51 protein-coding genes, 2 tRNA genes and 1 pseudogene (2 of these 54 cut by a window edge) are annotated in these 55,540 nt (G+C 68.5%); 26 read left to right on the top strand and 28 right to left on the bottom strand.

The annotated features are described in order from the left end of the window. From parC to ACFOM9_RS14295, 5 genes are all read right to left on the bottom strand, one after another. On the bottom strand, window positions 1-2,048 hold the 5' portion of the coding sequence (gene parC, locus ACFOM9_RS14315; protein WP_386712272.1) for a DNA topoisomerase IV subunit A. Its footprint begins 199 nt before the window's first position; 2,048 of the gene's 2,247 nt are visible here — the first part of the coding sequence; the start codon lies at window positions 2,046-2,048; its stop codon lies beyond the left edge, outside the window. Between the two features lie 88 nt (window positions 2,049-2,136). After that, the gene (locus ACFOM9_RS14310; RefSeq protein WP_386712269.1) at window positions 2,137-3,579 is read right to left on the bottom strand and encodes an XVIPCD domain-containing protein; all 1,443 of its coding nucleotides are present in this window, start codon (window positions 3,577-3,579) and stop codon (window positions 2,137-2,139) included. Between the two features lie 4 nt (window positions 3,580-3,583). Next, window positions 3,584-4,195, bottom strand: coding sequence for a hypothetical protein (locus ACFOM9_RS14305; RefSeq protein ID WP_386712267.1), 612 nt, complete (start codon window positions 4,193-4,195; stop codon window positions 3,584-3,586). A gap of 88 nt (window positions 4,196-4,283) precedes the next feature. Further along, window positions 4,284-4,706 carry a nucleoside diphosphate kinase regulator gene (gene rnk / locus ACFOM9_RS14300; protein WP_386712264.1) on the bottom strand — a complete coding sequence of 141 codons (423 nt, stop codon included), beginning with the start codon at window positions 4,704-4,706 and terminating at the stop codon, window positions 4,284-4,286. 183 nt (window positions 4,707-4,889) lie between these two features. Next, window positions 4,890-4,976 (bottom strand) — tRNA-Leu (locus tag ACFOM9_RS14295). 92 nt (window positions 4,977-5,068) lie between these two features. Here ACFOM9_RS14295 and rnr point away from each other — a divergent pair. The 3 genes from rnr to rlmB are packed head-to-tail and all read left to right on the top strand — an operon-like array spanning window position 5,069 to window position 8,654. Beyond that, a complete protein-coding gene (gene rnr, locus ACFOM9_RS14290; RefSeq protein ID WP_386712261.1) occupies window positions 5,069-7,564 on the top strand; it encodes a ribonuclease R in 2,496 nt (831 codons plus the stop codon). Between the two features lie 2 nt (window positions 7,565-7,566). Further along, a complete protein-coding gene (locus ACFOM9_RS14285; RefSeq protein ID WP_386712258.1) occupies window positions 7,567-7,899 on the top strand; it encodes a hypothetical protein in 333 nt (110 codons plus the stop codon). Further along, window positions 7,896-8,654 (top strand): 23S rRNA (guanosine(2251)-2'-O)-methyltransferase RlmB, encoded by a 759-nt coding sequence (gene rlmB, locus ACFOM9_RS14280; protein ID WP_386712255.1) that lies wholly within the window; start codon window positions 7,896-7,898, stop codon window positions 8,652-8,654. Before ACFOM9_RS14285 ends, rlmB begins: the two co-directional genes overlap by 4 nt. A gap of 159 nt (window positions 8,655-8,813) precedes the next feature. Here rlmB and rnt read toward each other — a convergent pair whose 3' ends face one another. The 14 genes from rnt to ACFOM9_RS14210 all read right to left on the bottom strand — a co-directional run bounded on the left by rnt (window position 8,814) and on the right by ACFOM9_RS14210 (window position 21,724). Beyond that, window positions 8,814-9,494, bottom strand: a complete 681-nt coding sequence (gene rnt / locus ACFOM9_RS14275; RefSeq protein WP_386712252.1) for a ribonuclease T — start codon at window positions 9,492-9,494, stop codon at window positions 8,814-8,816. A gap of 216 nt (window positions 9,495-9,710) precedes the next feature. Further along, window positions 9,711-10,505, bottom strand: coding sequence for an HvfC family RiPP maturation protein (locus tag ACFOM9_RS14270; protein ID WP_386712249.1), 795 nt, complete (start codon window positions 10,503-10,505; stop codon window positions 9,711-9,713). Continuing rightward, the gene (locus tag ACFOM9_RS14265; protein WP_386712246.1) at window positions 10,495-11,337 is read right to left on the bottom strand and encodes an HvfB family MNIO-type RiPP peptide maturase; all 843 of its coding nucleotides are present in this window, start codon (window positions 11,335-11,337) and stop codon (window positions 10,495-10,497) included. The genes ACFOM9_RS14270 and ACFOM9_RS14265 overlap by 11 nt, the downstream gene beginning before the upstream one ends. Window positions 11,338-11,397: 60 nt before the next feature. Next, window positions 11,398-11,829 carry an HvfA family oxazolone/thioamide-modified RiPP metallophore gene (locus ACFOM9_RS14260; protein ID WP_386712243.1) on the bottom strand — a complete coding sequence of 144 codons (432 nt, stop codon included), beginning with the start codon at window positions 11,827-11,829 and terminating at the stop codon, window positions 11,398-11,400. Window positions 11,830-11,958: 129 nt separating this feature from the next. Further along, window positions 11,959-12,663, bottom strand: coding sequence for a phosphate signaling complex protein PhoU (gene phoU, locus ACFOM9_RS14255; RefSeq protein WP_386712240.1), 705 nt, complete (start codon window positions 12,661-12,663; stop codon window positions 11,959-11,961). A 148-nt stretch (window positions 12,664-12,811) separates the two neighbouring features. Continuing rightward, on the bottom strand, window positions 12,812-13,645 hold the full coding sequence (gene pstB / locus ACFOM9_RS14250) for a phosphate ABC transporter ATP-binding protein PstB (RefSeq protein ID WP_386712237.1): 834 nt from the start codon (window positions 13,643-13,645) through the stop codon (window positions 12,812-12,814). Between the two features lie 37 nt (window positions 13,646-13,682). Next, the gene (gene pstA, locus ACFOM9_RS14245) at window positions 13,683-14,564 is read right to left on the bottom strand and encodes a phosphate ABC transporter permease PstA (protein WP_386712234.1); all 882 of its coding nucleotides are present in this window, start codon (window positions 14,562-14,564) and stop codon (window positions 13,683-13,685) included. Next, window positions 14,564-15,535, bottom strand: coding sequence for a phosphate ABC transporter permease subunit PstC (gene pstC / locus ACFOM9_RS14240; RefSeq protein ID WP_386712231.1), 972 nt, complete (start codon window positions 15,533-15,535; stop codon window positions 14,564-14,566). Before pstC ends, pstA begins: the two co-directional genes overlap by 1 nt. A gap of 21 nt (window positions 15,536-15,556) precedes the next feature. Further along, on the bottom strand, window positions 15,557-16,660 hold the full coding sequence (pstS, locus tag ACFOM9_RS14235; RefSeq protein WP_386712229.1) for a phosphate ABC transporter substrate-binding protein PstS: 1,104 nt from the start codon (window positions 16,658-16,660) through the stop codon (window positions 15,557-15,559). A gap of 634 nt (window positions 16,661-17,294) precedes the next feature. Next, window positions 17,295-18,371: a phosphate ABC transporter substrate-binding protein PstS gene (gene pstS / locus ACFOM9_RS14230; RefSeq protein WP_386712226.1), complete on the bottom strand. Its 1,077-nt coding sequence runs from the start codon at window positions 18,369-18,371 to the stop codon at window positions 17,295-17,297. 163 nt (window positions 18,372-18,534) lie between these two features. After that, window positions 18,535-19,680 carry an OprO/OprP family phosphate-selective porin gene (locus ACFOM9_RS14225; protein WP_386712223.1) on the bottom strand — a complete coding sequence of 382 codons (1,146 nt, stop codon included), beginning with the start codon at window positions 19,678-19,680 and terminating at the stop codon, window positions 18,535-18,537. A 152-nt stretch (window positions 19,681-19,832) separates the two neighbouring features. Further along, window positions 19,833-20,525, bottom strand: coding sequence for an endonuclease III (nth, locus tag ACFOM9_RS14220; RefSeq protein ID WP_386712220.1), 693 nt, complete (start codon window positions 20,523-20,525; stop codon window positions 19,833-19,835). Then, window positions 20,522-20,860, bottom strand: coding sequence for a hypothetical protein (locus ACFOM9_RS14215; protein ID WP_386712289.1), 339 nt, complete (start codon window positions 20,858-20,860; stop codon window positions 20,522-20,524). The genes nth and ACFOM9_RS14215 overlap by 4 nt, the downstream gene beginning before the upstream one ends. Before the next feature lie 81 nt (window positions 20,861-20,941). Continuing rightward, window positions 20,942-21,724, bottom strand: a complete 783-nt coding sequence (locus ACFOM9_RS14210; RefSeq protein WP_386712218.1) for an enoyl-CoA hydratase/isomerase family protein — start codon at window positions 21,722-21,724, stop codon at window positions 20,942-20,944. A 214-nt stretch (window positions 21,725-21,938) separates the two neighbouring features. Between ACFOM9_RS14210 and ACFOM9_RS14205 the strand changes: the two genes are divergently transcribed. The 3 genes and pseudogenes from ACFOM9_RS14205 to ACFOM9_RS14195 all read left to right on the top strand — a co-directional run bounded on the left by ACFOM9_RS14205 (window position 21,939) and on the right by ACFOM9_RS14195 (window position 24,615). Then, complete coding sequence (locus tag ACFOM9_RS14205; protein WP_386712215.1) at window positions 21,939-22,640, top strand: FKBP-type peptidyl-prolyl cis-trans isomerase N-terminal domain-containing protein; 702 nt, start codon at window positions 21,939-21,941, stop codon at window positions 22,638-22,640. A gap of 297 nt (window positions 22,641-22,937) precedes the next feature. Beyond that, window positions 22,938-23,767 (top strand): annotated as a pseudogene (locus ACFOM9_RS14200) (NUDIX hydrolase). After that, window positions 23,764-24,615, top strand: coding sequence for a sulfurtransferase (locus ACFOM9_RS14195; RefSeq protein ID WP_386712212.1), 852 nt, complete (start codon window positions 23,764-23,766; stop codon window positions 24,613-24,615). The pseudogene ACFOM9_RS14200 and the gene ACFOM9_RS14195 overlap by 4 nt, the downstream one beginning before the upstream one ends. A gap of 51 nt (window positions 24,616-24,666) precedes the next feature. Here the strand turns inward: ACFOM9_RS14195 and ACFOM9_RS14190 are convergent, their stop codons facing one another. After that, window positions 24,667-25,425, bottom strand: coding sequence for an enoyl-CoA hydratase/isomerase family protein (locus ACFOM9_RS14190; RefSeq protein WP_386712210.1), 759 nt, complete (start codon window positions 25,423-25,425; stop codon window positions 24,667-24,669). Between the two features lie 62 nt (window positions 25,426-25,487). Here ACFOM9_RS14190 and ACFOM9_RS14185 point away from each other — a divergent pair, with 62 nt between their 5' ends. The 7 genes from ACFOM9_RS14185 to ACFOM9_RS14155 all read left to right on the top strand — a co-directional run bounded on the left by ACFOM9_RS14185 (window position 25,488) and on the right by ACFOM9_RS14155 (window position 32,044). Next, entirely contained in the window at window positions 25,488-25,940 is a 453-nt protein-coding gene (locus ACFOM9_RS14185) for a copper chaperone PCu(A)C (RefSeq protein ID WP_386712207.1), read from the top strand. 356 nt (window positions 25,941-26,296) lie between these two features. Next, window positions 26,297-27,217, top strand: coding sequence for a hypothetical protein (locus tag ACFOM9_RS14180; protein WP_386712205.1), 921 nt, complete (start codon window positions 26,297-26,299; stop codon window positions 27,215-27,217). 128 nt (window positions 27,218-27,345) lie between these two features. After that, window positions 27,346-27,750 (top strand): hypothetical protein, encoded by a 405-nt coding sequence (locus ACFOM9_RS14175; protein ID WP_386712202.1) that lies wholly within the window; start codon window positions 27,346-27,348, stop codon window positions 27,748-27,750. After that, complete coding sequence (locus ACFOM9_RS14170) at window positions 27,747-28,457, top strand: C39 family peptidase (RefSeq protein WP_386712200.1); 711 nt, start codon at window positions 27,747-27,749, stop codon at window positions 28,455-28,457. Before ACFOM9_RS14175 ends, ACFOM9_RS14170 begins: the two co-directional genes overlap by 4 nt. A gap of 1 nt (window position 28,458) precedes the next feature. After that, the gene (locus tag ACFOM9_RS14165) at window positions 28,459-28,971 is read left to right on the top strand and encodes a hypothetical protein (RefSeq protein WP_386712197.1); all 513 of its coding nucleotides are present in this window, start codon (window positions 28,459-28,461) and stop codon (window positions 28,969-28,971) included. 58 nt (window positions 28,972-29,029) lie between these two features. Then, complete coding sequence (locus tag ACFOM9_RS14160; RefSeq protein ID WP_386712194.1) at window positions 29,030-30,472, top strand: acetate kinase; 1,443 nt, start codon at window positions 29,030-29,032, stop codon at window positions 30,470-30,472. Between the two features lie 171 nt (window positions 30,473-30,643). Continuing rightward, the gene (locus tag ACFOM9_RS14155) at window positions 30,644-32,044 is read left to right on the top strand and encodes a sigma-54 dependent transcriptional regulator (protein ID WP_386712191.1); all 1,401 of its coding nucleotides are present in this window, start codon (window positions 30,644-30,646) and stop codon (window positions 32,042-32,044) included. Here the strand turns inward: ACFOM9_RS14155 and ACFOM9_RS14150 are convergent. Both ACFOM9_RS14150 and uvrA read right to left on the bottom strand, forming a co-directional pair. Further along, a complete protein-coding gene (locus ACFOM9_RS14150) occupies window positions 32,041-32,496 on the bottom strand; it encodes an acyl-CoA thioesterase (protein ID WP_386712188.1) in 456 nt (151 codons plus the stop codon). The genes ACFOM9_RS14155 and ACFOM9_RS14150 overlap by 4 nt on opposite strands. After that, window positions 32,493-35,486 (bottom strand): excinuclease ABC subunit UvrA, encoded by a 2,994-nt coding sequence (uvrA, locus tag ACFOM9_RS14145; RefSeq protein ID WP_386712185.1) that lies wholly within the window; start codon window positions 35,484-35,486, stop codon window positions 32,493-32,495. The genes ACFOM9_RS14150 and uvrA overlap by 4 nt, the downstream gene beginning before the upstream one ends. A gap of 796 nt (window positions 35,487-36,282) precedes the next feature. Between uvrA and rplU the strand changes: the two genes are divergently transcribed. The 3 genes from rplU to obgE all read left to right on the top strand — a co-directional run bounded on the left by rplU (window position 36,283) and on the right by obgE (window position 38,055). Further along, complete coding sequence (gene rplU / locus ACFOM9_RS14140) at window positions 36,283-36,606, top strand: 50S ribosomal protein L21 (RefSeq protein ID WP_386712182.1); 324 nt, start codon at window positions 36,283-36,285, stop codon at window positions 36,604-36,606. Between the two features lie 12 nt (window positions 36,607-36,618). Further along, complete coding sequence (rpmA, locus tag ACFOM9_RS14135; RefSeq protein ID WP_027081298.1) at window positions 36,619-36,876, top strand: 50S ribosomal protein L27; 258 nt, start codon at window positions 36,619-36,621, stop codon at window positions 36,874-36,876. A gap of 111 nt (window positions 36,877-36,987) precedes the next feature. After that, on the top strand, window positions 36,988-38,055 hold the full coding sequence (gene obgE / locus ACFOM9_RS14130; RefSeq protein WP_386712178.1) for a GTPase ObgE: 1,068 nt from the start codon (window positions 36,988-36,990) through the stop codon (window positions 38,053-38,055). A gap of 166 nt (window positions 38,056-38,221) precedes the next feature. Here obgE and rpsT read toward each other — a convergent pair whose 3' ends face one another. Next, entirely contained in the window at window positions 38,222-38,494 is a 273-nt protein-coding gene (gene rpsT / locus ACFOM9_RS14125; protein WP_386712176.1) for a 30S ribosomal protein S20, read from the bottom strand. Window positions 38,495-38,610: 116 nt separating this feature from the next. Between rpsT and murJ the strand changes: the two genes are divergently transcribed. From murJ to ACFOM9_RS14090, 7 genes are all read left to right on the top strand, one after another. Further along, window positions 38,611-40,275, top strand: coding sequence for a murein biosynthesis integral membrane protein MurJ (gene murJ, locus ACFOM9_RS14120; RefSeq protein ID WP_386712173.1), 1,665 nt, complete (start codon window positions 38,611-38,613; stop codon window positions 40,273-40,275). A gap of 106 nt (window positions 40,276-40,381) precedes the next feature. Continuing rightward, window positions 40,382-41,365 (top strand): bifunctional riboflavin kinase/FAD synthetase, encoded by a 984-nt coding sequence (locus ACFOM9_RS14115; protein WP_386712170.1) that lies wholly within the window; start codon window positions 40,382-40,384, stop codon window positions 41,363-41,365. 82 nt (window positions 41,366-41,447) lie between these two features. Next, a complete protein-coding gene (ileS, locus tag ACFOM9_RS14110) occupies window positions 41,448-44,246 on the top strand; it encodes an isoleucine--tRNA ligase (protein ID WP_386712286.1) in 2,799 nt (932 codons plus the stop codon). A gap of 107 nt (window positions 44,247-44,353) precedes the next feature. Next, window positions 44,354-44,851 carry a signal peptidase II gene (lspA, locus tag ACFOM9_RS14105; RefSeq protein ID WP_386712167.1) on the top strand — a complete coding sequence of 166 codons (498 nt, stop codon included), beginning with the start codon at window positions 44,354-44,356 and terminating at the stop codon, window positions 44,849-44,851. An 80-nt stretch (window positions 44,852-44,931) separates the two neighbouring features. After that, window positions 44,932-45,885, top strand: a complete 954-nt coding sequence (ispH, locus tag ACFOM9_RS14100) for a 4-hydroxy-3-methylbut-2-enyl diphosphate reductase (RefSeq protein ID WP_386712164.1) — start codon at window positions 44,932-44,934, stop codon at window positions 45,883-45,885. 63 nt (window positions 45,886-45,948) lie between these two features. Continuing rightward, window positions 45,949-46,024: transfer RNA gene (locus ACFOM9_RS14095), tRNA-Thr, on the top strand. 26 nt (window positions 46,025-46,050) lie between these two features. Then, window positions 46,051-46,308: a hypothetical protein gene (locus tag ACFOM9_RS14090; protein ID WP_386712161.1), complete on the top strand. Its 258-nt coding sequence runs from the start codon at window positions 46,051-46,053 to the stop codon at window positions 46,306-46,308. An 87-nt stretch (window positions 46,309-46,395) separates the two neighbouring features. Here ACFOM9_RS14090 and ACFOM9_RS14085 read toward each other — a convergent pair whose 3' ends face one another. Next, window positions 46,396-48,060 (bottom strand): GMC oxidoreductase, encoded by a 1,665-nt coding sequence (locus tag ACFOM9_RS14085; protein ID WP_386712159.1) that lies wholly within the window; start codon window positions 48,058-48,060, stop codon window positions 46,396-46,398. A 190-nt stretch (window positions 48,061-48,250) separates the two neighbouring features. Here ACFOM9_RS14085 and ACFOM9_RS14080 point away from each other — a divergent pair, with 190 nt between their 5' ends. The 3 genes from ACFOM9_RS14080 (at window position 48,251) to radA (ending at window position 50,659) form a co-directional block, all read left to right on the top strand. Then, window positions 48,251-48,586, top strand: a complete 336-nt coding sequence (locus tag ACFOM9_RS14080; protein WP_386712156.1) for a PadR family transcriptional regulator — start codon at window positions 48,251-48,253, stop codon at window positions 48,584-48,586. 88 nt (window positions 48,587-48,674) lie between these two features. Next, window positions 48,675-49,268 carry a hypothetical protein gene (locus ACFOM9_RS14075; RefSeq protein ID WP_386712153.1) on the top strand — a complete coding sequence of 198 codons (594 nt, stop codon included), beginning with the start codon at window positions 48,675-48,677 and terminating at the stop codon, window positions 49,266-49,268. Then, window positions 49,265-50,659, top strand: coding sequence for a DNA repair protein RadA (gene radA / locus ACFOM9_RS14070; RefSeq protein WP_386712150.1), 1,395 nt, complete (start codon window positions 49,265-49,267; stop codon window positions 50,657-50,659). Before ACFOM9_RS14075 ends, radA begins: the two co-directional genes overlap by 4 nt. A 175-nt stretch (window positions 50,660-50,834) precedes the next feature. Here radA and ACFOM9_RS14065 read toward each other — a convergent pair whose 3' ends face one another. The 4 genes in view from ACFOM9_RS14065 to ACFOM9_RS14050 are tightly spaced (at most 9 nt apart) and all read right to left on the bottom strand, a layout consistent with a single transcriptional unit that may run on beyond the window. After that, window positions 50,835-52,418, bottom strand: coding sequence for a DHA2 family efflux MFS transporter permease subunit (locus ACFOM9_RS14065; protein ID WP_386712148.1), 1,584 nt, complete (start codon window positions 52,416-52,418; stop codon window positions 50,835-50,837). 9 nt (window positions 52,419-52,427) lie between these two features. Beyond that, on the bottom strand, window positions 52,428-53,627 hold the full coding sequence (locus ACFOM9_RS14060) for an HlyD family secretion protein (protein WP_386712145.1): 1,200 nt from the start codon (window positions 53,625-53,627) through the stop codon (window positions 52,428-52,430). Next, window positions 53,624-55,138: an efflux transporter outer membrane subunit gene (locus ACFOM9_RS14055; RefSeq protein ID WP_386712142.1), complete on the bottom strand. Its 1,515-nt coding sequence runs from the start codon at window positions 55,136-55,138 to the stop codon at window positions 53,624-53,626. The genes ACFOM9_RS14060 and ACFOM9_RS14055 overlap by 4 nt, the downstream gene beginning before the upstream one ends. Before the next feature lie 3 nt (window positions 55,139-55,141). Further along, window positions 55,142-55,540, bottom strand: partial view of a MarR family winged helix-turn-helix transcriptional regulator gene (locus ACFOM9_RS14050; RefSeq protein WP_386712140.1) — the 3' portion only. The gene runs 54 nt beyond the window's last position; 399 of the gene's 453 nt are visible here — the last part of the coding sequence; the start codon falls outside the window, past its right edge; its stop codon occupies window positions 55,142-55,144.

Here is a 55,540-nt window from a genome sequence, read left to right as displayed (position 1 = left end):
GGGATCTCGATGATCTTGTTGCCCTTGCCCTTGTCGAGTTCCGGCAGCTCGGCGACCGGGAACGCCAGCAGGTGGCCGGCACTGGTCACCGCGACGATGCGGTCGTGCTTGGCGTCCGCCACCTGGGCGGGCTGCACGACGTGCGAGCCGGCGCCGAGCGACAGCATCGCCTTGCCCGCCTTCTGCCGCCCGGTGAGGTTCTCGAAACGGGTGACGAAGCCGTAACCGTGCGACGAGGCAAGCACGAAGCGGGTGTCGTTGTCGCCCGTCGCCAGCGCCTGGAACGAAGCGCCCGCGGCGGGCGAGAAGCGCCCGGTCAGCGGCTCGCCGTTGCCGCGCGCCGATGGCAGTGTGTGCACGAGCGTCGAGTAGCTGCGCCCGTTGGAATCCAGGAACGCCACCTGCTGCGTGCTGCGCCCGCGCACCGCGCCGAGCAGGCCGTCGCCATCGCGATACGACAGCGCGGCGGCGTCGACGTCATGGCCCTTGGCCGCTCGCACCCAGCCTTTCTCGCTCAGGACGATCGTCATCGGCTCGCTGGCGACCAGCTCGGTTTCGGCCAGCGCCTGCGCCGCGCCGCGCGCGACCAGTGGCGAGCGGCGGGCGTCGCCGAACTTCTTCGCGTCGGCCAGCAGTTCGTCCTTGATCAGCTTGCGCAGTTTGGCCTTCGAACCCAGGGTGGAGATCAGCCGGTCGCGCTCGGCGTCCAGCTCGTCCTGCTCGCCGCGGATCTTCATTTCCTCGAGCCGCGCCAGCTGCCTGAGCCTGGTTTCGAGGATGTATTCGGCCTGGTCGTCGGTCAATCCGAAACGCGCGATCAGCGCCGGCTTCGGCTCGTCCTCGCTGCGGATGATGCGGATGACCTCGTCCAAGTTGAGGAACGCGACCAGCAGGCCCTCGAGCAGGTGCAGGCGGCGCTCGACCTTCTCCAGCCGGTGGTTGAGGCGCCGGGTCACGGTGTCGGCGCGGAAGGTGAGCCATTCGGCGAGGATCGCCTTGAGGTTCTTGACCTGCGGGCGGCCGTCCAGGCCGATGATGTTGAGGTTGACCCGGTAGCTCTTCTCGAGATCCGTGGTGGCGAACAGGTGGCCCATCAGCTGCTCGGCGTCGACCCGGTTGCTGCGCGGGATCAGCACCACGCGCACGGCGTTGGCGTGGTCCGACTCGTCGCGGATATCCTCCAGCCACGGCAGCTTCTTGGCGCGCATCTGCGCGGCGATCTGCTCGATCACCTTCGACGGCGAGACCTGGTAGGGCAGCGCGGTGATGACGATGTTGGCCCCTTCCTTCGAGAACGTGGCGCGCGCGCGGATGCTGCCGGTGCCGGTCTCGTACATCGCCAGCAGGTCGGCGGCCGGGGTGATGACCTCGGCGGTGGTCGGGTAATCGGGGCCGCGCACGTGCTCGCACAGGTCGCGCACGGTGGCGTCCGGGTCGTCGAGCAGGCGCACGCAGGCGCTGACGATTTCGCCCAGGTTGTGCGGCGGCACGTCGGTGGCCATGCCCACGGCGATGCCTGTGGTGCCGTTGAGCAGCAGGTGCGGCAGGCGCGCCGGCATCCAGGTGGGCTCTTCCAGCGTGCCGTCGAAGTTGGGCGCCCAGTCGACCGTGCCCTGTGCGAGTTCGCCCAGCAGCACTTCGGCGATCGGGGTGAGCTTGGATTCGGTGTAGCGCATCGCCGCAAACGACTTGGGATCGTCCTGCGAACCGAAGTTGCCCTGGCCGTCGATCAGCGGATAGCGATAGGAGAACGGCTGCGCCATCAGCACCATCGCCTCGTAGCAGGCCGAATCGCCGTGCGGGTGGTACTTGCCGATGACATCGCCCACCGTGCGCGCCGACTTCTTCGGCTTGGCCCCGGCCGCCAGCCCGAGCTCGCTCATTGCGTAGATGATCCGCCGCTGCACCGGCTTGAGCCCGTCGCCGATGAAGGGCAGGGCGCGGTCGAGCACCACGTACATCGAATAGTCGAGATACGCGCGCTCGGCATATTCGCGCAGCGGGATCTGCTCGAAACCGTGGAAGGTGGGGCGGACGAGTTCGGTCATTGCGGGGCGGAAACCTGGATCGGAAGCGACCCCGCCAATTCTACCGGCCGCGCCGGGATTCGGACGGCCTGGCTGCTGCAGGGCAGGTTCACAGCCCCATCGTCGGTGCCTGCGTTTCCCGTCGCGGCGCCTGGTCGCGCTGCTGCTGCATCTGTTGATCTTCGAGATGCTGGTTCAAGATCTCGAGTTGCCGGTTCGATCCCGCAATCGGGGTTTGCGCCGCAGCTTCGGTTTTCATCAGCGCGCGCGTGTGCGCGGGGTTGTCCAGCCTGCCCTGCACGATGAAGATGTTCTCGCCCGGCCTGACCCGGCCGCCGGTACTGGATCCACTCAGGACGACGTGGTCGACCCGCTCCAGCCCCTTCTCATTTGCCAGGACCAGGAGGCTGTGGCTCATGCGCTCGCTCTTCTCGTCGAACTCCCGTCGGTACTTGTGGTCGAGTTCACGCACTTGACCCCGGATTTGCTGCAGCAGCGCGTGGTCGGGGTGGGTGGCGAACGACGGGTCATGCTTTGGACCGTCCAGTTCGTCTCGAAACCGCTCATAGGGGTTGCGCGAGTCCAGGGGCGGCATTGGCGAACCCAAGCCCGGAAACGCATCCCTGTGCATCGCCCGCCGCTCCTGGATCACTTCGTTGCGCAACCGGATGGTTTCGACATTACTGTCGAATGTGCCGACGAGCTTCGTGGCAGCGAAGCCAGCGGTCAGTGCCCCGCTTATCAGGGAAGCCGGCGGCATGTGCCCGACCTGGCGCACCGTCAGCGCCGCCGCGCAGATATCCGTGCGGTAGGCGTCGTAGCCGGCCTTGTTGGCTTCGTAGAGCGCGATGTTCTCGGGACGAACGATTGAATCCTGGCCGTAGAATTGCGCCATGCCGTGTGTCTTGTCTGGGCTCAGTTCTGCCACGTCTCGCAGGAACTGCCCGACGCCTTGCGTCTGCGGCGGCGTTCCATCACGTAGCAGCAAGGCGACGTCTTGTTCGGTGGCGTAGACGCGCACACTGCCGAAATGCTGGCCGGCGGCGGATACCATGTCGGTCGCACGGACATGATTCACGACCTGATTGCCGCCCGAAGGCGTGTCATGCAGCCCCGCTGCGCCGTAGGCGTTGAACGTCTCGCCATGCAGCCCGTATTCGGTGGCCGTCATCTGTGCCAGCGTACCGCCCAGCGAATGACCTGTGACGGTGACCGGGACCCGGTTACCTGCAAGCCCGCCATGCCGCGCCAACTCCAGTGCAAGCTCGACCGTTTCTCGCGCGCCGTTCAGTTGCTGGTTGAGCTTGACCAGCACCATCTGGCCATCGGTGATGGCCAGATCACGAACCTTGTCGGTCTCGAACTCGGTGCCACGATGGGCGACTACGAGTTCGTTCGTGACCTTGTTGCGATAGATCACGCCGTGGTAGCCGGAGGGCTTGTCAATGATTCGATAAACTTCAAATGGCGTTCCAGAGACGTCGTCCTTTACCCGCTTGGGTTGGTAGGAGTCGTGTGCCAGGTGTGCGTAGCTTTCAGTAAAAATCGCCATGATTTCAATCCTTTGAGGCTTCGATGCTGACCATGTAAAGCTGTTCCATGACTTGCGCAGCAGGCTTCATGTCCATGCGAAAGCATGGGTCCACAGTGCCACCTGAGTCGGGGCGTCGGCATAGATTGATCTGGGTGCCTTGCGCGACGACAAGATCGTGCGGGATGTCAGCGGATTGCTCTATACCTTGTGTTTCGATGAACGCCTTGGCCGAGGTGAAATTCCAATGGCATTCGCCGAGTCCGTAGTAGTTTTCCGGTAAAAGTGCATCTGCGAAGAAGTGGCCGACGAACGTTGTTGCTGTTTCTTGTTCGAACATCAAAGGAACTCGAAACGTCGAGTCTGGCTTGATGCCGGCAATGCGGTCCACGAATGGCATGCAGTCGGTATTGGTGATGAAGAACTGAACCTGCCCACGGACTTCAACCGATGCCGGGGGGTCCTCGATCGTCAAGGTGATCTCATACCGCTGCTGCGGCGAAGGATTCAACCGGACTTCCGGTGGATCCACGCCGGGACTGCAGGAGACGGCGGATAGGGCGGTCAGCGCGGCCAGCATGCAGGCGGACAGGGGCTGCGGACGGCGCTGCGCCAGGATGGATCTGCTCCGGATCATCGTGGTCTTCCCTGTGACGACTGGACGATACTAGCGCAATGAAAAAACCCCGCGGCTGCGGGGTTTTTTCATGCGATGTTGCCGCAACTCAGCGGTGAAGTTCGCCCGCCGCCTCCGGCTGGTACTTGATCGACAGCACGCGCAGGTTGATGTGGCGGTTGCCGGACATCGGCCAGTCGATGCTCTGTCCGACGCGCAGGCCGAGCAGGGCGCTGCCGACCGGGGCGAGGATCGAGACGCGGCCGGGCTCGCCATTGGCGTCGCGGGGATAGACCAAGGTCAGCTCGCGCTCCTCGCCGCTGTTCTCGTCGAGGAAGCGGGCGGTCGAGTTCATGCTGATCACGTCGCCCGGCATCTGCGCCGGCTCGACCACCTCGGCCCGCGTGATTTCGGCTTCTAGCGCCGCCGTATCGACACCGCGCTCGTTGGCGCCTTCGATCATCGCTTCGATGCGGTCGTAGTCCAGCCGCGACATGACGATGGACGGGCGCGGGGATGCGGGTGTTGCCATGGCGGAACTCCAAAGCGTGATGGGACGAGACGCCGTAACGCGTCGCCCGCGGTCAGGTGGGATGGTTTCGACGTTAGCCCCGAAGCACGCGGGCAGCAAGCAGGCGCGCCGGGCGCCCCGCACGACCGGCCGCTGCGGGGCGCTGACGCGAAAAACCCCCGCAAGCGGGGGTTTTCTACAACCTGGTGCCCGGGAGAGGACTCGAACCTCCACGGAGTTGCCCCCGCTAGCACCTGAAGCTAGTGCGTCTACCAATTCCGCCACCCGGGCGGGTGCAGGCCGCGTATGTTGCGGTGCAAGGCGGGGCTTGTCAACGCCCCCGCAGACGAAGCCGACGCGGGGGGCCGTGTAACATCCGCCCGATGACGAAAACTCCCAGCAAGCGCGGCGGTGGCCGCGGCAAGACCGGCGCCGGAAGCGGCAAGTCCGAAACCAATCGAGACGGCCAGAAGGTGACCAGGCCGGCAGGGGGAAAGAAGCTGCCGGGCTGGATGCCCGAGGTGGCTTCGACGCGCCCCGGCGGCGGCGACAAGCCTGCGCGACGCGGCAGGTCCGGGCCTTCCGCGAACCAGGGTGGCGGAACGCAAGCCGGTGGCGGCCGCGGCGGGATCCACGATCCGCACGCCGCGCGCGAAGCGGGGCGTTACGAGAACCCGATCGCCAGCCGCGAGGCGATCCTGCAGTTGCTGGTCGACGCCGACGGACCGCAGTCGGCCGAATCGATGGCCGAACAACTGCAGTTGACCGAACCCGACCGCTTCGACGCGCTGGGCAAGCGCCTGGCGGCGATGGTGCGAGATGGCCAGCTGTTGCAGAACCGCCGCGGCGGCTACGTGCCGGCCGAGCGGCTGGACCTGATTCCCGGCACCGTGATCGCGAACCCCGACGGCTTCGGCTTCCTGCGCCCGGACTCCGGCGTCGGCGACGATCTGTTCCTGCCGCCGTTCGAGATGCGCAAGGTGATGCACGGCGACCGCGTGCTGGCGTCGGTCACCGGGATGGACCGGCGCGGCCGCCGCGAAGGCGCGATCGTCGAAGTGCTGGAGCGGCGCCTGAACCGCCTGATCGGCCGCTTCGAGATGGAGTCCGGGATCAGCTTCGTGGTGCCGGACGACGCCCGGGTGCAGCGCAACATCCAGATTCCCTCCGACGCGCGGCTCGATGCCAAGCCCGGCCAGCTGGTGGTCTGCGAGATCGTGCAGCCGCCCACTTCGCATCGCCCGCCGATCGGCCGCGTGCTGGCCGTGCTGGGCGACAAGCTGACCGCGTCGCTGGCGGTGGAGGCCGCGATCCACGGCCACGAGATCCCGCACGAGTTCCCGCCCGAAGTGCTGTCGCAGGCCGCGGCGGTGCCGGTGGACGTCGAGGCGGTGGACGCTGCCAAGCGCGTCGACCTGCGCGCGTTGCCGCTGGTGACCATCGATGGCGAGGACGCCAAGGATTTCGACGACGCCGTCTACTGCGAACCCAACCGGGGCGGCTTCCGCCTGGTGGTGGCGATCGCCGACGTCTCGCATTACGTGCGGCCCGGTACCCCGCTCGACGACGAGGCACAGAAGCGCGCCACGTCGGTCTACTTCCCGGGCTTCGTGGTCCCGATGCTGCCCGAGACGCTGTCCAGCGGCATCTGCTCGCTGAAGCCGAAGGTCGACCGCCTGTGCTTCGTCTGCGACATGCAGGTCGACCGCAACGGGCAGGTGAGCGAATCGACGTTCTACGAAGCGGTGATGAACTCGCACCAGCGCCTGACTTACACCCAGGTGTGGAACGCGGTCGGCGAAGGCGTGCCGGAAGAGGATCGCGCGCAAGCCCGCGCCTTCGTCGGCGCGCAGATGCCGCAGGTCGAGCGCCTGCACCAGCTCTACCGCGTGCTCGACAAGGCGCGCCGCCAGCGCGGGGCGATCGACTTCGAGACCTCCGAGGTGCGCTTCGTGCTTGGACCGCAGGGCGAGGTGACCCAGGCCGGCATGATCCAGCGCAACGACGCGCACAAGCTGATCGAGGAATGCATGATCGCGGCCAACGTGCAGGCCGCGAGATACCTGCTCTCCGCCGGAATCCCGGCGCCGTATCGCGACCACGACAAGCCGCCGGAGGCCAAGTACGCCGACCTGCTGGAATTCCTCAAGGAATTCCAGCTGCGCATGCCGTCCTGGGGGAAGGTGCGGCCGACGGATTTCCGCAAGCTGCTGGAAACCATCCGCGACCGTCCCGACGCCGCGCTGCTCGAATCGGTGGTGCTGCGAAGCCAGAGCCTGGCGGTGTACGCGCCGGACAACATCGGCCACTTCGGCCTCGCGCTGGAGGCCTACGCACACTTCACCTCGCCGATCCGTCGCTACCCCGACCTGCTGGTCCACCGCGCCATCAAGCACGCGCTGGCAGGCGGCAACGCCGACCGCTATCTGTACTCGCACAGCGCCATGGCGGCGCTGTCGCTGCAGTGCTCGGAGCGCTCGCGCCGGGCCGACGAAGCCCAGCGGGAAGTCGACGACCGCTACCGCGCGGCGTGGATGGAGCAGCACGTGGGCAGCGAGTTCGACGGCGTGATCAGCGGCGTCACCAGCTTCGGCCTGTTCGTCGAGCTGGACGAGTCGAAGGTCAACGGCCTGGTCCACGTCACCCAGCTGCCGAACGACTATTACCACTTCGACCCGATCCGCAAGACGCTCAGCGGTGAGCGGGCCGGGCGTCAGTTCCGTCTCGGCGATCGGGTTCGCATCGTCGTCCTCAAGGCCAGCCTGGAGGAGCGCAAGATCGATTTCCGGCTGGTGTGGGAGGACAGCCATGACGACGGCGGCGCAAAGCCCGTGCAACCGCGTGGGCAGCCCGCGAAACGGTCCAAGAAGAAGTACTGACGATGGGCGCTTCGACGAGCGCTGGAACAGCGTCGCTGATCCGGCGCTTGCGGCCGGTTGCGTTGGGGATCAGCGAGGTGGTCCTGTTCGCTTTTTCGCTCGCGATTGCGATTCCGCCTGTTCCGTCAGATGCCGGCGATGTCTATCCCGTGACATCGGCGATGTGGATGGGAGGACTGGCTTTCGCCGGCTTCCTGGTGCTGTCGCGCAGGAAACCGTGGGTCGCTGTGTGCCTGCTGCCGGTGTACCTGGTTTTCGTTTGGGAGTTCACGCGCGTGTTTTTATCTAGTGTGGTTGCGGGTTTCGCGTCTGCGCCTGATGGATGGATGAGATGAGCAAGGAAAACCAGTGGATCGTCGGCATCAACGCCGTGGCCGCGGCCGTCGAGCATGACGCGGGCAACGTGCGCGAGGTGCTGCTCGAGGCCGGGGCGAAGAATCCGCGCATCGGCGAGATCGAGACCGATGCGCGTCGCAAGGACATCGAGGTGCGCCGGGTCGTCGCGAGTGCGCTCGACGGGGTTGCCGGCGGCCTGCGCCACCAGGGTGCGGTCGCGCGCTACGCCGCGGCGAAGACCTGGGACGAGGACGCATTGCCCGGACTGATCGAGGCCGGGCAGGGCAAGGCGCTGCTGCTGGTGCTCGACGGCGTGCAGGATCCGCATAACCTCGGCGCCTGCCTGCGCAGCGCGGCGGCGGCCGGGGCGACGGCAGTGGTGATCCCGAGGGACAAGGCGGTGCAGGTCAACGCCACCGTGCGCAAGACCTCGGCCGGTGCAGCGGACAGCGTGCCGGTGGTGCGCGTGACCAACCTGTCGCGCACCCTGCGCGAGTTGCAGAAGCTCGGCGTGTGGATCTACGGCCTGGCCGGAGACGCCACCGGTTCGTTGTATGCCATCGACCTGCGCGGCAACGTCGCGCTGGTGCTGGGTGGAGAAGCCGACGGCCTGCGTCGGCTGACACGCGAGCAGTGCGACCAGCTGGTCACGATCCCGATGCCCGGCGACACCGCGCAGGGCGTGGAAAGCCTCAACGTGTCCGTGGCGGCAGGCGTGACGTTGTTCGAGGCGGTGCGCCAGCGGCTGGGCTGATCGCCCAGAACCTCCCTTGCCCTTGCAGGAGCGGCTTCAGCCACGATCTTTCGCGAGAATGCCGGCCTGACTGATGGAGCGGAATCTTGTGGGAGCGGTTTAACCGCGAGCTTCCGACCGCACCGCATGCCCGGCGAGTGCTCGCGGCTGAAGCCGCTCCTACGGATTCGTGGGCTGCCTGGCGGGTACGTTGCCGGGTCCCATCGCGCGCGGCCAGGCATTGGCGATCCTGCAGAACACCTGCGCGGTGCGCTCGGCGTCGTACACGGCCGAGTGCGCGTCCTCGCTGCTCCACTGCAGGCCCGCCGCCTGTACCGCGCGCGCGAGCACTGTCTGGCCATAGGCCACCCCGGCGAGGCTGACCGTGTCGAACACGCTGAAGGGATGGAAGGGATTGCGCTTGTGGGCAACGCGCGCGACGGCCGCGTTGAGGAAATTGAGGTCGAAGTGGGCGTTGTGGCCGACCAGGATCGCGCGCTGGCATTCGTGCCGGCGCACGGCCTCGCGTACCGCGGCGAAAACGTGGTCGAGCGCTTCGCGTTCGGGCTTGGCCAGGCGGAACGGATGGTCGAGGTCGATGCCGGTGATCGCCAGCGACTTCGGATCGATCTCGGTTCCCGGCGCGGGCACCAGGTGGGCGCTGGCCACTTCGCCCAGCGTGAGGTCGCCGGCGTCGTCGATTTCGATCGGAATTGCCGCGATCTCGAGCAGCGCATGCCGGTTCCAGTCGAAGCCGCCGGTTTCCACGTCGACCACCACTGGCAGGTAGCCCCGGAAACGTTGCGACATCTTGAGGAAGGCGGGTGCGGGCGGGGGCGTGTCGGTGTCGGCTTGCGTCATCGGGCCAGCCTAGCAGACGGCTGGTTCGGCACGCCGTGCGATGCGCGCCTTTGCACGTAGGGATCGCTCGTCGGCGTGCGGCCCGCGCGTGGAAGATTGCGGCAAAAGCCGCTCCGCCCAGGACTCCGGCGGCCGCATTAGAGGCCATAAGCAGCCCGGATGGCGCAGCCTGGAGCACTGGCCGCGTGATCGGCGAATCCGCCAGGCACGCAGAGGCTACGCGCGCGTGCCGAGAATCGTGCCTTCGCGGTGCAATCGAGCCAGCATCTCGGCGCCATCGCGGACGAATGCGTCCGTGTCGTCCGCGCCGGCCTCCGCCGCGAGCGCAAGCAGCTGCTCGCGACCCGACATTCCGGGGGACTCGTCCAGCCGCTGCAGCAGCCGGAACGCCAGCGCGCCGAGGGTGTGGAAAGTCACCTCGCCATCGGGCTCGCGCCGCAGCAGGAGCAGGGTCGGCGCGTCCGGCTTGTCCACCGGCAGGTAGCCCGGGCCGATGCGGTGCACCGGCCACGCATAGGCCAGCGGCCAGGCCAGCGGCGACGGCAGCGGACGCCCCGCAAGCAGGGCTTCGGATGTACTCGGCCCGTTAGCGGCGTGCGCGACATACGGGATGTCGTCGCGCGTAGCCTCGGCGATCTGCAGCGCGAGCTCGACCCATTCGTAATGCGCCAGCTCGCACAGCCATGGCATCGCCGGATCGGCTTCGCGCGTGTCGAGGTAGCGCAGGAATTCGCGCGCCAGTTCGGTGAACAGCGGCGTACGGCTGCCGTGGTCGCGGTAGAACGCGTGCACCAGCGCGCGCCAGGCCACGTCGCCATGGATGCGCCGCAGCACCGGGAAGTTGCCGCCCAGCAGGCTGGAAACGTTGTTGAAGAACAGCTCGCGATAGATGTCCAGTCGCCGCTGTTCGATGCCGGGCGGCGGCGGGGCGGCGCCCGGTTCGCGGATCCAGTTCGCCAGCGCGTCGAGCTGCATGCGCAGGTCGCTGCCGGTGGACGGCTCAGGCGACATGGCGCCCCGCCCGGTCGGCCTCGGCGAGGTGGCGGCGCACGGTGGAAAGTTCGTCGATCAGCTCCGCGAACGGCGGGAAGTTGAAATCGCGCTCCAGCAGCGTCGGCCGCCGGCCGTGGCAGCGATAGGCTTCGGCCAGCAGCGCCCACACCGGGTCGGACACCGCGGCGCCGTGGGTGTCGATCTTCAGGTCCGGCGCCTCGTCGCGGTGGCCGGCGACGTGGATGTAGCGGATGCGCGCGGAGGGCAGGGCGCGCAGGAAGCCCGCGGCGTCGTAGCCGTGGTTGGTGGCGTTGACGACGATGTTGTTGACGTCGAGCAGCAGATCGCAATCGGCTTCGGCGAGGACGGCATTGACGAAGTCGATCTCGGCCATCGCCTGGAACGGGGCGGCGTAATAGGAAATGTTCTCCACCGCGATGCGCCGGCCCAGGACATCCTGCGCCCGGCGGATGCGCGCGGCGACGTGGGCGACCGCCTCGCCGGTGAAGGGCAGCGGCAGCAGGTCGTAGAGCTGGCCGTGGCTGTCGCCGCAGGCGCTCAGGTGCTCGCTGTAGATCGCGATGTCGTGCGCGTCGAGGAAGCGGCGCAGCTTGTGCAGGAAGGTGTCGTCGAGTTCGGCCGGGCCGCCGAGCGACAGCGACAGGCCGTGGCAGACCAGCGGCTGGCGCCCGGCGAGCGCGGCGAACGCGTCGCCGAGCGCGCCGCCTACGCCCATCCAGTTCTCCGGCGCGGCCTCGAGGAAATCGAACGTGCCGACCGGCGCGGCCTGCAGCGACCCCAGCAGGGATCGCCGCAGACCCAGGCCGACGCCGTCGTCCTTCAGCGCCACGGGCGTGTGCGCGTCAGTGGTGCGAAGCGCAGGCGCACGGATTGCGGCAGGGCGCCGGGATTACATCCCGCCGCACTTGCCCTCGCCGCACTTGCCTTCCATGCCGGCCTTGTGGTCGGCACCCGCGTCGCCGGCTTTCTTGTCGGAGCCGCAGCGGCCTTCGTGGTGCGCCTTGCTTTCGTCGGTATCCACGAAGCCGTCCTTGTTGGTGTCGATCTTTTCGAACATGCCGGCGTGGGCGGCGTCGAACTCGGCGCGCGAGACCTTGCCATCCTTGTCCGAATCCATCGCGGCCGCGCCGCACTTGCCTTCCTTCATCTTGTCCGCGCCGCACGAGCCTTCCTTCGCCTTCTCGGCGGGGGCGGCTTCCTGGGCGCCGAGCAGGTAGCCCTGGGCGAGCGGGGTGGAGGCGAACGCGGAGCCGGACAGCATCAGTCCGCCGGCGAGGGTAGCGCCAATGGCGAGGGCGACGGGTTTCCTGTTCTGGGACATGGCTTCTCTCCTGGATGCGGGCGGGGCCCGGCGGGAGATCCGATGTTACCCCCTGGCGCCGGTCCTGGATTCGCCGGATCTGGCGCTCGTCTGGCCGCCCGTGGTCCATCCGGCGCGGGGTCCGGCGCCCTAGGTGGCGGTGTTGGTTTCGTCGCGCTTCTCGCGGGGGGCCATCGGCGCGTCGGCGTTGACCTGGAACCAGATGTTCTCGGCGACGTTGGTGGCGTGGTCGCCGATGCGTTCGAGGTTCTTGGCCATGAACAGCAGGTGGGTGCAGGGCGTGATCGCGCGCGCATCTTCCATCATGTAGGTCAGCAGTTCGCGGAACAGCCCGGTGTACTCGGCATCGAGCTCCGCGTCGCGGGCGCGCACGCGCTGCGCGGCATCGGCGTCGTTGTCGCGATAGGCCTCCAGCACCGCGCGCACCTGACGCACCGCCAGCGTGCCCAGCGCATGCAGGCCCCGGGTGTGGGGCAGGGGAGGCGACATGTTCAGCGCCTTGGACCGCTTGGCCACGTTGGCCGCGTAGTCGCCGATGCGCTCGATGTCCGAGGCGATGCGCAGGGTGGCGAGGATCTCGCGCAGGTCGCGCGCCATCGGCCCGCGCAGCGCCAGGGTCATGGCATCGTGGCTGATCGCGGTTTCCAGCGCGTCGATCGCCTCGTCGTTGGCGATGATGCGGTCGGCGGCCCGGTCGTCGCGGCGCTCCACCACGTCCAGCGCGGCCTCCAGCTGCGCAGCGGCCATCTCGCCCATGCGCAGGATCTCGCCGATGACGCGGTGGCGTTCTTCGTCGTGGCTTCTGACGATGTGGTCGTGGGGCTGGGTGGTCATGGTGTGTCCTGAATCGCGTTTCGTTCGATGGGATGTCGCTGCCATCCCTGGCGGGGGAGCGCGGGCGCCGGATCGCCCGGCCCCGCCATCCATGGCCGGGCGTTCGGGATGCATCGGACGCCTTGACGGCGTCCGATGAGCGCATCCCTCACCCAAACCGCCCGGTGATGTAATCCTCGGTCTGCCGCTTCGAGGGATTGGAGAAGATCGTCTCCGTCGGCCCGTGTTCGACTAGGTCGCCCAGGTACATGAAGGCGGTGAAATCGGACACGCGCGCGGCCTGCTGCATGTTGTGGGTGACGATGGCGATGGTGTAGTCGACCTTGAGTTCCTCGACCAGCTGTTCGATGCGGCTCGTGGAGATGGGGTCCAGCGCCGAGGTCGGTTCGTCGAGCAGCAGCACGTCGGGCCTGAGCGCCACCGCGCGGGCGATGCACAAGCGCTGCTGCTGGCCGCCCGACAGGCCCAGCGCGCTTTGTCCCAGCTTGTCCTTGACCTCGTCCCACAGCGCGGCCTGGCGCAGCGCCTGCTCGACGCGCACCTGCATCTCCGCCTTCGACACTTTCTCGTGATGGCGGATGGCGTAGGCCACGTTTTCGAAGATCGTCATCGGGAACGGCACCGGCTTCTGGAACACCATGCCGACCTTGCTGCGCAGCCTGTTCATGGGATATTTCGGCGACAGGATGTCCTCGCCGTCGAGCAGCACCTGGCCGCTGGCGACCAGCTTCGGATACAGCGCGTAGATGCGGTTGAAGATGCGCAGGAGCGTGGACTTGCCGCAGCCCGATGGGCCGATCAGCGCGGTGACGCGCTTCTCCGGGATCTCCAGGTCGATGTCCTTGAGAGCGTGGAACTTGTCGTAATGGAAATTCAGGCCGCGCGCGGCGATCTTGACCGCAGCCGCCGCGCCTGCCGCGCGGGTGGTCGTGGCGACGGCGATCCGCGGCGACGCGTCGACGGCTGCGTGGTGGTCGTTCATGGCGGGAGTCCGGGAAGGGGAAGTGAACATGGCGGCCTCAGTCGTTGGCGATGCGCTTGCGCAGCAGCAGCGCACGCGCGCCCAGGCTGACCAGCAGCACGAACACCGTCAGCACCAGCGCGCCGGCCCAGGCGAGCTGCTGCCAGGATTCGTAAGGGCTGCCCGCGTACTGGTACATCACCACCGGAACGCTGGCCATCGGCTGCATGACATTGGCGTTCCAGTACTGGTTGCCGAAGGCGGTGAACAGCAGTGGCGCGGTCTCGCCGGAAATGCGTGCCAGCGCCAGCAGGATGCCGGTGACGATGCCGGCCGAGGCGCTGCGGTACAGCACCTGCATGATCACCTTCCACTGCGGCACGCCGAGCGACAGCGCCGCCTCGCGCATCTGCACCGGCACCAGGCGCAGCATCTCGTCGGTCGTGCGCACCACCACAGGCAGCACGATGAACGCCAGCGAGATCGCGCCGGCCAGGGCCGAGAAGTTGCCGCCGGTCTGCATCACCACCAGGGTATAGACGAACAGGCCCAGCACGATGGACGGCGCCGAGAGCAGGATGTCGTTGACGAAACGCACCACGGTGCCGGCCTTGCGCGCGTTGCCGTACTCGGCCAGCCACGTGCCGGCAGCCACGCCCAGCGGCGTGCCCATGGCGATGGCCAGCCCGCACATCACCGCGCTGCCGAAGAAGGCGTTGAGCAGGCCACCTTCTTCCATCGGCGGCGGCGTCATCTGCGTGAACAGCGCGGGGTTGATGCCGCCGATGGCCTTGGTCACCAGCGTCCACAGGATCCAGACCAGGAAGGCCAGGCCAAACACCGCGGCCACGCAGGCGAGCGCCAGCGCCGCCCGGTTGACGAGCTTGCGGCGGCTGTAGAGCCGGTCGACGACGGCGAATTCGCGGGAGGCGGCATTCATCAGTTGCCCTCCCGCCGCGCCAACTGCGCCAGCATCAGTCGCGCCAGCGCCAACACCACGAAAGTGACGATGAACAGCACGAAGCCGAGCAGCAGCAGCGCCGAGCGGTAGGTGTCGGTGGCCTCGCCGAAATCGTTGGCGATGAGCGCGGCGATGGTGGTGCCCGGTTCCAGCAGCGAGGGCGTCAGCCGCACCGAGTTGCCGACGACGAATGCGACCGCCATCGTTTCGCCGAGCGCACGCCCCAGGCCCAGGAAGATGCCGCCGATCACCGCCGAACGCGTGTACGGCAGCACGATGTCCCAGCTCACTTCCCAGCGCGTGGAACCCAGCGCGTAGGCCGACTCCTTCAGCCGCGTCGGCACGGTCAGGAACACCTCGCGCATCACCGAGGTGACAAACGGGATCACCATGATCGCGAGCACGAAGCCCGCGGTGAGGATGCCGATGCCCAGCGGCGGGCCCTGGAACACGACGCCGACGAAGGGCAGCGTGCCGAGGTGGTCGTTGATCCACGGCGTGACGTACCGGGTCATCATCGGCACCAGCACGAACAGTCCCCACATGCCGTAGATGATCGACGGGATGCCGGCGAGCAGTTCGATCGCGGTGCCGACGGGGCCGCGCAGCCAGCGCGGCGCGACTTCGGTGAGGAACAACGCGATGCCGAAACTGACCGGCACGCCGATCAGCATCGCGATGATGGCGGTGACGACGGTGCCGTAGATCGGCGCCAGCGCGCCGTACTTGTTCTCGACCGGGTTCCATTCGGCCGAAAGGAAGAAGCCCAGGCCTTCGTGCGCCAGCACCTCGCGCCCGCCCCAGAGCATCGACAGCGCCGCGCCGGCCAATGCGACCAGCACGAACACCACTGCCGCAGTCAGCGCGTGGCGGAACAGCTTGTCGTTGCGGACGTCACGCACGTCGCGCCCAGTGGGCGCGACGGCGGTGGAGAGGATGGATGCGTTCATCGGGTGGCCGGCGACGCGTGCTTAATTGGCGAACTCGGCCGACCAGTAAGCCTCGATCTGCTGCACGAGCTCCGGCGGCAGGGCCACGTAGTCGAGCGCTTCGGCCTGCTTCTGGCCGTTCTCGAAGGCCCACTTGAAGAACGCCATCGCATTCGCCGAACGCTGCGCGTCCTTGGGCTGCTTGTACATCAGGATGAAGTTGGTGGCGGTGATCGGCCAGGCCTGGTCGCCGGGTGCGTTGGTGATGACCAGGTTGAAGTCCCTGGCGTTCTTCCAGTCGGCGCCCGCCGCGGCGGCCTGGAATGTCGCGGCGTTGGGCTGCACCCAGTTGCCGGCGGCATTCTGCATCGACAGGTAGGTCATCGTGTTCTGCAGCGCGTACGCCAGTTCGATGTAGCCGATCGAACCCTTGATCTGCTGCACGTAGGAGGCCACGCCTTCGTTGCCTTTGCCGCCGACGCCATCGGTCCACTGCACCGACTTGCCTTCGCCGACCTTCGACTTCCACTCGGGATTGACCTTGGACAGGTAGTTGGTGAAGTTGAAGGTGGTGCCCGAACCGTCGGAACGGTGCACGAGGTTGATCTTCAGGTCGGGCAGGGCGACGCCGGGGTTGAGCGCGGCGATCGCGGGGTCGTTCCACTTGGCGACCTTGCCCAGGTAGATGTCGCCGAGCACGGCGCCGGTGACGCGCAGCTTGCCGGGCGCGAAGCCTTCCAGGTTGACCACCGGAACCACGCCGCCGATCGCCGACGGGAACTGGCCGAGGCCGGTTTCAGCCAGTTCTTCGCTCGAAAGCGGTGCGTCGGACGAGCCGAAATCGACCGTGCCGGCCTTGATCTGTGCGATGCCACCGCCGGAGCCGATCGACTGGTAGTTGACCTTGTTGCCGGTCGCCTTGTTGTAGTCCGAAGACCACTTCGAAATCAGCGGGTAGATGAAGGTCGCGCCGGCGCCGGTGATGTTGGCCGCCACCTTGTCGCCGCTGTCAGCGGGGGCGCTGGTGTCCGCGCTGCCCGGCTCGGATGCGGCGCCGTTCTGCGGCGCGCCGGAGGGCTGGCAGGCGGCGACGAACAGCAGGGTGGACAGCGCGAGCGCGGTGGTGCGAAAGATCGACGTTTTCATGTGGGCTCCGGGAAGGGCGCTGTCGCGCCTGCTGGGGATGCGCACATGAAATGATGTTTTTGTTACACCTCCATGACAGCAAGTCCGCGATGCGCCTTGGCATGGCCTGGGGCCGCACCCGGGGTTGGCGCGTGTGGGTCCATCTGTGGTCCGGCGCGTGGGGTTGGCGTGATTTGCGCCGATTGGGCGTGCTCGCTGATTCGAAGTGCTTGCGGTGGAGCGATCCCGCCGCGCGCGACGCGGGGGAATGCCAGCTTGTTCTGAGGCGGCCATCAGGATCGGGATATGGGAGACGGCACAGTCGGCAGGCCTTCGGGACGAATGTCCTCCGGCATCCGCTTTGCGGCGAATGCCTCCCCCTTGATTTCGTCCCGAAGGCCTGCCGGCTGCCCCTGACTCGTATCGCAGGTTGCGGATGCGTCGCTCCGCTATTCGCTGGGGTCGACCACCGCGCTACTCACGGGAGGTTGGCGCATCCGGCGCCTCCAGGGACTGAAATCCCGCGGCGATCGCGGCGGGTCGTTGCCCGGCGAAGAACCGAAAAAAACGGGCCCGAAGGCCCGCGCAAGGAGAGTAACCAGATTGAATTGACCCGGGCCAGGCGGCCGTCCGTCGTATCGTTTGACGCCTTGCCTCAATACGCCATGTTCTGCGACCAGTACGCCTCGATCTGCTGGACCAGTTCGTCCGGCAGCGGCACGTAGTCGAGCGCCTTGGCCTGGGCGTCGCCGTTGGCGTAGACCCACTTGAAGAACTCCTTCGCGTTCTTGGCGGTGGCCGCGTTCCTGGGCTGCTTGTACATGAGGATGAAGTTGGTGGCGGTGATCGGCCATGCGTTCTCGCCCGGTGCGTTGGTCATCACCAGGTGGAAATCCTTGGCGCTGGCCCAGTCGGCGCTGGCGGCGGCCGCGGAGAACGTCTCGTCGCGCGGCTGCACGAAGTTGCCGGCGGCGTTTTTCATGCGGGTGAAAGTGAGCTTGTTCTGCAGTGCGTAGGACAGCTCGACGTAGCCGATGCCCCCGTCGATCTGCTTGACGTACGCGGCCACGCCCTCGTTGCCCTTGCCGCCGATGCCGGTCGGCCACTTGACCGAGGTGCCTTCGCCGATCTTCGACTGCCAATCGGGGCTCACCTTCGACAGGTAGTTGACGAAGTTGAAGGTGGTGCCCGAGCCGTCCGAACGATGCACGACGGTGATCTTCGTATCGGGCAGCGACATGCCGGCGTTGAGCGCAACGATCACCGGATCGTTCCACTTTTTCACCTTGCCGAGGAAGATACCGGCAAGGGTTTCGCCGTCGAGTTTCATCGCACCCGATTCGATGCCCTTGATATGGACCACCGGCACCACGCCGCCGATCACCGACGGGAACTGCGCCAGCCCGAACTTCGCCAGCTCCTCGGGCTTGAGCGGCGCGTCGGAGGAACCGAAGTCCACCGTGCCGGCCTTGATCTGGGCAATGCCGCCGCCGGAGCCGATCGACTGGTAGTTGACCTGCTTGCCAGTGGCCTTGTTGTAGTCCGAAGACCACTTGGTCATGACCGGATAGATGAACGAAGCGCCGGCGCCGGTGACGTCGGCGGCCTGCGCGCCGAAGGCGAGGCCGAACACGACGGTGGCGACGGCTGCGTTGCGGATGGATGACTTGCGCACGGATGACTCCCTGGAGTGGATGCGGGGCGGGTCCTGCCCGCCTGCGGCGCATTGCATAACACCGCGATGACAGTGCGATGGCGCGGAGATGTCGGTTCGATGACGGCGCACGGACCGGATGCGCGAAGAAAAAGGGCGCGGCTTTCGCCGCGCCTTTCGGACGGGGTTCGCATCGCCTGCAGCCGCGAGCCGGGAGGCCCGCGCCCGCGTGCGCTGGACGCTACCAGTAGAACTGTGCGCGCGCCTCGACGATGCTCGGATCGTCGTCCAGTCCCTGGCGTTCGCTGTTGACCTTGACGTAGTTCAGCGCGAACTTGAAGTTGGAGCGCCAGTACCAGTTCACGCCGGCGGTGAGGGTATTCATCTTGCCGCCTTCGACGGCACCGTCGTTGAGGTCGATGGTGTCGTAGCGAAGGCCGAGCTGCCACATGCCGCTGCCGGGCTGGTCGGGCAGGGGCGTGGTGGGCACGCCGCGCTTGTAGCCCCAGGTTTCGCCGGTGATGTTCCACAGGCCCTGGATGTAGCCGGCGGTGCTGGTGTAGTCGCTGTTGGCCAGGCGCTTGATGTCGCTGGTGTAGTACTCGCCCTGCAGCTTGAACGGACCGTGGATCCACAGCCCCTCGACGCTCGTGGTCGCGACGCGGTCGCTGTCGGTCATGGTGCCGGCATCGACCAGGCGCACGGTGGCCAGGTCGGCGTCCGGCCGCGCGCGCACGCGGAAGGTGTCGGCATCGGTGTCGTAGTTCGCGTACGCCAGGCCGAAGTGGACGATGTTGCCCTTGTCGTTGATCGGCGCCCAGGTGCCGCGCAGGCCGTAGCCGCTGCCGTGGGCGAGGTTGCGGGTCAGTTCGCGGCCGAAGTAGCTGGCGTTGATGCTCCAGTTGTTGGTGCCGAAGCCGTAGCCGACGCCGAGCCTGCGCGCGACCGCGTAGGTGTTGGTGGCCATCGACTTGGAAATGAAGTCGTTGTTCTTGGTCGACGACAGCTCCTCCATGCTGTTGGGCTGCTTGAACTGGCCGACCTGCACGTAGTGGCTGCCGTTGCCGCCGAGCTTGTACTTGGCGTTGACGTCGAGGAACTTGTCGGCCTTGGCGTCGTAGCCGATCACCCATTCGTAGTTGCCCGGACCCTTGCCCTTGAGCACGATCTCGGCGCGGCGCAGTTCGAACTCGCTGTCGTCACCGTTGGCGCCGATGCCGTTGAGGTCGGCGAGATCGTTGTCGAACCAGTTGCCGTCGGCCTGGATCAGGCCTTCAAGCGAAACATCGGAGCCGGCGATCGAGTCGATCGCGATTTCGGCATGGGCGGCCGGCGCGGCCAGGGCTGCGAACAGTGCGATGGAAAGCGTCTTGCGGGAGAGGTTCATGGCGTGCCCTGGGGCGTGGAGAGATGCCGCGCAGCGTATGGCGTGAATATTTCGTTGACGTGACAGCTTCGCCATCGGGCGACTACCTGCGCCGGCTGCGCGCGGCCAGTGGCAGGCATGGAAAGCGGGTCGAGTGTTCCCGACGATGACGGTCAGGTGACATCCATTGCATTGCCGGGCGTTTTGTCCGGAAACCGGCACAGGTCGCGGATCACGCAGCGTGGACAGTCCGGCTTGCGTGCCTTGCAGGTGTAGCGGCCATGCAGGATCAACCAGTGGTGCGCATCCTGCCGATATTCGTCCGGCACTACCTTCAGCAGCCGCTCCTCCACCGCCCGCACGTTCGTGCCGCGCGCAAGGCCGGTGCGGTTGGACACGCGGAAGATGTGGGTATCCACGGCGATGGTCGGCTCGCCGAAGGCGGTGTTGAGCACGACGTTGGCCGTCTTGCGGCCGACCCCCGGCAGCGCCTCGAGCGCTTCGCGGGTGCGCGGCACTTCTCCGCCGTGCAGGTCCAGCAACAGCTGCGACATCGCCACCACGTTCGCGGCCTTGGCGTTGTACAGCCCGATGGTCGAGATGTACGGCCTGAGTCCCTGGACGCCCAGCGCCACCAGCTGTGCAGGCGTGTTGGCCACCGGGAACAGCCTGCGCGTCGCCTTGTTGACGCCGACGTCGGTGGCCTGAGCCGACAGGATCACCGCGACCAGCAGCTCGAACGGCGTTGAGTAGGCGAGCTCGGTGGTGGGTTTCGGATCGAGCTCCTTGAGCCGCGCGAACAGCTCGTGGACCTCGGCCGGCGACAGGTTGCGGCCGCGCCGGGCGGGCTTCGGGGCCGGGCTCATGGTTTGCGCGCCACCCTGGCTTTCGCGCGTGCGAGCGCCGCGGCCGCGGCCGGGGGCAGCGCGGGCGTGCGCGCATCGCTGGCAGTCGCTGGAGCGCGTCGGGCCGCGCGTTCGGCGGCACGCCGTTGCAGGCGCGCTTCACGGGCGCGATGGCGGTCGCGCGCGGCCCAGGCATCGCGCAGTCGCCGCTGCGCGGCGGCGATCCGCGCATGCGCATCGGCGAGGTCGCCGTCCCGCGCGCATTCCGGGCAGGTGACGAACGCCATCAGTCCCGATTCGATCGCCGCATCGAGGTCGTCCGCGCGCAGCAGGTCCGCCAGTCGCACGGCGTGCATGGCGCGGCCAGCGTCGCAGGAGGAGCAGGGCGTCATGCCGGGCATCCAGGATCGCGTGGCGGGGCGGACATGCGTGCGCCGTCAGCGGTTGCGGAACTCGGGCTTGCGGCGTTCGAGGAACGCGCGCGTGCCTTCGCGCATGTCGTCGGTCGAGAACACCAGGCCGAACTGCGCGCTTTCGTATTCCAGCGCTTCCTCGATGCCGCACTCGGCGCCGACGTTGACGCAGTCGAGGATGCCGCGCAGCGCCAGCGGCGCCGCGGCGGCCAGCTGTCCAGCCAGTTTCATCGTTTCGGTTTCGAGTTCGGCGGCCGCCACCACGCGGTTGACGATGCCCAGCTGCTGCGCACGCGCCGCGTCGATCGGGGTGCCGGTGAGGCACAGTTCCAGCACCGCCGCGCGCCCGGCCAGCCGCAGCAGCCGCTGGGTGCCGCCGAACCCGGGCACCAGGCCGAGGTTGATTTCAGGCTGCCCCACCTTGGCCGTGTCGGCGGCGATGCGCAGATGGCAGCACATCGCAAGCTCCAGGCCGCCGCCGAGCGCGAAGCCGTTGATCATCGCGACCACCGGCTTGGGCATCTTCTCCACCCGTCGCATCATGCGCTGGCCGCGCAGCGAGAAATCGCGGCCCTGGGCCGGGGTGAGCCCGGCCATTTCGCCGATGTCGGCGCCGGCGACGAAGGCCTTGGGGCCGGCGCCGGTCAGCACCACGGCGCGGATCGCGTCGTCCGCCGCCGCTGCGTCGAACGCGGCGTGCAGTGCGTCTAGGGTGGCGATATTCAGCGCATTCAGTTTTTCGGGACGGTTGATCGTGATCAGGCAGATCGCGCCGTGGTCGGCGATCAGCAGGGGGGAGTCGGTCATTCGGGCGATCTCGTGGGCAAGCGGTCGCCGGCTCGCGGAACTTGCCGGGCCGGCGCGGGTCGGATGGCGGTCGTCAGTGGCGGTTAAGCCCTGCGGCCGTTATCCTACCGCGTCCAAATGGGGCGGCTCGACCGCCCCAATTGCGTGATGGACCCCCAACAAGCCGGACCATCATGACCGGACCCCATACGGACCAATCCTGGAGATCCACCGAATGAAGTTGCGTTTGCTCGCCGCCACCCTCGCGGCTCTGACCCTGGTCGCCGGCACTGCATCGGCCCAGGACACCTCGTCCGAGAAAGGCCAGTTGAGCTATGCGCTCGGTTACGACCTCGGCCGCAACCTGGTCGAAAGCGGCGAAGCCGTCGACGTCAACACCGTGATCAAGGCCGTGCAGGACGGCTACGCGAAGAAGGAGCCGGCCGTTCCGGTCGAACAGCTCCGCACCGCCGTGCAGAACATGCAGAAGCGCCAGATGGCCAAGGCCAAGGCGGAGTTCGACAAGGCTTCGGCCGCCAACAAGGCCAAGAGCGACGCCTTCCTGGCCCAGAACAAGGCCAAGGCCGGCGTGAAGACGCTGCCCAGCGGCGTGCAGTACCGCGTCGTCACCAACGGCACCGGTGCCAAGCCGACCCAGGCCAGCGAAGTGCAGATCAACTACAAGGGCGCGCTGACCACCGGCCAGGCCTTCGTCGACACCTTCAGCCCGCCGCAGGGCCAGAAGGCCGGCCCGGTGACCCTCAAGGTCAGCCAGGTCCCGCTGGTCGGCCTGCGCGAAGCGCTGCTGCAGATGCCCGCCGGCTCGCGCTGGGAAGTGGTGCTGCCGGCCGACAAGGCCTATGGCAACACGCCCGAATCGCCGATCGGCCCGAACCAGGCCGTGGTGTTCGACGTCCAGCTCGTCAGCGTCAAGTGACGCAGTGGCGCGATCGCGCATAGCGCGATCGCCTTTGCCACTGCGTCATCCCCGCGAAGGCGGAAGGCGCTTCACAACAGCTGCAGGCTGGTCATCCAGCAACTTGCCACTGCGTCATCCCCGCGAAGGCGGGGATCCAGCAACCTGGCTCTTGCGTCATCCCCGCGAAGGCGGGGATCCAGCGGCCCGACGCGCATCCTGAAACAGGAGCGCGTCGGTCGCCGATGTCACCAGGCTGCGTCGATCACCTCGGCGCAGCTTTTTTATTGCGCCCGCGCATCGAGTGGAACCAAAGCAATGGATTTCGCATTCCGCGCCGTGCTCAGTCCCTGCACCGGCGTCTGCACCATGGCCGGCGATGGCTATTGCGATGGCTGCCACCGCACGTCGGCGGAGATCGCGCGCTGGATCCACATGGATGACGCCGAGCGCCTGCGGCTGATGGAAACCGTGCTGCCCGAGCGGGAAGCCGGCCGCACCTGACCATGGCACCCGACGCGCCCATGCCGATCGTCCTGTCGCGCCTGCGAGAAGCGCTGCATCCGCTGGCGGCGATGCCGACCGGCAGCGGCTGGAACCATGGCGAACTGGAAGACCTGCTGCTGCCGGAGGCAGTCGTCGCCGAAGCCGCTGTGCTGGTTCCGCTGGTGCCGCGCGAATTCGGTCTGCGCGTGCTGCTGACCCGGCGCACCGACGCCCTGCGCCATCACCCCGGGCAGGTGAGCTTTCCCGGGGGCAAGGTCGAGGACGCCGACGCGGACATCGTCGCCGCGGCGCTGCGCGAGGCGTCCGAGGAAGTCGGGCTGGCGGCGTCGCAGGCGCAGCCGCTGGGCTATCTCGATCCCCTGTCCACGGTCACCGGCTTCCGCGTGCTCCCGGTGGTGGCGCGGATCGATCCAGCGTTCATCGCCGTCCCCGATCCGTCGGAGGTGTCGGACGTGTTCGAGGTGCCGCTGGACTGGCTGATGGCGCCGGGCAACCTGCAGCGCGTCGCCATCGACTATCGTGGCCGCAACCGCGAGGTGCTCGAATTCCTGCGCCCGCCGGCCGCGCCCTCGCAGCGCATCTGGGGCGCGACCGCGTCGATCCTGTTCAACCTGCGCGAACGACTGGAGCGATTGCCATGACCACCCCCTGGACCACGCTGGTGGGTGCCGGAACGCTGGCCGGCGCACTCGATCGCGACGATCTGGTCATCCTCGACTGCCGGTTTTCGCTGGCTGCCCCCGAGGCCGGCCCGGCGGCCTACGCGGCATCGCACCTGCCCGGGGCGCTGTACGCGCACCTGGACCGCGACCTGTCGGACCATCGCAAGCGCGGCGGCGGGCGCCATCCCTGGCCGGACGCCGCGGATTTCAACGCGCGCCTGGGCGACTGGGGCATCACGCAGGCGCGCCAGGTGGTGGCCTACGACGACGGGGATGGCGCCCACGCGGCGCGGCTGTGGTTCCTGCTGCGCGCACTGGGCCACGAGCACGCCGCGGTGCTCGACGGCGGCTGGGCGCGCTGGACCGCGCTTGGCCTGCCGACACAGATCGGCGTGCGCGACGTCACGCGCGTGGCACGCGACGGACGCTTCGACGAAAGCCGCCTACTCAATGCGTCCCAGGTGCAGGCGCACCTCGCGCGCGGCGGGATGCTGGTCGACGCGCGGGCACGGGGCCGTTTCCTCGGCGAAGCCGAACCGATCGACCGGGTCGCCGGGCACGTGCCTGGCGCGGTCAATCGTCCCTATGCCGACAACCTCGTCGAAGGGCGTTTCAAGCCGCGCGATCGGCTGGCGCGGGAATTCGGCGAGCTGCTCGGCACGCACGACGCCGCGGACGTTGTGGCGATGTGCGGCTCCGGCGTCACCGCGTGCCACCACCTGCTGGCGATGGAACACGCCGGCCTGCCCGGCGCGAAGCTGTTCACCGGGTCGTGGAGCGGTTGGATCGAGGATCCCGCGCGCCCGGTGGTGACCGGCGAGTCGTAGCGCCGCCTGCGTCAGGCGCACCACTTCAGGCGCTGTGGCCGGCGGGACCGTTTACTTGCCGAGCTTGGCCACCAGTGCCCGCAGGCCTGCCTGCGTGTCCGGATCGTTCCAGGCCTCGATGAAATGGTCGAGCCGGATGTTGTCCGGATGCAGGGCCTCGACCAGGTCCGCGCGCGCGATCGCGCGCGTCGCCAGCACCGGCTTGCGCGGCAGTTGCAGCAGTTGCTCCAGCCAGGCCAGCGCGCGCGTGGGAACGCCGCCGATGTCGGTGAGTTCGTCGACCAGGCCCCACGCCAGCGCCTGCCCGGACTCGACCAGTTCGCCTGATACCAGCAGGCATTCGGCACGGTGCGCGCCGACCGCGCGACGCATCAGGCGCTGGATGCCGTCGGGGGCGACCAGCCCGACCTGGGTCTCGTTGAGACCGATGCGATAGGGCCCATCGGCCATCACCCGGTAGTCGCAGCACAGCGCCAGCACGCAGCCTCCCGCGGGCGCGTGGCCGTTGATCGCAGCCACGACCGGAACCGGGCAAGTGGCCAGTGCGCGCGCGGCCTCGAAGAACTGTTCCCATGCCGCCCTGAGCGCGTCGCGGTCGCTCAGGCCCAGCAGGAACGGCACGTCCAGGCCGGCGGAGAACACCTTCGGGCCGCCCGACAGCACGATCCCGCCCACGCCGGCCGCGACCGCTTCGTCGATGGCCTCGACCAGTTGGGTGCAGACCATCGGGTTCAGGGCGTTGACCGGCGCGCGGTCGAGCTGCAGTTCGCGGATGTCGCCGTGGTCGGTGCGCTTGATCAGTGTGGTCATGCCGGTCCTGTGCAGTGCATGGCCGCTGCGGGCCGCGGAAGGGGAGCGGCTATCATAGGCGCATGTCCGCGCATCGAACCCTCGCCCTCGTGTTTGCATGTGTCTGCGCGTGGGCCTTCGTATTGCCTGCCGCGGCGGGCGACTGCCAGCCGCAGGTACGCGATGGCTGGGTGCGGCTGGGGCCGGCCGGCATGCCGATGATGGCCGGGTTCGGGCGCATCGAGAATCGCTGCGCGAAGCCGATCACCATCCTCGGTGCGGACAGTCCGGCGTTCGCCAGTGCCGAGCTGCACGAAACGCGCGTCGTGCAGGGCGTCAATCGCATGCGCCACCTGCCCGAGCTGCGCGTTGCGCCCGACGGCGTGGCCGTCCTCAAGCCCGGCGGCATGCACCTGATGCTGATGCGGCCGCATGCGCCGCTGAAGGCCGGGAGCCGGATCGTGGTGTCGTTCCGGCTGGGCGATGGTGGCGAACTGCTTGGCGAGTTCGAAGTGCGCAGGCCCGACGCGCTGTAGACACCGCCGACGCCGGCGTCCTGCGCGCCGCCGCACCTGCGTTGCACGCATGAAACACATTGCGCCGGGGCCGCTGCGCGCGCATTTGTGTTGAATCAATCAGTTGCAACCGCGCGCTGCAACCGTTGCCGGCTGCGCGCGGGCGATGTTGCACGGATGCAACGTGTTTCGCGCTGTTTCGGCGCGCGCGCCTGCAATTGGCGTCCGCAATCGCCAGGGCGTGCGAAAGATCCTTTCTCCTTCAACGGCTTGCAACGTCGGTGCCCGATTGGCATCGAACCTGCGTAAGCGGTGGGTGCGTCGCCGTCGACGCCCGGGTCGGGTGTAGCGGCGCAAACCATCCAAGGAGAACAACAATGCGTATTCGCAAGAGCTTGATCGCAACGGCCGTGCTGGTCGCGCTTGGCTTCTCGGGACAGGCCTGGTCCCAGCAGGACGAGTCCGGACGCGGCGACAACAATGCCACCTACAGCCAGGACAACAGCGGCAACAACCGGGACAACCTCGGTATCGCGCTCGCCCTCGGCCTCGGCAGCGCAGCGGCCGACAACAACAGCACGGCGACCAGCAGCGTGGCCGATTCGTTCAATACCAGTTCCGCGGTCGCCACGACCAACCTGACCGGCGTAGTCACCGGCAACGCCGTGCATGACATCGGCAATACCGCGCGCAATACCGGCAACGCGAATGGTGGTGCGGGCGGGGACGGTGGCGTTGCCTTCGGCGGCACCGCCATGGGCGGCGATGGCGACGGCGGCGATGGCGGCGACGGCGGCGATGCCGGTGCGCTCAGCGCGCGCGATGGTGATTCGGGCAGTTCCAGCGCGGTCGGTGCGATCGGCCTGGCCGGTGCGTCCGACGACACCGATGCCACGGCGCGTTCGCGCGAGCGTGGTGCGGGTGCTTCCAGCGCGGACGCCACCGCAACCGGAAACGCCAGCGCGACCGCCGATGCCTCGGCGACCGGCGGCGACACGAGCAGCACCAACGATGGCAGCAGCGGCGACGCGATGGCCGCCGGCGGGCGTGGCGGGGATGGCGGCAACGGTCGTGGCGGCGATGCCATGGGCGGCGCCGGCACCAGTGGCAATGGCGGACGTGGCGGCGACGGCGGCACGGCGTCGGCCGATGCCGGCAGGTTCGACATGTCCAACGCGATGAACGGCACCGCGAACGCGGCAGCCGGGATCATGGCGGTTGCGCAGAACAGCGGCGCATCGTCCTTGATCCAGCAGGGCGTCACCGTGCAGGCCAACCTCAACGTAGGCGGCCCGTAGGCGGCGTGGCGCGTTGCGGTGTTCCCCTGCGCCGCAGCGCGTCGTTGTCGTGCCCCGTGCGCGTCGCCCAGCCCCCTCGGCGGTGCGCACGGGTTTCTTCCGCTGCCTGTGCAGGCAGGAGATCGAAGATGCGCTTCCTCATCCCGAGAATCTGTTTCCTGGTCGTCGCCGGCATCGCGTCCGGGCTGCTGGGCATGGCGTTCGCCGCCGGCCAGCAGGCCGTCCCGGCACACGCGGATGCCAGTTCGACAGCGCAGCCGGCTCAGTCGGCGCCGGTGATCGGCCAGCCGCTGGATCCCGGGGCGCTCGATGCGCTGCGCGGCGGTGAGTCGGTGGTCGTGGTCCGGGTCAAGAACGACGGCGAAGTCAACGGCAACCACGCCGACAACGTCACCAGCGGCCTGAACGCCATCGACGGCGGGGCGTTTGCCAACGCCAGCGGCATCACCACGGTGATCCAGAACAGCGGCTCGAACGTGCTGATCCAGAACGGCACCGCGGTGAACGTGCAGTTCGCGGATCCGATGCCGTGAACACGATCGCCGGCGCGCTTGCGGGACTGCGCTGCGTCGTCGGATGCGCGCTGGCGTTCGCCGCGTGCGCGGCCGCCCACGCCGGTTCGGTCAGCGTGCGGGTGCCCTACAGCGGCAGCTACGCAATCCACCTGACCAGCCTCAAGGAGGCGCGGTTCAAGACCACCGTGCCGCAGCAGTACGATTTCAGCTGCGGCTCCGCGGCGACCGCCACGCTGCTGACGTACCAGTACGGCCATCCGGTCAGCGAGGCCGAGGTGTTCCGGCAGATGTACGCCGACGGCGACCAGGCCAGGATCCGCAGTCAGGGGTTCTCGCTGCTGGACATGCGGCGCTACCTGCAGTCCCAAGGCTTCGCGGCGGACGGCTTCGAACTGCCGCTGGACAAGCTGTTCGAGGAAGGATTGCCGGCGATCGTGCTGCTCAACGACCGCGGCTACCGGCACTTCGTGGTGGTCAAGGGCCTGCGCCGCGGGCGCGTGCTGGTGGGCGACCCCGCGCGCGGGACACGCGCGCTCACGCGCGCCGATTTCGACCGGCTCTGGGACAACCGGGTGCTGTTCGTGGTGCACAACCGGCGCGACCTGGCTGCCTTCAATCAGCCGCTCGACTGGCGGACCGCCCCACCGGCGCCGATGGAGATGGGCATCGGCCGGCAGAGCCTGCAGTCCACGGTCATGTCCAGGCGCGGGCCCGGGGACATCTGAGATGGCAGCCCACATGAAGGCGCACGCGCGGCGATTGCTGCTGATCCTGCTGCTGGCGAGCGCGGGCATCGGCTGGTCTGACCAGGCGCCGGCACAGACGCTGCCCGGACCGGACTGGGTCCCGCTCGCGACGGAGACACTCGATGGCCTGCGCGGCGGCTACCAGCTGCCGTCCGGGCTGCTGCTGTCGTTCGGCATCGAACGCGTCGCGTGGGTCAATGGCGAGATCGTGTCCTACCTGCGCGTCGACATCCCCGACATCGCCCACATGACGCCCGAGCAGGCGCAGGCGCTGTCGCAGATCGTGCAGACGCAGCTGGTGCAGGTGGGGCCGGGGAACGTGGCCACCGGGCTCGGGCACGGCGGCCTGGTGATCCAGAACACGCTCGACGGGCAGGACATCCGCGCCCGCACCACGCTCGATGTCAGCGTCAACACGCTGGGCCTGTTCCAGGCGCTCAACGCGGGCGATGCGCTGCGCAATGCCGGCTTCACCGCGCCCGGAACGCCCTGAGGGCACGGGACGGGGCGACGGATTGTTTCGACATGACCCGACGACGGAAAGGGTGACCATGGAACGGAAGGCAGGGGAAGTGGCAATCCGCAGGCTGGTGGCCAGCGCGCTGTCGCTGGCGGTCGCGGGCGTGGTACATGCGCAGCCGGCGCCGCCCGGGGCGGATCGCGTCGAGCAGCTCGAGGCGAAAGTGGAGGCCCAGGACCGGCAGATCGAAAGCCTGCGCCGGATGCTGGTCGAGCAGCAGCGTTCGATCGAAGCGCTCGGCAGCGATGTGCAGGCGCGCCAGCTCGATGCGTTGCGCGCACGTGGCGAGGCGGCCGGTACACCATCGCCGCTGGCACCGGCGTTCGCGGCGGCCGGTGCGGCAGCGCCGGTCGCCGCGATGCCCGCTGCGGCGAGTGCCGCAGTGCCCATCACCGCGGCTGCCAATGCCGCCGTACCTGCCGCGATGCAGGCCTCGGCCGGCAATCCGGGCGACGCGCGGATGCAGGTCGGACGGCCGCCGGAAGCGCTTTCGCGGCCGCCCGAAGTCGCGCCGATCTTCGACCAGCCCGGCGTGCTCACGCCGCGCGGGACCTTCATCCTCGAGCCGTCGATGCAGTTCGGCTACTCGTCCAACGACCGCGTCGCGCTGGTCGGCTACACCATCATCCCGGCGATCCTGATCGGCCTGATCGACGTGCGCCAGGTCAAGACCACCAGCCTGACCGCGGCGCTGGCGGGCCGCTACGGCATCGGCGACCGGTTCGAACTCGAACTCAAGGTGCCGTACACCTACGTCAACGGCGACACGGTCAGCCGCGAGATCTTCACCGGCACGGCGCAGGACAGCGTGTTCAATGCCGACGGCCGCGGCATCGGCGACGTGGAACTCACCGCACGCTACCAGCTCGCCAACCGCGGCCCGGACCGGCCGTTCTACGTGCTGTGGCTGCGCTACAAGAGCCGCACGGGCAGGGACCTGTTCGAGGTCACCACCGACTGCGTCACCCGCTGCGTCGCCAACGCCACCGGCACCGGGTTGCCGCTGGAATTGCCGACAGGCAGCGGCTTCGAGGCGATCCAGCCCGGCGTCACCTGGCTGTACGCGTCCGACCCGGTGGTGTTCTTCGGCAGCTTCAGCTACCTGCACAACTTCAAGCGCGACAACGTTTCGCGCACGGTGCTCACCGGCGCGCCCGAGGGGTTTCCGCAGACCACCACCGAGCCGATCGGCGATGTCGAGGCCGGCGACATCCTCGGCTTCAACTTGGGCATGGGCCTGGCGCTCAACGAAAAGGCAGCGATCAGCATCGGCTACGACCAGAGCCTGGTCGGCAAGACCAGGCAGAATGGAGAGGACTCGCCCGGATCGGTGCGCGTGATCCTCGGCACGCTGGTGCTCGGCGGCTCCTACCGGCTCAGCGACCGCGCCAGCCTGAACGTGGCGCTGGGCGTCGGCGTCACCCGGGATACGCCGGACATGTCGCTGAGCGTGCGCGTGCCGATCTCGTTCTGAACCTGCCTTTGGCGCGCCGCGGCGCCGAGCCCGGCATCTCGCGCATCGCCCATCGTCACGCACGTGAACGGCCGCGCGCGCAGCGTGTCCGCCCCGCCGGTGCGTCTGCGTTGCCTGAATTCGACGACATTGGCGATGCCTGAGGGGGCGGGCGCAGGGAGTGAGGGGCGCATGCGAGCCAGGCGGGAAACGCGCGATCTGATCGTGGTGTCGATGGCCGGCACCGAATCCGCGGGCGGCCTCGACGGATTGCTGCAACAGGGCTGGCGGCTATGGCGGGCCGAGAGCGCCAGCGACATCCTGCGACTGCTGAAGACCCAGCCAAGCACCTGTTTTGCCGCGCTGCTGGACCTGCGCGGCGCCGATCCGCGCCGGGCGGGATCGCCGCGCGCGGACCAGCTGATGCCGGTGCTGACGATCGGGCGCATCGGCTGGGTGGCCGGCGTCACCCAGAAGCAGCTGGACCAGCCGTGGGTGCGACGGCTGATTCACCACTACTGCCACGATTACGTGACGCTGCCGTGCGCCAGCACGTTGCTGGGCGTGGTGTTCGGACACGCACATGGGATGGCCGCCCTGTCGCCGGACCATGCCGGAAGCCCCGCCGGCGACGACATGATCGGCGACGCGATGATCGGCGAGAGCCCGGCGATGCGCGCGATGCAGCAGATGCTGCAGAAGGCGGCGATGACCGAGGCGCCCGTCTACATTGCCGGCGAGACGGGGACCGGCAAGGAGCTCGCGGCGTTGGCCATCCACCACCGTTCGGCGCGCCGCGAACGCCCGTTCGTGGTGATCAACTGCGGCGCGATCCCGCAGAGCCTGATGCAGTCCGAGCTGTTCGGTTACGAGCGCGGCGCGTTCACCGGCGCCAGCCAGCGCAAGCTCGGGCGCATCGAGCTGGCGCACACCGGCACCCTGTTCCTCGACGAGATCGGCGACCTGCCCATGGATTCGCAGGCCTCGATGTTGCGCTTCCTGCAGCAGGGCAGCGTCGAGCGCCTGGGGGGCCACGAGGAGATCCGGGTCGATGTCCGCATCCTGTCGGCGACCCATGTCGACCTCGCCGCCGCGGTGGCCGACGGCCGCTTCCGCGAGGACCTCTATCACCGGCTGCGCGTGATCGAATTGCGCCAGCCGCCGCTGCGCGAACGCGGCGCCGACATCGACCTGATCGCGGCCCACGCGCTGTCGCACCACGCCGCCGAGGCCACGCGCCGGATCCGCGGCTTCTCGACGTGCGCCACCGCGGCGATGCAGCGCTACGCGTGGCCGGGCAACGTGCGCGAGCTGATCAACCGGGTGCGCCAGGCGGTGGTCATGGCCGACGGACCCTGCATCACCGCACGCGACCTGCGTCTGGAAGAGGTGGGAACGGATGCGCCCGAGACCCTGGACGCGGCGCGTTGCGAGGGCGAACGCACGGCGATCGAGCGCGCGCTGCAGCGCAACCGCCACCGGATGGCGGCCACGGCGCGCGACCTCGGCATCTCGCGGGTCACGCTGTACCGGCTGATGGCGCGGCACGGCCTGCGCGAGGACGCGGTGGCCGCCCGCGCCGCGCGCTCCTAGCGCAGATTGCCCTTGTCGCCAGCGGGCTTATCGCTGGCGGGTTCCCCGGTGGCGGCGCGGCGCACGGCGTCCGGCAGCGGTGTCGGACGGCCACTGGCGCGCTCCACCCAGACCATGACCACGTGTCCGTCGGCGTACAGCGTGGCGCCGTCCGCGCTGGCGATGGCGTGGCCGATGGTCACGCTGCTGTTGCCGACGCGGTCGGCGAACAGTTCGACGATCACCTCGGCCGGGTAGGGGATCGGCACCCGGTAGTTCATCTGCACAGCTGCCAGCAGCGGCGCCATCGTCTCGGTCACCCACTCCTCGCCCAGTGACTCGAACCAGCGGATCCGCGCCTCTTCGAGGTAGGTCATGAAATTCGAGTTGTTGACGTGGTTGAACGCGTCCAGGTCGCGCCAGCGCAGCGCGATCTGCATCCGGAACAGCGACGTGCGGTTGTCGAGGCTCATGCCGCAGTCCGCTTGCGGGGCGCGGCCTTTTTCGTTGCCTTGGCGGCCTTGGCCCGGGGCTTCGCGGTGGCCTTGTCCTTGGCCCCGGTGTCGTCCGGGGCGGCCCCGACCGGCCTGGCCGCAGCCAGCGCCTTGGCGAGGAATTGCCCGGTGTACGACTGCGGCATCGCTGCAAGATCCTCGGGCGTGCCCTCGGCGATGATCATGCCGCCGCGATGGCCGCCCTCGGGGCCGAGGTCGACCACCCAGTCGGCGGTCTTGATCACGTCCAGGTTGTGCTCGATCACCACGATCGTGTTGCCGTCGTCGCGCAGCTTGTGCAGCACCGCGAGCAGGTGCTCGATGTCGTGGAAGTGCAGGCCGGTGGTGGGCTCGTCGAGGATGTACAGCGTGCGCCCCGTGTCCCGGCGCGAGAGCTCCTTGGACAGCTTGACGCGCTGCGCCTCGCCGCCCGACAGCGTGGTCGCCGGCTGGCCCAGCTTGATGTAGCTCAGGCCGACGTCGAGCAGCGTCTCGAGCTTGCGCGCGATGCTCGGCACCGGTTCGAACAGCTTCAACGCGTCCTCGACCGTCATTTCCAGCACGTCGTGGATGCTGTGGCCCTTGTAGAGGATCTCCAGCGTCTCGCGGTTGTAGCGCTTGCCGCCGCACACGTCGCAGGGCACGTAGACGTCGGGCAGGAAGTGCATCTCCACCTTGATCAGGCCGTCGCCCTGGCAGGCCTCGCAGCGCCCGCCGCGCACGTTGAACGAGAAGCGCCCCGGCGAATAGCCGCGCGCGCGCGATTCGGGCACCTGCGCGAACAGTTCGCGCAGCGGCGTGAACAGGCCGGTATAGGTCGCCGGGTTCGAGCGTGGCGTGCGGCCGATCGGCGACTGGTCGATGTCGACCACCTTGTCGAACAGGTCCAGGCCCTTCACCGAGCGGTGCGGCGCGGGCTTGTGCGACGCGCCGTTGATCTCGTTGGCGGCCAGCGCGTACAGGGTGTCGTTGACCAGCGTCGACTTGCCCGAACCGGACACGCCCGTGATCGCGGTGAACAAGCCCGCCGAGATCGCCAGATCGACGTCCTTGAGGTTGTTGCCCGACGCGCCGAGCAGTTTCAGCTGCATCTTCGGGTTGCCCTTGTGGCGCTGCTTGGGCACTTCGATCCGTCGCTTGCCGCTCAGATACTGGCCGGTCAGCGAGCGCGGCGCCTTGAGCACGTCGGCGTAGACCCCTTCCGCGACCACCTCGCCGCCGTGCACGCCGGCGCCGGGGCCGATGTCGACGATGTGGTCGGCCAGGCGAATGGCGTCCTCGTCGTGCTCGACCACGATCACGGTGTTGCCCAGGTCGCGCAGGCGCGTCAGCGTGCCCAGCAGGCGTTCATTGTCGCGCTGGTGCAGGCCGATCGACGGCTCGTCGAGCACGTACATCACGCCCACCAGGCCCGCGCCGATCTGCGACGCGAGGCGGATGCGCTGCGCCTCGCCGCCCGACAGCGTGTCGGCCTTGCGTTCGAGCGTCAGGTAGTCGAGGCCGACGTCCACGAGGAAGGTGAGCCGCTCGCGGATCTCCTTGACGATCTTGGCCGCGATCTCGCCGCGCCAGCCCGGTAGCTGCATCTGGCCGAAGAAGGCGAGCGCCTGGTCGATCGGCAACACCACCAGCTCCGGCAGCGGGCGGTCGGCGACGAACACGTTGCGCGCGGCGGCGTTCAGGCGTGCGCCGCCGCATTCGGGGCACGGGCGCTCGCTGATGTACTTCGACAGCTCTTCGCGCACCGCAGCCGACTCGGTCTCGCGGTAGCGGCGCTCCAGGTTCGGCACGATGCCTTCGAACCGGTGCTTGCGCTGGGTGCGGCCACCGGCGTCGGTGAGATAGCTGAAGCTGATCACGTCCCGGCCGCTGCCGAACAGCACCGCCTGGCGCGATTCTTCGGCCAGTTCGTTCCAGGCCGTGTCGACGCTGAAGCCGAAGTGCTTGGCCAGCGACTGGATCAGCTGGAAATAATAGGCATTGCGACGGTCCCAGCCCCGGACCGCGCCGGCGGCGAGCGACAGTTCTGGATGCACCACCACGCGCGCGGGATCGAAGAACTGCGACACGCCCAGCCCGTCGCAGCCGGAGCAGGCGCCGACCGGCGAGTTGAACGAGAACAGGCGCGGTTCCAGCTCCGGCAGGGCGTAATCGCAGACCGGGCAGCTGTACTTGGACGAGAACAGCAGCGGCTCGCCGCTTCCTTCCGCGCCGGCGTCGTCGAGCGACTGCACCGTCGCCATGCCGTCGCCGAGCTTCAGCGCGGTCTCGAACGACTCGGCCAGGCGCTGCTTGATGTCCTCGCGCACCCTGAAGCGGTCGATGACCGCCTCGATCGTGTGTTTCTGCCGCAGCGCCAGCGGCGGCACCGCGTCGATCTCGTGCAGCACGCCGTCGACGCGCACGCGCACGTAACCCTGCGCGCGCAGCTGTTCGAACACCTGCGCATGCTCGCCCTTGCGCTCGCGGATCACCGGCGCCAGCAGCATCCAGCGCTGATCGGCGCCGCTTTTGTCCGATGAGCCGTCGTCCTTTCCAAGCGCCAGCACCTGGTCGACCATCTGGCTGACCGTCTGCGCTTCCAGCGGGTAGCCATGGTCCGGGCAGCGCGGCAAGCCGACGCGGGCGTACAGCAGGCGCAGGTAGTCGTAGATCTCGGTGATCGTGCCGACGGTGGAGCGCGGGTTGTGCGAGGTCGATTTCTGCTCGATCGAGATCGCCGGCGACAGGCCTTCGATGTGGTCGACGTCGGGCTTCTCCATCACGCTCAGGAACTGGCGCGCATACGCCGACAGCGACTCGACGTAGCGGCGCTGGCCTTCGGCATAGATCGTGTCGAATGCCAGCGACGACTTGCCCGAGCCGGACAGGCCGGTGATCACGATCAACTTGTCGCGCGGCAGGTCGAGGTCGATGTTCTTCAGGTTGTGGGTACGGGCTCCGCGAATGCGGATGGTGTCCATCGCCATCGGGTGTGGGGACCTTGGAAGCGGGGGGGAGGAGGCCGGCGCGGAATCGCAACCGAACAAGGGAGCGTAACGAGCCCCCGATTTGGGGGCAAACAGCGGAAATTGCCAGCCTGCCGCAGCGGCGTCGCAGCGGGCGCGACGGGGGCGTTCAGGCGACCGACAATCGAGCAACTTTGTGGAAGCGGCTTCAGCCGCGAGCTTGTCGGGCTCGGTGCTGGAGCCTGCGGCTCGTCAGCACGTGAGCCCGTCAGCCCGCGGCTGGGAGGCCGCAGGCTGCTTTTCCCTCGATCAGGGACGCTGCTGCGCGGCTCCCCCGGCCCGGCGCAGCGCGCCGGGCATTCGTAAGGACGCGCGGCAATACCGCGCAAGCCGTCCGCGCTCATCCTGCCTGACTCGGGCTCGCGCCATCCATGGCGCGCGTGACGCAGCCCCCGCCCTCCCAGCCGTTCGGTCGCAGGTGCCGGCTTTTCCGGGCCCAAGCGAAGCTACCGTTCGATCAGCCGCAGGATCGCTGTCCGAGCGTCCGGGCGGGGCGGGCCTCGCGTCAAGCCGGCCTTGGATGGCCGGCGCGCGAATCAGGGCAGGATGCCCTGCTGAGCGAAGAGCGAGGCCCGCCTCGCCCGGTCGCGGGCCGAAGGTGGGCCGGCAGTGGATAGCGTCGTGGGCAGAGCCAGTTGACCCTAACCCGCTGAAACCCCTACAATTCCGCTTCTGTTCGCCCTCGATGGCGGCAGACGAAGAATAACTACAGAAGATCCAGGCCCCTCGAAGGCCGCGAAATCAGGAAATAGCAAACATGTACGCAGTTCTGGTCACTGGCGGTAAGCAATACCGCGTGATGAAGGGCGAGACGCTTCGCGTCGAGCTGCTCGGCGAGCACGAAGCCGGCAATGAAATCACGTTCGACAACGTGCTCATGCTCGGCGACGGCGACGGCATCAAGCTCGGCGACGCGCTCAAGGGCGCCACCGTCACCGCCAAGGTCGTCGGCCACGGCCGTGCGGACAAGATCCGCATCGTCAAGTTCCGCCGCCGCAAGCACCATCGCAAGCAGATGGGCCACCGGCAGCATTACACCGAAATCGAGATCACCGGCATCGCCGGTGGCGACAAGCAGTAAGGAGAAGCAGTCATGGCACACAAGAAAGGCGTAGGTTCCTCGCGCAACGGCCGCGACTCCAACCCGAAATACCTCGGCGTGAAGATCTATGGTGGGCAGGCCATCGAGGCCGGCAACATCATCGTCCGCCAGCGCGGCACCCAGTTCCATCCGGGCATGGGCGTCGGCCTCGGCCGTGACCACACCCTGTTCGCGCTCGTCGACGGCAAGGTCGAGTTCGCGGTCAAGGGCCCGAAGAAGCGCCGCACGGTCAGCGTCGTCACCGCCTGATCCCGCGCGCCGATCCACGAGGAGCCCCGCTTCGGCGGGGTTTTTCGTTTGTGCAAGGCGTGCAAGCCCGCTTCGCCGCTACTTCACCGAACACTGCCAGAATCCAAGCGCATGAAACTCGTCGACGAAGCAGAAATCACCGTCACCGCCGGAAACGGGGGCAATGGCTGCGTCGGCTTCCGACGCGAGAAATTCATCCCGCTCGGCGGCCCTGACGGCGGCGATGGCGGCGACGGCGGCAGCGTCTGGCTGGAGGCGTCGGAAAACCTCAACACGCTCGTCGACTTCCGCCACCAGCGCCAGTTTCGCGCCCAGCGCGGCGAGAACGGCATGGGCCAGCAGCGCTATGGCAAGGGTGGCGAGGACACCACCATCGTGGTGCCGGTCGGCACCGAGGTCATCAACGTCGGCACCGACGAGCTGATCGGCGACCTGACCCGCCACGGCGACCGCCTGCTGGTCGCCAAGGGCGGCAAGGGCGGCCTGGGCAACATGCACTTCAAGAGCTCGACCAACCGCACCCCGCGGCAGGCGCTGCCGGGGCTGCCGGGCGAGGAGCGCGCGCTGCGGCTGGAGCTCAAGCTGCTGGCGGACGTGGGCCTGCTCGGCTTCCCCAACGCGGGCAAGAGCACCTTCGTCCGCGCTGTCTCCGCGGCGACGCCCAAGGTCGCCGACTATCCGTTCACCACCCTGTATCCGAACCTGGGCGTGGTCAGCGTGGAGCCGGGGCGCAGCTTCGTGATCGCCGACATTCCCGGGCTGATCGAGGGCGCTGCCGATGGCGCCGGGCTCGGCAGCCTGTTCCTGCGCCACGTGCAGCGCACCCGGCTGCTGCTGCACCTGGTCGACATCGCGCCGATGGAGACCGGCGTGGAAGTCGAACCGGTCGAGCAGGTGCGCGCGATCGAGGCGGAGCTGCGCAAGTACGACCCCGCCATGCTGGAAAAGCCGCGCTGGCTGATCATCAACAAGGCCGACCTGATGTTCGAGGACGAAGCGCGGGCGAAGGCGGAGCATATCGTCGCCGGGCTGGGGTGGGAAGGTCCGTGGTTCCTGGTCTCGGCAATCGGGCGCGAGGGCACCTGGCCGATCATGCTGGAGGTGCAGGCATTCTTCGATCGCCTGCGCGCCGATGCGCTGGAAGCGGCCGCCCTGGATGCGCCCGTCGACGGGCTTTGACGCGATGCGGCGCAGTCGCGCATTCGCGGCCCCGGGCGTCGACGCGGCAGCCCCGCGTCCGCGCGGGACTGCGCTGACGGCAGGGGAGAAAACCACGCTGGTGGATGCCGGCACAACAAAAAACCCGGCCTGCGCCGGGTTTTTCGCGAAGCGCCGATCGATGCGATCAGGCGGCGGCCTGGATCGCCTTGATGCGCGCGGTGAGGCGGCTCTTGTGTCGGGCGGCCTTGTTCTTGTGGATCAGGCCGCGGGCGCTGAAGCGATCGAGGATCGGCTGCGCGACCTTGAATGCTTCCTGGGCGCCGGTGGCGTCGTTGGCGTCGAGCGCCTTGAGCACTTTCTTGACGGCGGTGCGCAGCATCGAACGCTGGCTGTTGTTGCGCAGGTTGCGCACGACGGCCTGCTTGGCGCGCTTCTTGGAGGACTTGATGTTGGCCACAATGAATTCCTGGATGGCCCGGACGTGCCGGGTTTGAGCTTAGGACGGGAAAACGAACGGGAAATTATGGGCAATCGGGCGACTTGCGTCAACATCCGCCAGTCCGGGGGCAGGCCGTGAGCGCCCCAGCCCGGGTCCCCGCTCCCGCCGCGCCGCGCCGCACCGGCCTGCTGCGCTCGACCGCGGTGTTCAGCGCGATGACCTTCATCTCGCGCATCTCGGGGCTGGTCCGCGACCAGGTCTACGCCGCGGTCTTCGGCGCGAGCCCCGCCATGGACGCCTTCGTGGTGGCGTTCCGGATCCCGAACTTCATGCGCCGGCTTTCGGCCGAGGGCTCGTTCTCGATGGCCTTCGTGCCGGTGCTTGCCGAATACAAGAACCGGCACGGCCACGACGCGGTCAAGGAGCTGGTGGACCGGGTCGCCGGCACGCTGACCGCGTTCCTGCTGGTACTGACCGCGGCGGCGGTCCTGCTGTCCCCCTGGATCATGCCGCTGTTCGCGCCGGGCTTCGGCGCCGATACGCAGCAGGGCCGGCTGGCCGCGGAGATGCTGCGGATCACCTTCCCGTACGCGCTGTTCATCTCGCTGGCATCGTTGGCCGGCGGCATCCTCAACAGCTACGACCGCTTCGCCATCCCGGCGCTGTCGCCGGTGCTGATGAACGTGTCGATGATCGCGGCCGCGCTGTGCGGGGCGCCGCTGCTGCAGTCGTGGGGCTACGACCCGGTGCTGGCGCTGGCCTGGGGCGTGTTCGTCGCGGGCGTGCTGCAACTGGGCTTCCAGCTGCCATCGCTGGCCAGGCTGGGGCTGCTGCCCCGGCCTCGCTGGGGGACGGCGCATGCCGGCGTGCGGCGGATCGTGAAACTGATGGTGCCGACCCTGTTCGGCGCGTCGGTGGCGCAGGTGAACCTCCTGCTGAACACCATTGTGGCCTCGTTCCTGATCGGCGGCAGCGTGACCTGGCTGTACTACACCGATCGCCTGCTGGAATTCCCGCTGGGCATGTTCGGCGTGGCCATCGGCACCGTGATCCTGCCGCACCTGTCGGGCCGCCACGCATCGACCGATCCCGAGGGCTTCTCGAAGGCGCTCGACTGGGGTTTCAGGCTGTGCCTGCTGATCGGCGTTCCGGCGTGCCTGGGCCTGATCCTGTGCGCGGAACCGCTGATCGCGACCCTGTTCCAGCATGGCAACTTCGATGCCCGCGACACCGCGATGGCGCGGCTGAGCCTGGTCGCGCAGGCCACCGCGGTGCCCGCGTTCCTGCTGGTCAAGGTGCTGGCGCCCGCGTTCTATTCGCGCCAGGACACCAAGACGCCGGTGAAGGCGGCCGTGGTTTCCGTCGCTGGCAACGCGCTGTTCACCGCGCTGCTGATGCTGGGCCTGCTGTTCCTCACGGAGTTGGGGCGCGGAGCGCTGGCGGCGAGCGGGGGCCGTCCTTTCGAGGCGCTGGGTCGGATCCCCGGCGCGCATGCCTGCCTGGCGCTGGCGATCGCGCTTGCCGGCTGGCTCAACGCGATCCAGCTGTGGTGGTACCTGCGGCGCGCCGCGGTCTACGCGGTGCAGCCGGGCTGGCGGCCCTTCCTGCGGCAGCTGGCGATTGCGGCCATCGCCCTGGTGGCGGCGGTGGCGGCCCTGCTGTGGCAGTGGCAGGACTGGACCACGTGGCCCTGGTGGGAGCGGATCTGGCGGCTGGGGGTGGTGGTCGGCGCCGGAGCATTCGCCTACGTGGCGGCACTGTGGCTGCAGGGCATCCGCCCGCGCCACCTGCGGCACTGACCGGGCCTGGGTTTGTTGCCCCGCAGCTATACTTTTCGGTTCCGGGCAGCGCGAATCCTCGCGGCGCAGGGTCTTTCATGACCTGGCGGCCCCACATCGAGACTCCATGAACCGGCTGTTCCGCGACGTCGAAGGCGGGCCCCTGTGCCCCCACGGCAGTGTGGTCTGCATCGGCGCCTTCGACGGCCTGCACCTGGGCCATCGCGCGCTGGTGCGCCATGCGGCCGGGCGCGCGCGCGCGCTGGAGCTGCCGATGGTCGCGCTGAGCTTCGAGCCGCTGCCGCGGGAGTTCTTCGCCCAGGGCGAGCCGCCGCCGCGACTGCAGCTGCCGCGTGCCAAGTTCGAGGGGCTGTGCGCGCTGGGCGCGGACCTGGTCGGGCTGCTGCGCTTCGATGCGCGGATGGTGGCGATGAGCGCCGAGGATTTCGTGCGCCAGGTCCTCGTGCGGCGGCTGGCTGCGTGCGAGGTGCATGTCGGCCCGGATTTCCGTTTCGGCCATGGGCGGGCGGGCGACCTGGCCATGCTGCAGCGCGAGGGCAAAGCGCATGGCTTCGTCGCCGACGCGATCGCACCGGTGCGGCTCGACGGCGAGCGCGTGTCCAGCACCCGCATCCGCGCCGCGCTCCAGGACGGGAGCTTCGACACCGCCACCCGCCTGCTGGGCGCGCCGTATGCGCTAGGCGGGCGCGTGGTGCGTGGCCGCCAGCTCGGCCGCACGCTGGGCTATCCGACGGCCAACCTGCGCTTCGACGACAAGCGGCCAGCGCTGTCGGGCATCTACGCCACCTGGGTGCACGGCGTCGGCGACCGCCCGTGGCCTTCGGTGGCGAGTTTCGGCACCCGGCCCACGGTTGGTGGCGTGGAGCCGCTGCTCGAAGCGCACCTGTTCGATTTCGACGGCGACCTGTACGGTCGGCGCATCGACGTCGAATTCGTCGCCAGGCTGCGGGACGAAGAAAAGTTCCCGGACCTGCCGGCCCTGGTGGCGCAGATGGATCGCGACGCGCAACTGGCGCGTCAACTGCTCGCTCCCGAGCAAGAGCCCGCACGTGCGACCGCGGGTTTTCCACGAGAAGCACTGAGACGATGAGCCCAGCGTGAGCGCAGACAAACCCATCAAGGCCGACAACCCGTACAAGGCGACGCTGCACCTGCCGGCGACCGATTTTCCGATGCGCGGCGACCTGCCCAAGCGCGAGCCGGAGACGCTGGCGCGCTGGGAGTCCGAAGGCCTGTACGCGCGCCTGCGCGAGAACGCCGAGGGCCGCGACCTGTTCGTGCTGCACGACGGTCCGCCGTACGCGAATGGCGCGATCCATCTCGGCCACGCGGTCAACAAGATCCTCAAGGACATCATCGTCAAGTCGAAGTACCTGACCGGCTTCGATGCCCCCTACATCCCCGGCTGGGATTGCCACGGCCTGCCGATCGAGATCGCGATCGAGAAGAAGTACGGCAAGGTCGGGGTGAAGCTGGACGCGGTCGAATTCCGGCAGAAGTGCCGCGAATACGCCAACGCGCAGATCGACGTGCAGCGCAGGGACTTCAAGCGCCTGGGCGTGATCGGCGACTGGGACCACCCGTACAAGACGCTCGACTTCAGGTTCGAAGCCGACGAGATGCGCGCGCTGGCCAAGGTCATCGACAACGGCCACCTGGTGCGCGGCGTGAAGCCGGTGTACTGGTGCTTCGACTGCGGCTCGGCACTCGCCGAGGCCGAGATCGAATACCACGACAAGGTCTCGCCCGCCGTCGACGTGGCATACGTCGCGCGCGACGCGAAGACGCTGGCGCGTCGGTTCGGCAGCGACCTGCCGGCAGGCACCGAGCTTGCCGTGCCGATCTGGACGACGACGCCCTGGACCCTTCCGGCATCGCTGGCGGTGTCGCTGGGCGCCGAGTTGGAATACGCACTGGTCGAAGGCCCCGCGCACGACGGCCGGCGTCGCTGGCTGGTGCTGGCCGAAGGGCTGGTCGACAAGGCGCTGCAGCGTTACGGGATCGACGAAGCGGTCGTGCACGGTCGCGCCTCAGGCGCCGCGCTGGAAGGCCAGCTGCTGGCGCATCCGTTCTACGACGATCGTGACATCCCGCTGATCCTCGCCGACCACGTCTCGGCCGAGGACGGCACCGGCGCCGTGCACACCGCGCCCGGGCACGGACAGGAAGACTTTGTCGCCGGGCAGAAGTACGGACTGGTCGAGAAGTACAGCGCGGCCCAGCTCAACCCGGTCGACGGACGCGGCGTCTACCTGCCCTCGACGCCGCCGGCAAACGGGGTCGAACTCGCCGGGCTGCACATCTGGAAGGCCAACGACGCCATCGTCGAGCTGTTGCGGGGCAGCGGAGCGCTGCTCGCGTTCGCGAAGATCGAACACAGCTACCCGCACTGCTGGCGGCACAAGACGCCGGTGGCGTTCCGCGCCACGCCGCAGTGGTTCATCTCGATGGAGCAGGCGAACCTGCGTCGCGACGCGCTGGAGGCGATCAAGGGCGTCACGTGGTACCCCGCGTGGGGAGAGGCGCGCATCGCCGGCATGATCGAGGGGCGCCCGGACTGGACGATCTCGCGCCAGCGCACCTGGGGCGTGCCGATCGCGCTGTTCGTGCATCGCGAGAGCGGCGAGCCGCATCCGCGCAGCACCGAGATCATGCGCGCGGTGGCCGATCGCGTGGAACGCGAAGGCGTCGACGTCTGGTATTCGCTCGACCCGGCCGAGCTGCTGGGCGACGAGGCGCAGCATTACGACCGCATCACCGACATCCTCGACGTCTGGTTCGATTCCGGCGTCACCCACGAAGCGATGCTGCTCGAGCGCGGCCTGGGCAAGCCGGCAGACCTGTACCTCGAGGGCTCCGACCAGCATCGTGGCTGGTTCCAATCGTCGCTGCTGACCGGCGTGGCGATCGACAAGGCGGCGCCGTACCGGCAGTGCCTGACGCACGGGTTCACCGTCGACGAGCACGGCCGCAAGATGTCCAAGTCGCTGGGCAACGGCATCGAGCCGCAGGACATCATGAAGACGCTGGGCGCGGACATCCTGCGCCTGTGGATCGCATCAAGCGACTACAGCAACGAGATGTCGCTGTCGCAGGAAATCCTCAAGCGCAACGCCGATGCCTACCGCCGCATCCGCAACACCGCGCGCTTCCTGCTCGGCAACCTGCACGGCTTCGATCCCGACACGCACCTGCGCCCGCTGGACGACATGGTCGCGCTGGACCGCTGGATCGTGCATCGCGCGTTCGAGGTCCAGCAGAAGATCGTCGAGGCCTATGCGCGCTACGATTTCGCCGAGATCGTGCAGGCGCTGCTGAACTTCTGCAGCGTCGACCTCGGGTCCCTGTACCTCGACGTCACCAAGGACCGTCTGTACACGATGGCCGAGGATTCTCACGGGCGTCGCAGCGCGCAAAGCGCGATGTACCGCATCGCCGAAGCCTTCGTGCGCTGGATCGCGCCGGTGCTCAGCTTCACCGCCGACGAGATGTGGGGCTACCTGCCCGGGTCGGTCGACGGCGCCACGCGCAAGGACTACGTGCTGTTCGCGACCTGGTACGACGGCCTCGCGCCGATGGGCGAGGACGCGACGCCGTCGGCGAAGGAATTCGACGCGCTGCTGGCGCTGCGCGAGCAGGTGTCCAAGGTGCTCGAGCCGATGCGTGCGAGCGGGACCATCGGCGCGGCGCTGGAAGCGGAAATCGACCTGAAGTGCGGCGTCTCCGACCAGAACTGGCTTGCCCCGCTGGTCGACGAGCTGCGTTTCCTGCTGATCAGCGGCGACGTGTCCCTGGTCGCCGACGGTGACGCCCACGAGATCACCGTGTCCGCGCGCCGCACCGGGAAAGCCAAGTGCGTGCGCTGCTGGCACCACCGCGACGATGTCGGCACCGATGCCGCGCATCCGCAGCTGTGCGGCCGCTGCGTTTCCAACATCGAGGGGCCGGGTGAAGAGCGGCGGTGGTTCTGAGGCGCCTTCGCCGTCATCCCCGCCGACGCTGCGGCTGACGGTCCCGAGGCCTGGAGGCCGCTAACATTCGAATCCCATCGCCGCATCACAGCCACGAAGCGAGCCCAATGCAGAACCCGAAACCCAACGCACTGACCTGGCTGCTGCTGTCGGTGGTCGTCATCGTCCTCGACCAGTGGACCAAGGCATGGGTGCTGTCCAGCCTGCCCGAGTACACGCCGGTCCCGGTCATCGACGGCTTCTGGAACTGGTACCGCACCTACAACACCGGCGCGGCGTTCAGCTTCCTGTCCGACGCCGGCGGCTGGCAGACCTGGCTGTTCTCGGCGTTGGCCGTCGGCATCAGCGGCCTGCTGGCCTTCTGGCTGTCGCGCACGCCGCGCGGCGACTGGCGCACGGCGCTTCCGTTCGCGCTGGTGGTGGGCGGCGCCATCGGCAACGTGATCGACCGCATCGTCCATGGCCACGTCATCGATTTCGTGCAGTGGTACTGGGGCGACCACTACTGGCCAGCGTTCAACATCGCCGACTCGGCGATCGTGGCCGGGGCGCTCGGCATTGCGCTGTTCGGGCTGTTCCAGCGCAAGCCGACGCCCGGCAGCTGATCCGCCCGTTTCCCGCACGGGACGCTCAGGATTGCCCGGATCGCGGCTTTTGGCCGCCCGTCTCCGGTAAAATCGGCTTCATGGATATCGTCCTCGCCAATCCCCGCGGCTTCTGCGCCGGTGTCGATCGCGCGATCGAGATCGTCAAGCGCGCGATCGAAACGCTGGGTGCGCCGATCTACGTGCGCCACGAGGTGGTACACAACCGCTACGTGGTCGATGACCTCAAGCAGCGCGGCGCGATCTTCGTCGAAGAGCTGCACGAAGTACCGGACAACGCGACCGTGATCTTCAGCGCCCACGGCGTTTCGCAGGCCGTGCGCACCGAAGCGGGAAGGCGCGGACTCAAGGTGTTCGACGCGACCTGCCCGCTGGTGACCAAGGTGCATTTCGAAGTCGCGCGCCACTGCCGCGCCGGTCGCGACGTGGTGCTCATCGGCCATGCCGGCCACCCCGAGGTGGAAGGCACGATGGGTCAGTGGGACCGCGAATGCGGCACCGGCCGCATCTACCTGGTCGAGGACGTCGAAGACGTGTCGGCGCTGGAAGTCGACCAGCCGGCCAACCTGGCCTACACCACCCAGACCACGCTGTCGGTCGACGACACCCGCGGCGTGATCGAGGCGCTGCGCGATCGCTACCCGGCGATCCAGGGGCCGAAGAACGACGACATCTGCTACGCGACCCAGAACCGCCAGGACGCGGTGCGCGACCTCGCCGCGCAATGCGACCTGGTGCTAGTGGTCGGTTCGCCCAACAGCTCCAATTCCAACCGCCTGCGCGAACTGGCCGAACGCGAGGGCGTCGAGGCGTACCTGATCGACGGCGCGGACGAGATCGACCCGCAGTGGGTGGAAGGCCGCCGCCACATCGGGGTCACCGCCGGCGCCTCGGCCCCTGATGTGCTGGTGCGGGGGGTGATCGAGCGCCTGCAGGCGCTTGGCGCCTCCGCCGGCCTGCGCGAGCTCTCGGGCGAGCCCGAAAACATGGTCTTCGCGCTTCCCAAGGAATTGCGCTTGCAACTGGTCGATTGACCCTGCCTGTGTTGAAACCTAGAATCCACAGCCCGCAGCCGCCACGGTCGCGGCCGCTACAACGCCGGAATAGCTCAGTTGGTAGAGCGGCGCATTCGTAATGCGTAGGTCGTAGGTTCGATTCCTATTTCCGGCACCATCTTCAACGCCGTATCGAGTAAGCCCATGGACCCGATCGCACTGGAAGACCTCGCCCTGCTCGAGGTGCTGCAACGGGTGGACCAGTGCCTGCCGCTGGAGTCCGGCGACACCCGGATCCACCAGCGCCTGACCGACAGCGGGCTGGTCACCATGGAAACCGATCCCCCGCAGCTGACCACGGCCGGCATCGAGCTGTGCAAGTCGCTGCAGCACCGGGTTGCCGCCGATGCGCAGGCGGCGAAGATCATCGAACAGCGCGAGGCAGAAGGCCCCTCGACCTGACGGACTGCACCGCTGGCCGGCAGGCCAGGGGACGACAGGCTTCGGAAGACAGCGTTGGTGGCGCGGCCCGCTTGGCGGATCCCGCTGCTACAGGCCGGAAATTTCCAGCGCCGGCTTCAGGCGCTCGGCCAGGCGCAATGCCAGCGCGACGATGGTCAGGGTCGGGAACGCCCATCCGCCGGTCGGGAACACCGAGCTTCCCGCCACATGCAGGTTCTGGATGCCGTGCACGCGGCAATGGCGGTCGACGACGCCTTCCCGGGCGTTGTCTGCCATCCGCGTGGTTCCGATGTGGTGCGCGGTGCTGTGGAACGCGGGCAGTACCGACCGGTCGGTCAACCACGCGGCGGGTTCGAAGCGCGCCCGGCAGTGGCGTGCGAGCTGCTGGCCGAACACGGCGGAGCTGACGCGGTACGAGTCCAGGTCCAGCGGCGTGGGCCGCCAGTCGACCTCGATGCTGCGCTGGCCGAGCGGATCGAGGCGGCTGCCCAGGCGAACGCGGCTGTCGGGATTGGGCGCCTGCTCGAAGTAGGCCATCACGTCCACGCGTTCGCTGCCCACGCTCGGGCGGCCACACATGCGCCTGACCGCAGCCTTGGCGACGTCGGCACCGTGGAGCGCCACGCGTAGTGCCAACCGGCCTCGCGGCTCCGTGCCCGGAGCGGCCGGCGTCGCTGGTGCGGGAATGCCGTGGTTCAGGCCGGCCATCACATCGCGGTCCACGTCGGTTTCGCGGGACGGCGCCGGGGCGCGAAGCGATGCGCGCAGGTCGCGCAGCGCCTGCACGCCGGGTGGAGTGGGCCGAGCCACCGGATACGGCCGGGCGCGCCCGTTCAGCACCCCCAGGCGCCGTTGTGCGTCGTCCGACAGGCTGATCTCCGCGTGCGTGCGCGTCGTGGACGGCTTGCCTTCGCGCGTGTAACGGCGCAGCACGCGATCGGCCGGGCCGGCGACCAGGCTGCCCGCGACGCAGCGCGGATGGTCCATGAAATAACGTCCCACCAGGCCGTGCTCGTTGCCCAGGCCTGCGGGCGCGGCGGCGTCGGAAAGCAGCAGCAGGCGCGGGTTCTCCAGGCCTCCGGCCGCCAGCACGTAGTGCCGTGCATGGACCCGGCCGTAGCGTCCGTCGATGTTGCCGATGCGCGCGGATTCGATCCGGCCGTCGTTCGCGTCGTGGACCAGCTCCAGCAGGTTGGCGTGCAGCAGCAGCTCGACGTTGGACGACTGCGCGAGCATGTCCCGGTAGGTGTCGCCGAAGAACACCGGACTCTGGCTATAGAGCCGATCGACGAGCAGGCCCGGATCCAGGCCTGTTCGCCTGCGCCCGCCGTTGGCCGGATGGACCTGGCCGGGGGCCTCGTCCTCGATCGCGCAAAGTCCCAGGGCGAGCTGGCAGTAGCGTTCAAGTTCCTCGTAATCGATCGGCCAGCCGCTGTGCGGTACCCAGGCACGTGGTTCCACGTCCAGCCTGCTGAGCGGCATGCAGCCGCCGCCCCAGAGCCGGCAACTGCCACCAAAGGCGCGCAGCCGGGTGCGCGCGGGGTCCAGGTGGATCGGGCCGACCGAGGTGCCTTCGTTGAGCGCCTGGCTGCGGCGTTCGGTCTCCAGCCCGCCGCTCTCCAGCAGCAGCACGCGGCAGCGGGAGCCGACGAAGGCCATGGCGATGGCGATGCCCGCCGGCCCGGCGCCGATGATGCACAGGTCGGCGTGGTGGTGGTCGTCGCAGGATTGATCGAGGTAGTCGCGGATCAATGCAGGGTCCTTCCGTCCGGCGCCCTGGATGCTGTCGGCGCAACCAAGCAGGACAACGCCGGGAATCGCATCGGGCGGCCATCGTGGTTGGGCGCCGGCCACGCCCGGCCCCGTACAGACTTGATGCCTACTACTGTGCTTGCCATGGTATGCGACGCTATGTACTGTGCTCGAACAGTGAGGGCGCCACATGACGCAGGGGCAGGCAAAGGGCATCGGGCTGGTCGAGCTCCGGCGCGGCGTGCTGGTGCTGGCCGTGCTCAGCCAGCTGCGCGAACGCCAGTACGGCTACTCGCTGCGGCAGGCCCTGGTCGACGGCGGCATGCCGGTGGAGGAGGGCACGCTGTATCCGCTGCTGCGGCGGCTCGAAGCCCAAGGGCTGCTGACCAGCGAGTGGGACACGGCCACCGCACCGCCGCGACGCTACTACCGGCTCAACGCCGAGGGGAGCGATGCCCTGGCCGAACTCGCCAAGGCCTGGCGCGCCCAGGTCGAAGCCATCCACGGATTCCTTGGAGACGCCTGATGAACGCGCATGACGCGATCGAATTCTATGTGGGCGATGTCGCGCGGTTTTTGCCCCGGGACAAGCGCAACGATGTCGCGCTGGAGTCGTGTTCGTCCTGATCGGCTGTGCGCGGCGGCGGCCCGCGGGCACTTTCGCCTGGCGTCCGCACGCCCAGGACAAGCCGGCGCGCGGCGGGCGCTGGCTTGCCCTGCTGGCGGCCGCGGGCCTGTGCGTGTTCCCGCTGGCGATGTACCTCTCGCCCCAAGGGTTCTGGGACGCGGCCACGTTGGGCAAGGGCGTGCCCGGAGGCCTGCAGCTGACCGATGGCTTCCTCGACAGCTGGCAGCCCGTGGCCACGCTCTGCTGGCTCGCGGTGGTGATCGCCAATTATCTGGTGGTCGCGGCGCAGGACGGGTGGCGACGCTGGAATCGCCGGTTGGGCATCATCGGCCATGTCGGCCTGGGAATGATGCTGCTCACCCACGCCGCGCCGATGACCGCATTTCTCGATCCGCAACCGTTCGCCATCTTCGTCGCCGCGGGCGCGGATGCGATTGCCCGGCCGTGGTTAGGCCTGGCCGGCGCGATCACCTTCCTGTGCGGGCTGTACGACATCTGCCAGGAGTGGGCGCGCGTCGAACCCGCGCCGGCTCGGCGGTCTCCCCGGGTGCGACGGTCGCGGGCTAGAGTGTGGGCATGAAGACAGCGGGCAAGACAGCCAAGGCAAAAGTCGCGTACGTCTGCAGCGAGTGCGGCGGCGAACACAACAAGTGGCAGGGCCAGTGCGGCGAATGCGGCGCATGGAATTCCCTGTCGGAAATCGTGCTGGAATCGGCTGCCGCGGCGAAATCTCCGGCATCGCGCCGCAGCGGCTGGGCGGGCAAGGTCGACGCGCCGCAGGTGACGGCGCTCAAGGACGTGCGCCACCAAGAAGATGCGCGCGTCTCCACTGGCATCGGCGAGTTCGACCGCGTGCTCGGCGGCGGCCTGGTCGAGGGCGCGGTGGTGCTGGTCGGCGGCGATCCGGGCATCGGCAAATCCACGCTGCTGCTGCAGGCGGTCACGCAGATGGCGGCGACGCTGCCCGGGCTGTACGTCACCGGCGAGGAGTCGCTGGCGCAGGTCGCCGGCCGCGCCTCGCGGCTGGGGCTGCCGCTGGAGGGCGTCAACGCGCTGGCCGAAACCGGCGTCGAACGCATCCTCGAACACGCCGTGGCGCTGCAGCCGAAACTGATCATCGCCGACTCGATCCAGACCCTGTGGACCGAATCGCTGACCGCCGCGCCCGGCTCGGTCAGCCAGGTGCGCGAATCCGCCGCGCGCCTGGTGCGCTACGCCAAGGAAACCGGCGCCGCGGTGTTCCTGGTCGGCCACGTCACCAAGGAAGGCGGCATCGCCGGCCCGCGCGTGCTCGAGCACATGGTCGATGCGGTGCTGTATTTCGAAGGCGACAGCGGCAGCCGCTTCCGCGTGCTGCGCGCTTTCAAAAACCGGTTCGGCGCGGTCAACGAACTGGGCGTGTTCGCGATGGGCGAGAAGGGCCTGAAGGAAGTGCCGAACCCCTCGGCGATCTTCCTGTCCGGCGGCAGCACCCAGCAGCCCGGCAGCTGCGTGATGGTCACGCGCGAAGGCACGCGGCCGCTGCTGGTGGAAGTGCAGGCGCTGGTCGATGCGTCGCCGCTGTCGAACCCGCGCCGCGTCGCGGTCGGGCTCGAACAGAACCGGCTGGCCATGCTGCTGGCGGTGCTGCACCGCCATGGCGGCGTCGTGGTGGGCGACCAGGATGTGTTCGTCAACGTCGTTGGCGGCATCCGCGTGCAGGAGACCGCCGCCGATCTCCCCGTTCTGCTCGCCGTGCTGTCATCGCTGCGCGACCAGCCGCTGGCCGACAAGACCGTCGTCTTCGGCGAAGTTGGGCTGAGCGGCGAGATCCGACCGATTCCCAACGGCGAGGAACGCCTGAAGGAAGCGGCCACGCACGGTTTCAAGCGCGCGATCGTGCCGAAGGCCAACGCGCCGAAGGGCGGCAGCTACAAGGGCATGGAAGTGGTCGCGGTCGAGCGCCTTGCCGACGCGCTCGAAGCCGCCTGAGATCTCGCGCACTGCTCTTGTGGGAGCGGCTTCAGCCGCGAGCTTTTGCTTCCGAAGCAAGAGCTCGCGGCTGAAGCCGCTCCCACGAAGGCGAGGGCATGATCGTCATCCCTCGTGCGCTTGCCGAAGTCTACGGGCCGCGTGTGTGAAAAGCCGCTGCCACGCGGGCCCCCGATCAATGCCCGCCCGCCGCCGCTCCGCCCCCCATCTTCGCCGCGAACGGCGGCTTGGCGAGCCAGACGAACGCGATCACCCCGATGAACAGGATGCCGAGCAGGTGGAAGATCTCGTTGAATCCGATCTGCGCCGCCTGCTGGAAGATCATGTGGTCGAGTACCAGGGCGCCGCGCTGCACGTCGCCCTGGCCGAGCGCCTCGACGGTGTGGCGCATCGCGGGATCGGCCGCCGGAACGTGTTCGGTGAGCTGCGCATGGTGGATGACGGTGCGCTGATTCCAGGCCCAGGTCGTCAGCGACGCGGCGAAGCTGCCGCCGAGCGTGCGGAAGAACGTCGCCACGCCGGAGCCCGATGCGATTTCGTGCGGCTCGAGGTCCGACAGCAGGATCGTCAGCACCGGCATGAAGAACAGGGCCACGCCCAGGCCCATCCACAGCTGCACCATCGCCACGCGCTGGAAGTCGACGTCGAGATTGAACCCGGCGCGCGCAAAGCTGGTCGCAGCCATCGCGATGAACGCCAGGCTTGCGACGACGCGCAGGTCGAAGCGCCCGGCGTACTTGCCCACGAACGGCGTCAGCAGCACTGGCAGCACGCCGATCGGCGCGGTCGCCAGGCCCGCCCAGATGGGCGTGTAGCCGAGGTTGCGCTGCAGCCATAACGGGATGATCAGCGCCACCGCGAAGAACGCGGCGTAGGCCAGCACCAGCGCGATCGTGCCGCTGGCGAAGTTGCGATGCCGGAACAGCCGCAGGTCGACGATCGGGTCCTTGTCGGTGAGCTCCCAGATGAAGAACACCGCCAGCGCGATCACCGCGACGATCGCCAGCACCACGATCCGGGTGGAATTGAACCAGTCCTCGTCGTTGCCCAGGTCGAGCAGGACCTGCAGCGCGCCGACGCCGACCACCAGCGTCGCCAGGCCGACGTAGTCCATCCGCGGCTTGTCGAGCTTTTCCGGGCGCCCGCGCAGCTGCCTGGCGACCACGAAGCTGACGAAGATGCCGATCGGCACGTTGATGAAGAAGATCCATTCCCAGCTGTAGTTGTCGGTGATCCAGCCGCCCAGGATCGGGCCCGCGATCGGCGCGACCACGGTGACCATCGCCAGCAGCGCGATCGCCTGCCCGCGCTTGGCCGGCGGGTAGATCGAGATCATCAGCGCCTGCGCCACCGGATACATGGGGCCGGCGACGAACCCCTGCAGCGCGCGCGCCGCGACCAGCATGCCCATGGAGTTGGCCAGGCCGCACAGCAGCGAGGCGATCGCGAAGGCAAACGTGGCCCAGACGAACAGCCTGCGCTCGCCGAAACGGCGGGTCAGGAACCCCGTCAGCGGCAGCGCGATCGCGTTGCTGACCGCGAACGAGGTGATCACCCACACGGCCTGGTTGGCGCTGGCGCCGAGGTTGCCGGAGATCGTGGGCAGCGAGACGTTGGCGATGGTGATGTCCAGCACCTGCATGAACATCGCCAGCGCGATGCCGATCGTCGCCAGCGCCATGTTCGGCGGGCGGAAGGGTTGGGCCGGATCGCGCGCGGACGGCAGGGCGCCGTCAGCCTGGTCGACGGTCGTGGACATGGCCGTGGATCAGTTGCGCGCGCGTTGCGGCAGGTTCTGTTCGATGATGCGCGTGATCAGCGCATTGGCATCGCCAAGCTGGCTGGCGTAGGCCTGGGTGCTCAGCAGGGGCTTCGAATCCTTGCGCGCCTTGGCCATCACCGCGCCGTCCTGGTCGCGGATCGACACGTCCACGCCCATGCTCAGCCCGAGCCGCAGCGGATGCTCGGCCAGCTGCTTCGGGTCGAGGTCGATCCGAACCGGCACGCGCTGCACGATCTTGATCCAGTTGCCGCTCGCGTTCTGCGCCGGCAGCAGCGAGAACGCGCTACCCGTGCCCATGCCGAGGCTGGCGACCTTGCCGTCGTAGCTGACGTCGCGGCCGTAGAGGTCGGCATGCACCTCGACCGGCTGGCCGATGCGCATGCCGGTCAGCTGGGTTTCCTTGAAGTTCGCTTCCACCCACATCTCGTCGGTCGGCACGATGGTCATCAGCGTGGTGCCCGGCTGCACGCGCTGGCCGAGTTGCACGCTGCGCTGCGCGACGTAGCCGGAAACGGGCGCGACGATCGCCGTGCGCTGCAGGTTGAGGTACGCCTGGCGCAGCTGCGCGGCCGCCGCCTGCACCTGCGGCTGGCCCTGTACGGTCGTGGCGTCGACCAGGGCGCTGCTGCGCGCGAGCTGGCCGTGCGAAGCCGACAGCGCGGCCTCGGCCGCCGCGAGCATGTCGCGTGCGTGCGCGAGTTCCTCGCGCGACACCGCGCCGGTCGCGACCAGCCCCTCGCGGCGCTTCACGTCGGCGCGCGCCTGCGACACCGCCACCTGGCGCGCCTTGATGTCGGCCTGGCCGGCGTCGACGCTGCTGTACAGGCCGCGGACCTGGCGCACCGTGCCGGCGAGGTTGGCGACGGCCTGGTCGTAGGCGACCTGCGCGTCGTTGGGGTCGAGCTCCACCAGCGGCTGGCCGGCTTCGACCTTCATGCCCTCGTCGGCGTCGATGCTGACCACCGTGCCCATCGTCTGCGGCACGATGCTGACCACGTTGCCCTGCACGTAGGCGTCGTCGGTGTCCTGGTGCCAGCGCGCGACCAGCAGGTAGTACGCCAGCCAGGCGATGCCGGCCAGGACCACGATCGCGGCCAGAATCAGCAGGGCGCGCTTGCGCTTGCCGTTCTTCGGCGCGGGCGGGGCGGGGAGCGTGGCGGCTTGCGGATTGATTTCGGAGGTCATGGCGTGGGGGCCCCGGCGAGGTCTGGACTGGAGTGGGATTCGGACGCGGCTTCGGGACCGACAGGCGCAACGCCGCCGCCGAGCGCGCGGTCGAGGTCGACCGTGGCCACGTAGCGCTGCGCGCGCAGCGAGGCGAGCTGCTGTTCGAGCTGCAGCAGCGGGCGCTGCGCGGACAGCACGTCGAGCTGCGTGCCCAGGCCGGCCCGGTAGCGCGCGTCGGCCAGTTGCAGCGCCGCCTGCGCGGCGTCGCGCGCCTGCGTCGCCGAGGCGATCTGCGCGTCGAGCGAACGCGCGGCCTGCACAGCGTCGGTAACTTCATGCAGCGCGCCGACCAGCGCCTGGTTGTAGCTGGCGACTGCAAGATCGTAGTCGGCGTCGGACTTCGCCAGCTGGCTGCGCAGCGCGCCGCCGTCGAAGATCGGCAGGCTGATCGCCGGACCGCCGAAGCCCAGCAGCGCGTCGCCGCTGAACAGCTCGGACAAGCCAGAGGAAGCCAGTCCGACCAGCGCATTGAGGTTGATGCTGGGCTTGAATGCGGCCTTGCTCGCGTCGATGCCGCGGCTCGCTGCTTCCACCCGCCAGCGAGCGGCCACGACGTCGGCCCGATGGCCCAGCAGCTCGCTGGGCAGCACCCCCGGCACGTTCGGCGAGGGCGCGTCGAGCAGATGTGGCCGGGTGATGTCCAGGCCGCGATCCGGGCCCTTGCCGAGCAACGCGGCGAGGGCGTTGCGCAGTGCTTCGATCTGCTGCTGCGCGGACTGCGCCTGCTGCCGCGCCGTGGCGATCGTGCTTTCGGACTGGCGCAGCTGCAGCTGGTTGTCGAGGCCGGCCTCCACCCGCTGGCCGGCGAGGTCGCGCAGGTGCGAGGCGCGCGCCTGTTCGCGTTCCGCAACGTCGAGCATCTCGTAGGCCTGGGCGAGCGCGATGTAGCCGCGGGCGACGTTCGACGAGAGCGTCAGCCGCGCGGCTTGCGCATCGACCTGCGCCGCGCGCGCCTGGCCGACAGCCGCTTCGTATTTCGCGCGCTTCCCGCCCCACAGGTCGGGCGACCACTTGAAGTCGAGCATCAGCACGGTGCTGGCGTTCACGTCGCCGCCCAGCGGCTCCGGCGCCAGCGTTTCGGGCAGGCGCACCAGGGATTCGCGCGCGCTGGCCCCGAGCGTCGGCCGGCGCGCAGCGTCGGCCAGCCCGGCCTGCGCCGATGCCTGGCGAACGCGGGCATCGGCGACCGCGAGCGAAGGGCTGTCACGCAGCGCTTCGTCGATCAGTGCGTCGAGTTGCGGATCGCCGAGCGTGGTCCACCAGTCGCGCGCCGGGAAGGCGGCATCGCTGAGCGCCGGGGTGCCCAGGCTGCGGCTGGCGGCGAGCGAATCGGCTTCGATCGCGCGCCCTTCCGGCGCGAGCCCGCGGGTACTCGCGCAGCCGGCCAGCACCAGCAGGACAGCCGCAGCGCCGGAAACGGAAAGCACGAAGGGCAGCCCGCGGGGCGGGCGCTGGCGTTGGACGGCCATGGGTCAGGATTCCGTGGAAGTGAGGTTGTCGCGCGCGCGTTCGAGCAGCTGCGTCAGTAGGCTGCGTTCCTGCTCGCTCATGCCGTGGAGCGCGCGCTCGCGCACGCGTTCGCCGCACTTGTTGATGTCCTGCCAGATCGCCAGCCCGGACTCGGTCAGGTGGATGTTGAGTGCCCGGCGGTCGGCAGGATCCGCCGTGCGGGCCACCAGGCCCTTGGCGACGAGGCGGTCGAGCAGGCGCGTCATCGCCCCGGGATGGACCTCGGCGGCGCGCGCCAGGTCGGTGACGCCGGCCGAGCCGATGGCCAGCTTCTTCAGCGTGATGTACTGGCTGAAGGTCAGGTCGTGGCCCAGGTCGGCCAGCTCCACCTTCATGCGCGCCCACATGGCGTCGCGCAGCTG

The sequence above is a fragment of the Luteimonas notoginsengisoli genome, assembly GCF_042648885.1.
GTDB classification, from domain to species: domain Bacteria; phylum Pseudomonadota; class Gammaproteobacteria; order Xanthomonadales; family Xanthomonadaceae; genus Luteimonas; species Luteimonas notoginsengisoli.
This window is presented reverse-complemented; position numbering and strand designations above follow the sequence as displayed.

Excerpts from the sequence above, each read along its gene's own strand:
- ACFOM9_RS14160 (WP_386712194.1), top strand. The coding sequence starts at position 29,030 with ATGGAACGGAAGGCAGGGGAAGTGGCAATCCGCAGGCTGGTGGCCAGC.
- ACFOM9_RS14165 (WP_386712197.1), top strand. The coding sequence starts at position 28,459 with ATGGCAGCCCACATGAAGGCGCACGCGCGGCGATTGCTGCTGATCCTG.
- rplU (WP_386712182.1), top strand. The coding sequence starts at position 36,283 with ATGTACGCAGTTCTGGTCACTGGCGGTAAGCAATACCGCGTGATGAAG.
- ispH (WP_386712164.1), top strand. The coding sequence starts at position 44,932 with ATGGATATCGTCCTCGCCAATCCCCGCGGCTTCTGCGCCGGTGTCGAT.
- rnt (WP_386712252.1), bottom strand. The coding sequence starts at position 9,494 with ATGACGCAAGCCGACACCGACACGCCCCCGCCCGCACCCGCCTTCCTC.
- ACFOM9_RS14060 (WP_386712145.1), bottom strand. The coding sequence starts at position 53,627 with ATGACCTCCGAAATCAATCCGCAAGCCGCCACGCTCCCCGCCCCGCCC.
- ACFOM9_RS14175 (WP_386712202.1), top strand. The coding sequence starts at position 27,346 with ATGCGCTTCCTCATCCCGAGAATCTGTTTCCTGGTCGTCGCCGGCATC.
- pstA (WP_386712234.1), bottom strand. The coding sequence starts at position 14,564 with ATGAATGCCGCCTCCCGCGAATTCGCCGTCGTCGACCGGCTCTACAGC.
- pstS (WP_386712229.1), bottom strand. The coding sequence starts at position 16,660 with ATGAAAACGTCGATCTTTCGCACCACCGCGCTCGCGCTGTCCACCCTG.
- obgE (WP_386712178.1), top strand. The coding sequence starts at position 36,988 with ATGAAACTCGTCGACGAAGCAGAAATCACCGTCACCGCCGGAAACGGG.
- ACFOM9_RS14055 (WP_386712142.1), bottom strand. The coding sequence starts at position 55,138 with ATGGCCGTCCAACGCCAGCGCCCGCCCCGCGGGCTGCCCTTCGTGCTT.
- rlmB (WP_386712255.1), top strand. The coding sequence starts at position 7,896 with ATGAGCAAGGAAAACCAGTGGATCGTCGGCATCAACGCCGTGGCCGCG.
- phoU (WP_386712240.1), bottom strand. The coding sequence starts at position 12,663 with ATGACCACCCAGCCCCACGACCACATCGTCAGAAGCCACGACGAAGAA.
- ACFOM9_RS14090 (WP_386712161.1), top strand. The coding sequence starts at position 46,051 with ATGGACCCGATCGCACTGGAAGACCTCGCCCTGCTCGAGGTGCTGCAA.
- ACFOM9_RS14065 (WP_386712148.1), bottom strand. The coding sequence starts at position 52,418 with ATGTCCACGACCGTCGACCAGGCTGACGGCGCCCTGCCGTCCGCGCGC.
- uvrA (WP_386712185.1), bottom strand. The coding sequence starts at position 35,486 with ATGGCGATGGACACCATCCGCATTCGCGGAGCCCGTACCCACAACCTG.
- ACFOM9_RS14180 (WP_386712205.1), top strand. The coding sequence starts at position 26,297 with ATGCGTATTCGCAAGAGCTTGATCGCAACGGCCGTGCTGGTCGCGCTT.
- rnr (WP_386712261.1), top strand. The coding sequence starts at position 5,069 with ATGACGAAAACTCCCAGCAAGCGCGGCGGTGGCCGCGGCAAGACCGGC.
- ACFOM9_RS14155 (WP_386712191.1), top strand. The coding sequence starts at position 30,644 with ATGCGAGCCAGGCGGGAAACGCGCGATCTGATCGTGGTGTCGATGGCC.
- pstS (WP_386712226.1), bottom strand. The coding sequence starts at position 18,371 with ATGCAATGCGCCGCAGGCGGGCAGGACCCGCCCCGCATCCACTCCAGG.
- ACFOM9_RS14285 (WP_386712258.1), top strand. The coding sequence starts at position 7,567 with ATGGGCGCTTCGACGAGCGCTGGAACAGCGTCGCTGATCCGGCGCTTG.
- ACFOM9_RS14210 (WP_386712218.1), bottom strand. The coding sequence starts at position 21,724 with ATGACCGACTCCCCCCTGCTGATCGCCGACCACGGCGCGATCTGCCTG.
- ACFOM9_RS14225 (WP_386712223.1), bottom strand. The coding sequence starts at position 19,680 with ATGAACCTCTCCCGCAAGACGCTTTCCATCGCACTGTTCGCAGCCCTG.
- ACFOM9_RS14185 (WP_386712207.1), top strand. The coding sequence starts at position 25,488 with ATGTCCGCGCATCGAACCCTCGCCCTCGTGTTTGCATGTGTCTGCGCG.
- ACFOM9_RS14150 (WP_386712188.1), bottom strand. The coding sequence starts at position 32,496 with ATGAGCCTCGACAACCGCACGTCGCTGTTCCGGATGCAGATCGCGCTG.
- pstB (WP_386712237.1), bottom strand. The coding sequence starts at position 13,645 with ATGAACGACCACCACGCAGCCGTCGACGCGTCGCCGCGGATCGCCGTC.
- ACFOM9_RS14215 (WP_386712289.1), bottom strand. The coding sequence starts at position 20,860 with ATGCACGCCGTGCGACTGGCGGACCTGCTGCGCGCGGACGACCTCGAT.
- nth (WP_386712220.1), bottom strand. The coding sequence starts at position 20,525 with ATGAGCCCGGCCCCGAAGCCCGCCCGGCGCGGCCGCAACCTGTCGCCG.
- rpmA (WP_027081298.1), top strand. The coding sequence starts at position 36,619 with ATGGCACACAAGAAAGGCGTAGGTTCCTCGCGCAACGGCCGCGACTCC.
- ACFOM9_RS14205 (WP_386712215.1), top strand. The coding sequence starts at position 21,939 with ATGAAGTTGCGTTTGCTCGCCGCCACCCTCGCGGCTCTGACCCTGGTC.
- ACFOM9_RS14310 (WP_386712269.1), bottom strand. The coding sequence starts at position 3,579 with ATGGCGATTTTTACTGAAAGCTACGCACACCTGGCACACGACTCCTAC.
- ACFOM9_RS14260 (WP_386712243.1), bottom strand. The coding sequence starts at position 11,829 with ATGTCCCAGAACAGGAAACCCGTCGCCCTCGCCATTGGCGCTACCCTC.
- rnk (WP_386712264.1), bottom strand. The coding sequence starts at position 4,706 with ATGGCAACACCCGCATCCCCGCGCCCGTCCATCGTCATGTCGCGGCTG.
- ACFOM9_RS14080 (WP_386712156.1), top strand. The coding sequence starts at position 48,251 with ATGACGCAGGGGCAGGCAAAGGGCATCGGGCTGGTCGAGCTCCGGCGC.
- ACFOM9_RS14270 (WP_386712249.1), bottom strand. The coding sequence starts at position 10,505 with ATGTCGCCTGAGCCGTCCACCGGCAGCGACCTGCGCATGCAGCTCGAC.
- ACFOM9_RS14115 (WP_386712170.1), top strand. The coding sequence starts at position 40,382 with ATGAACCGGCTGTTCCGCGACGTCGAAGGCGGGCCCCTGTGCCCCCAC.
- ileS (WP_386712286.1), top strand. The coding sequence starts at position 41,448 with ATGCGCGGCGACCTGCCCAAGCGCGAGCCGGAGACGCTGGCGCGCTGG.
- ACFOM9_RS14190 (WP_386712210.1), bottom strand. The coding sequence starts at position 25,425 with ATGACCACACTGATCAAGCGCACCGACCACGGCGACATCCGCGAACTG.
- radA (WP_386712150.1), top strand. The coding sequence starts at position 49,265 with ATGAAGACAGCGGGCAAGACAGCCAAGGCAAAAGTCGCGTACGTCTGC.
- pstC (WP_386712231.1), bottom strand. The coding sequence starts at position 15,535 with ATGAACGCATCCATCCTCTCCACCGCCGTCGCGCCCACTGGGCGCGAC.
- ACFOM9_RS14305 (WP_386712267.1), bottom strand. The coding sequence starts at position 4,195 with ATGATCCGGAGCAGATCCATCCTGGCGCAGCGCCGTCCGCAGCCCCTG.
- ACFOM9_RS14195 (WP_386712212.1), top strand. The coding sequence starts at position 23,764 with ATGACCACCCCCTGGACCACGCTGGTGGGTGCCGGAACGCTGGCCGGC.
- lspA (WP_386712167.1), top strand. The coding sequence starts at position 44,354 with ATGCAGAACCCGAAACCCAACGCACTGACCTGGCTGCTGCTGTCGGTG.